The 57,671-nt window shown below is 73.5% G+C and carries 49 protein-coding genes (1 of these 49 running past the window's edge); 23 read left to right on the forward strand and 26 right to left on the reverse strand.

Annotated features, from left to right (window positions below; genetic code table 11):
• Nucleotides 1–230 precede the first annotated feature (230 nt).
• Nucleotides 231–419 (forward strand): hypothetical protein, encoded by a 189-nt coding sequence (locus H9641_RS14770; protein ID WP_191805102.1) that lies wholly within the window; start codon nt 231–233, stop codon nt 417–419.
• Nucleotides 420–626: 207 nt separating this feature from the next.
• On the opposite strand, the gene H9641_RS14775 is transcribed toward H9641_RS14770, so the two are convergent.
• Nucleotides 627–2,870, reverse strand: coding sequence for a S9 family peptidase (locus H9641_RS14775; RefSeq protein ID WP_318244615.1), 2,244 nt, complete (start codon nt 2,868–2,870; stop codon nt 627–629).
• Between the two features lie 62 nt (nt 2,871–2,932).
• Here H9641_RS14775 and H9641_RS14780 point away from each other — a divergent pair, with 62 nt between their 5' ends.
• Nucleotides 2,933–3,397, forward strand: coding sequence for a hypothetical protein (locus H9641_RS14780; RefSeq protein WP_191805104.1), 465 nt, complete (start codon nt 2,933–2,935; stop codon nt 3,395–3,397).
• 160 nt (nt 3,398–3,557) lie between these two features.
• Here the strand turns inward: H9641_RS14780 and H9641_RS14785 are convergent, their stop codons facing one another.
• Entirely contained in the window at nt 3,558–4,352 is a 795-nt protein-coding gene (locus H9641_RS14785; protein WP_225220541.1) for a phosphonatase-like hydrolase, read from the reverse strand.
• Entirely contained in the window at nt 4,349–5,344 is a 996-nt protein-coding gene (locus H9641_RS14790; protein ID WP_191805106.1) for a GntR family transcriptional regulator, read from the reverse strand. The genes H9641_RS14785 and H9641_RS14790 overlap by 4 nt, the downstream gene beginning before the upstream one ends.
• A gap of 166 nt (nt 5,345–5,510) precedes the next feature.
• Between H9641_RS14790 and H9641_RS14795 the strand changes: the two genes are divergently transcribed.
• The 6 genes from H9641_RS14795 to H9641_RS14820 all read left to right on the forward strand — a co-directional run bounded on the left by H9641_RS14795 (nt 5,511) and on the right by H9641_RS14820 (nt 11,188).
• Nucleotides 5,511–6,800 carry a TIGR03364 family FAD-dependent oxidoreductase gene (locus tag H9641_RS14795; protein ID WP_318244616.1) on the forward strand — a complete coding sequence of 430 codons (1,290 nt, stop codon included), beginning with the start codon at nt 5,511–5,513 and terminating at the stop codon, nt 6,798–6,800.
• A gap of 68 nt (nt 6,801–6,868) precedes the next feature.
• The gene (locus tag H9641_RS14800) at nt 6,869–7,795 is read left to right on the forward strand and encodes a phosphate/phosphite/phosphonate ABC transporter substrate-binding protein (protein WP_191805108.1); all 927 of its coding nucleotides are present in this window, start codon (nt 6,869–6,871) and stop codon (nt 7,793–7,795) included.
• A gap of 141 nt (nt 7,796–7,936) precedes the next feature.
• On the forward strand, nt 7,937–8,857 hold the full coding sequence (locus tag H9641_RS14805) for a phosphonate ABC transporter ATP-binding protein (RefSeq protein ID WP_225220542.1): 921 nt from the start codon (nt 7,937–7,939) through the stop codon (nt 8,855–8,857).
• On the forward strand, nt 8,854–9,735 hold the full coding sequence (phnE, locus tag H9641_RS14810; RefSeq protein WP_191805110.1) for a phosphonate ABC transporter, permease protein PhnE: 882 nt from the start codon (nt 8,854–8,856) through the stop codon (nt 9,733–9,735). Before H9641_RS14805 ends, phnE begins: the two co-directional genes overlap by 4 nt.
• A gap of 311 nt (nt 9,736–10,046) precedes the next feature.
• A complete protein-coding gene (locus H9641_RS14815; RefSeq protein WP_191805112.1) occupies nt 10,047–10,640 on the forward strand; it encodes a hypothetical protein in 594 nt (197 codons plus the stop codon).
• The gene (locus H9641_RS14820; RefSeq protein WP_191805114.1) at nt 10,637–11,188 is read left to right on the forward strand and encodes an OmpA family protein; all 552 of its coding nucleotides are present in this window, start codon (nt 10,637–10,639) and stop codon (nt 11,186–11,188) included. Before H9641_RS14815 ends, H9641_RS14820 begins: the two co-directional genes overlap by 4 nt.
• Nucleotides 11,189–11,309: 121 nt before the next feature.
• Here H9641_RS14820 and H9641_RS14825 read toward each other — a convergent pair whose 3' ends face one another.
• Together H9641_RS14825 and H9641_RS14830 are read right to left on the reverse strand one after the other, a co-directional pair.
• A complete protein-coding gene (locus tag H9641_RS14825) occupies nt 11,310–12,239 on the reverse strand; it encodes a type IV toxin-antitoxin system AbiEi family antitoxin domain-containing protein (RefSeq protein ID WP_191805116.1) in 930 nt (309 codons plus the stop codon).
• 195 nt (nt 12,240–12,434) lie between these two features.
• Nucleotides 12,435–14,750 carry a cytochrome c oxidase assembly protein gene (locus H9641_RS14830; RefSeq protein ID WP_318244617.1) on the reverse strand — a complete coding sequence of 772 codons (2,316 nt, stop codon included), beginning with the start codon at nt 14,748–14,750 and terminating at the stop codon, nt 12,435–12,437.
• Between the two features lie 248 nt (nt 14,751–14,998).
• Here H9641_RS14830 and H9641_RS14835 point away from each other — a divergent pair, with 248 nt between their 5' ends.
• From H9641_RS14835 to H9641_RS14860, 6 genes are read left to right on the forward strand one after another with little or no spacing between them, the layout of a single operon-like run.
• Nucleotides 14,999–15,997, forward strand: a complete 999-nt coding sequence (locus H9641_RS14835; RefSeq protein WP_191805118.1) for an AAA family ATPase — start codon at nt 14,999–15,001, stop codon at nt 15,995–15,997.
• 10 nt (nt 15,998–16,007) lie between these two features.
• Nucleotides 16,008–16,934, forward strand: coding sequence for a DUF58 domain-containing protein (locus H9641_RS14840; RefSeq protein WP_191805120.1), 927 nt, complete (start codon nt 16,008–16,010; stop codon nt 16,932–16,934).
• Complete coding sequence (locus H9641_RS14845; protein ID WP_191805122.1) at nt 16,921–17,439, forward strand: hypothetical protein; 519 nt, start codon at nt 16,921–16,923, stop codon at nt 17,437–17,439. The genes H9641_RS14840 and H9641_RS14845 overlap by 14 nt, the downstream gene beginning before the upstream one ends.
• Complete coding sequence (locus H9641_RS14850; RefSeq protein WP_191805123.1) at nt 17,433–18,539, forward strand: vWA domain-containing protein; 1,107 nt, start codon at nt 17,433–17,435, stop codon at nt 18,537–18,539. Before H9641_RS14845 ends, H9641_RS14850 begins: the two co-directional genes overlap by 7 nt.
• Complete coding sequence (locus H9641_RS14855; RefSeq protein ID WP_191805124.1) at nt 18,536–19,588, forward strand: vWA domain-containing protein; 1,053 nt, start codon at nt 18,536–18,538, stop codon at nt 19,586–19,588. Before H9641_RS14850 ends, H9641_RS14855 begins: the two co-directional genes overlap by 4 nt.
• Nucleotides 19,585–20,712: a proline-rich domain-containing protein gene (locus tag H9641_RS14860; protein ID WP_191805125.1), complete on the forward strand. Its 1,128-nt coding sequence runs from the start codon at nt 19,585–19,587 to the stop codon at nt 20,710–20,712. The genes H9641_RS14855 and H9641_RS14860 overlap by 4 nt, the downstream gene beginning before the upstream one ends.
• A 24-nt stretch (nt 20,713–20,736) precedes the next feature.
• On the opposite strand, the gene soxR is transcribed toward H9641_RS14860, so the two are convergent.
• Nucleotides 20,737–21,207, reverse strand: coding sequence for a redox-sensitive transcriptional activator SoxR (gene soxR, locus H9641_RS14865; protein ID WP_191805126.1), 471 nt, complete (start codon nt 21,205–21,207; stop codon nt 20,737–20,739).
• 152 nt (nt 21,208–21,359) lie between these two features.
• Between soxR and H9641_RS14870 the strand changes: the two genes are divergently transcribed.
• On the forward strand, nt 21,360–22,919 hold the full coding sequence (locus tag H9641_RS14870; protein ID WP_225220543.1) for an MFS transporter: 1,560 nt from the start codon (nt 21,360–21,362) through the stop codon (nt 22,917–22,919).
• A gap of 71 nt (nt 22,920–22,990) precedes the next feature.
• Here the strand turns inward: H9641_RS14870 and H9641_RS14875 are convergent, their stop codons facing one another.
• The 9 genes from H9641_RS14875 to H9641_RS14915 form a co-directional block, all read right to left on the reverse strand.
• Nucleotides 22,991–23,890: a sirohydrochlorin chelatase gene (locus H9641_RS14875; protein WP_191805127.1), complete on the reverse strand. Its 900-nt coding sequence runs from the start codon at nt 23,888–23,890 to the stop codon at nt 22,991–22,993.
• Entirely contained in the window at nt 23,887–24,978 is a 1,092-nt protein-coding gene (locus H9641_RS14880) for a uroporphyrinogen-III synthase (protein WP_191805234.1), read from the reverse strand. The genes H9641_RS14875 and H9641_RS14880 overlap by 4 nt, the downstream gene beginning before the upstream one ends.
• A gap of 71 nt (nt 24,979–25,049) precedes the next feature.
• Nucleotides 25,050–26,342: a uroporphyrinogen-III C-methyltransferase gene (cobA, locus tag H9641_RS14885; protein ID WP_191805128.1), complete on the reverse strand. Its 1,293-nt coding sequence runs from the start codon at nt 26,340–26,342 to the stop codon at nt 25,050–25,052.
• Nucleotides 26,339–26,854, reverse strand: a complete 516-nt coding sequence (gene nirD / locus H9641_RS14890; RefSeq protein ID WP_225220544.1) for a nitrite reductase small subunit NirD — start codon at nt 26,852–26,854, stop codon at nt 26,339–26,341. Before nirD ends, cobA begins: the two co-directional genes overlap by 4 nt.
• Entirely contained in the window at nt 26,851–29,484 is a 2,634-nt protein-coding gene (nirB, locus tag H9641_RS14895) for a nitrite reductase large subunit NirB (RefSeq protein ID WP_191805236.1), read from the reverse strand. Before nirB ends, nirD begins: the two co-directional genes overlap by 4 nt.
• A gap of 248 nt (nt 29,485–29,732) precedes the next feature.
• On the reverse strand, nt 29,733–33,362 hold the full coding sequence (locus H9641_RS14900) for a prealbumin-like fold domain-containing protein (RefSeq protein WP_191805129.1): 3,630 nt from the start codon (nt 33,360–33,362) through the stop codon (nt 29,733–29,735).
• A gap of 104 nt (nt 33,363–33,466) precedes the next feature.
• Nucleotides 33,467–35,515: an FAD-dependent oxidoreductase gene (locus tag H9641_RS14905; RefSeq protein WP_191805130.1), complete on the reverse strand. Its 2,049-nt coding sequence runs from the start codon at nt 35,513–35,515 to the stop codon at nt 33,467–33,469.
• On the reverse strand, nt 35,512–37,848 hold the full coding sequence (locus H9641_RS14910) for a molybdopterin oxidoreductase family protein (RefSeq protein WP_191805131.1): 2,337 nt from the start codon (nt 37,846–37,848) through the stop codon (nt 35,512–35,514). Before H9641_RS14910 ends, H9641_RS14905 begins: the two co-directional genes overlap by 4 nt.
• Nucleotides 37,849–37,850: 2 nt before the next feature.
• On the reverse strand, nt 37,851–39,335 hold the full coding sequence (locus tag H9641_RS14915) for an MFS transporter (protein ID WP_191805132.1): 1,485 nt from the start codon (nt 39,333–39,335) through the stop codon (nt 37,851–37,853).
• A 375-nt stretch (nt 39,336–39,710) separates the two neighbouring features.
• On the opposite strand from H9641_RS14915, the gene H9641_RS14920 reads away from it, so the two are divergent.
• Complete coding sequence (locus H9641_RS14920; RefSeq protein ID WP_191805133.1) at nt 39,711–40,085, forward strand: hypothetical protein; 375 nt, start codon at nt 39,711–39,713, stop codon at nt 40,083–40,085.
• Nucleotides 40,086–40,205: 120 nt separating this feature from the next.
• Here the strand turns inward: H9641_RS14920 and H9641_RS20785 are convergent, their stop codons facing one another.
• The 4 genes from H9641_RS20785 to H9641_RS14940 form a co-directional block, all read right to left on the reverse strand.
• A complete protein-coding gene (locus tag H9641_RS20785) occupies nt 40,206–40,949 on the reverse strand; it encodes a DUF5979 domain-containing protein (protein WP_318244619.1) in 744 nt (247 codons plus the stop codon).
• A gap of 18 nt (nt 40,950–40,967) precedes the next feature.
• Complete coding sequence (locus H9641_RS14930; RefSeq protein WP_191805136.1) at nt 40,968–41,744, reverse strand: DUF5979 domain-containing protein; 777 nt, start codon at nt 41,742–41,744, stop codon at nt 40,968–40,970.
• A complete protein-coding gene (locus tag H9641_RS14935; protein WP_191805138.1) occupies nt 41,741–42,544 on the reverse strand; it encodes a choice-of-anchor A family protein in 804 nt (267 codons plus the stop codon). The genes H9641_RS14930 and H9641_RS14935 overlap by 4 nt, the downstream gene beginning before the upstream one ends.
• 98 nt (nt 42,545–42,642) lie before the next feature.
• A complete protein-coding gene (locus H9641_RS14940; RefSeq protein WP_191805140.1) occupies nt 42,643–43,200 on the reverse strand; it encodes a hypothetical protein in 558 nt (185 codons plus the stop codon).
• A 204-nt stretch (nt 43,201–43,404) separates the two neighbouring features.
• Here H9641_RS14940 and glsA point away from each other — a divergent pair, with 204 nt between their 5' ends.
• Both glsA and H9641_RS14950 read left to right on the forward strand, forming a co-directional pair.
• Nucleotides 43,405–44,427, forward strand: a complete 1,023-nt coding sequence (glsA, locus tag H9641_RS14945) for a glutaminase A (protein WP_191805142.1) — start codon at nt 43,405–43,407, stop codon at nt 44,425–44,427.
• On the forward strand, nt 44,424–46,061 hold the full coding sequence (locus tag H9641_RS14950; protein ID WP_225220545.1) for an MFS transporter: 1,638 nt from the start codon (nt 44,424–44,426) through the stop codon (nt 46,059–46,061). The genes glsA and H9641_RS14950 overlap by 4 nt, the downstream gene beginning before the upstream one ends.
• A gap of 13 nt (nt 46,062–46,074) precedes the next feature.
• Here the strand turns inward: H9641_RS14950 and H9641_RS14955 are convergent, their stop codons facing one another.
• From H9641_RS14955 to hisC, 5 genes are all read right to left on the reverse strand, one after another.
• Entirely contained in the window at nt 46,075–47,520 is a 1,446-nt protein-coding gene (locus tag H9641_RS14955; protein ID WP_191805144.1) for a dihydrolipoamide acetyltransferase family protein, read from the reverse strand.
• A gap of 68 nt (nt 47,521–47,588) precedes the next feature.
• Complete coding sequence (locus H9641_RS14960; RefSeq protein WP_191805146.1) at nt 47,589–48,599, reverse strand: alpha-ketoacid dehydrogenase subunit beta; 1,011 nt, start codon at nt 48,597–48,599, stop codon at nt 47,589–47,591.
• On the reverse strand, nt 48,596–49,765 hold the full coding sequence (gene pdhA / locus H9641_RS14965) for a pyruvate dehydrogenase (acetyl-transferring) E1 component subunit alpha (RefSeq protein ID WP_318244623.1): 1,170 nt from the start codon (nt 49,763–49,765) through the stop codon (nt 48,596–48,598). The genes H9641_RS14960 and pdhA overlap by 4 nt, the downstream gene beginning before the upstream one ends.
• Nucleotides 49,766–50,147: 382 nt before the next feature.
• Complete coding sequence (locus H9641_RS14970) at nt 50,148–50,429, reverse strand: DUF805 domain-containing protein (protein WP_225220546.1); 282 nt, start codon at nt 50,427–50,429, stop codon at nt 50,148–50,150.
• 45 nt (nt 50,430–50,474) lie between these two features.
• Nucleotides 50,475–51,587: a histidinol-phosphate transaminase gene (hisC, locus tag H9641_RS14975; protein WP_318244620.1), complete on the reverse strand. Its 1,113-nt coding sequence runs from the start codon at nt 51,585–51,587 to the stop codon at nt 50,475–50,477.
• 183 nt (nt 51,588–51,770) lie between these two features.
• Between hisC and H9641_RS14980 the strand changes: the two genes are divergently transcribed.
• From H9641_RS14980 to H9641_RS14990, 3 genes are all read left to right on the forward strand, one after another.
• Nucleotides 51,771–52,160 (forward strand): phage holin family protein, encoded by a 390-nt coding sequence (locus tag H9641_RS14980; protein ID WP_191805150.1) that lies wholly within the window; start codon nt 51,771–51,773, stop codon nt 52,158–52,160.
• A gap of 65 nt (nt 52,161–52,225) precedes the next feature.
• Complete coding sequence (locus H9641_RS14985) at nt 52,226–52,855, forward strand: hypothetical protein (protein WP_191805152.1); 630 nt, start codon at nt 52,226–52,228, stop codon at nt 52,853–52,855.
• Between the two features lie 110 nt (nt 52,856–52,965).
• Nucleotides 52,966–53,427, forward strand: coding sequence for a protein-tyrosine phosphatase family protein (locus H9641_RS14990; protein ID WP_191805154.1), 462 nt, complete (start codon nt 52,966–52,968; stop codon nt 53,425–53,427).
• A 60-nt stretch (nt 53,428–53,487) separates the two neighbouring features.
• On the opposite strand, the gene H9641_RS14995 is transcribed toward H9641_RS14990, so the two are convergent.
• Nucleotides 53,488–55,053: a hypothetical protein gene (locus H9641_RS14995; RefSeq protein ID WP_191805156.1), complete on the reverse strand. Its 1,566-nt coding sequence runs from the start codon at nt 55,051–55,053 to the stop codon at nt 53,488–53,490.
• Nucleotides 55,050–55,325, reverse strand: coding sequence for a hypothetical protein (locus tag H9641_RS15000; protein ID WP_191805158.1), 276 nt, complete (start codon nt 55,323–55,325; stop codon nt 55,050–55,052). Before H9641_RS15000 ends, H9641_RS14995 begins: the two co-directional genes overlap by 4 nt.
• 312 nt (nt 55,326–55,637) lie before the next feature.
• On the opposite strand from H9641_RS15000, the gene purB reads away from it, so the two are divergent.
• The gene (gene purB / locus H9641_RS15005; protein ID WP_191805160.1) at nt 55,638–57,110 is read left to right on the forward strand and encodes an adenylosuccinate lyase; all 1,473 of its coding nucleotides are present in this window, start codon (nt 55,638–55,640) and stop codon (nt 57,108–57,110) included.
• A gap of 243 nt (nt 57,111–57,353) precedes the next feature.
• Nucleotides 57,354–57,671: the 5' portion of a glycoside hydrolase family 6 protein gene (locus tag H9641_RS15010; protein WP_191805162.1), read on the forward strand. Its footprint extends 1,041 nt past the window's final position; only the first 318 of its 1,359 coding nucleotides appear in the window; the start codon lies at nt 57,354–57,356; its stop codon lies beyond the right edge, outside the window.

The following is a 57,671-nucleotide window of genomic DNA, read 5'->3' on the forward strand; positions in this document are numbered from 1 at the left end:
AGGTTGTGGTCGTGATGGGCTCCATCACTACCACAACCTCGTTCTCGGCAGACCTCGTTCTCGGCAGACCTCGTTCTCGACAGGGACCGGCGCCCGGACCTCGCCTCAGGGCCGTGCCCAGGATGCTCAGCCCCCGGAAGTCGGTCTCACCGGGTGCGACCCCGGCGTCCGGGTGCATCCTGGGAGGAAGGGGTTCCGCCCCGGAGCTCCCCGGTCAGGGAGGAGTCGACATGTCCGGCCTCATGCTCGCCAGCAACGTCGATGCTGCGATCTACGTCCCGACGGGGTCGGGCCCCGCCAACTGGTTCCTGCTCTTCGGGATCGTGCTGATCGCCTCGATCATCGTGTTCATGATCGTCGAGATGGTCCGAGCCGCGCACGACCGGCACCTCCCACCGCACCGGAGGATGTCGCACTAGCGCACGGGTCGCCCACGCCCGGCACGTGACGCCGTCGGGCCTTCACCCGTGGGGGCGTGCCACCCGGGCGAACTCCCGCCGAGGTAGAACGCGATACGCACTACCTCGCGCACCACGTTCTACCTCGCGCCTCCCCGCACGGCGACCGCGCCTCTCACCTCACGGGCGGAACAGCTCAGTCCGACCCCGCGCGGGGTAAGACCTCGGTCAGCCCAGCGTCGTCGGGAGCTCCGCGGCCCCCTCGCCCGGGGCCACGCCCAGCACGCGCTCCGCGAGGAACGCCTGCACCACCTGGTACCAGACGACCGAGTGCTGCGGCTGGAGCACCCAGTGGTTCTCGTCGGGGAAGTACAGGAAGCGGTGGTCGGTGCTCCCGTCCGCAGCCGCGGGCAGGCCCGACGCCGACAGCAGCTCGTACCAGAGACGCAGGCCCTCGCCGATCGGGACGCGGTAGTCCTTGTCGCCGTGGATCACGAGCATGGGCGTCACGATGTCCGCGACGAACCGGTGCGGGGAGTGCTCGGCCGCCATCTCGGGCGTCATCTCGCGCTGCCAGTAGTAGCCGGCGTCCGTCGTCGGGCCGAACTGGTCCAGCGCCCACAGGCTCGCGTGCGTGACGATCGCCTTGAACCGGTCCGTGTGGCCGGCGACCCAGTTCGCCATGTACCCGCCGAACGACCCGCCCATCGCGGCCGTGCGGGTCTCGTCGATCTCCGGCAGCGCCTCGGCCGCGTCGGTGATCGCGAGCAGGTCGGTGTACGGGGCCGCGCCCCACGAGCCCCAGCCGCGCTGCACGAAGTCCTGGCCGTAGCCCGTGGACAGCGCCGGGTCCGGGAGCAGGACCGCGTAGCCCTGGGCCACGAGGATCCACGGGTTCCACCGCCAGCTCCACGCGTTCCACGAGCCGAGCGGGCCGCCGTGGATCCACAGCAGCAGCGGCGCGGGGTCCTCGGCGCTCGCACCGTGCGGCAGCGCGAGCCAGCCGCGGACGCGCACGTCGTCCGACGCGGCGGTCTCGATCTCGGTCAGCGTGCCGGGCAGGTCGGGGCTCGCGACCGGGCCGCGCAGCGCGGTCGCCGCGACGGGCGTGCGCTCGCCCGCGGGGGCCGCGAGGAAGTCCGTGAGCTCGATCCGCACGGGGTGCGAGGGCTCGAGGTAGCTCACGCGCTGGGCGTAGGCGGCCGAGGCGTCGGGCGCGACGTGGACGTCGGTGAACATCGCGTCGTCCGAGGTCAGGCGGGAGACCGTACCGTCCTCGCCCGAGCCGTCGGGCGTGAAGGCGACGTGGAAGACCGGGCCACGCCCGTCGTCGTCGGCCGTGACGAGCAGGCCCGAGCCGTCGGGCAGCCACGCAGCCGACGTGGGCCACCGGTCCCAGCTCGCGGCGAGCGAGCGCAGACCGTGGTTCGCGCCGTCGCTCGGGTCGCCGTCCGAGCCGTCACCCGGGCGCAGCGGCACGACGGCGAGGCTCTGCTCGGGCGCCGCCTGCGGCGTCGTGATGGTCTCGCGGACGAACACGACCCAGGCGCCGTCGGGCGAGATCACGGGCGAGGAGGCCTCGGCGCCGGGCTCGTCGACGAGCGTGCGACGCTCGCCCGTCGAGGTGTCGACCGCGACGAGGATCGAGCGCTGAGAGGCGTCCGGCCCGGGCACGGACCAGGACGTGACGAGCGTGGTCCCGTCCGCGGACAGGTCCGCGGAGTGCTCGCGCAGCGCGCGCCCGACGGCGGGAGTCACGTCGCGCAGCTCGACGCGCCCCGCGGGGAGCTCGGGCGTGGCGTCCTCCGCGTCGGTGCCCGCGGGCGCCGGGAGCGGACGCGCCGGCTCGTCCGTCAGGTGCGAGAGGGCGGCCACGAACCGGTGCGGCTCGGACGGCCCCAGGTCGTGGTCCCAGTACCGCACGGGGTACCCCGTGTGGAGGATCGCGGAGACCTTCTTGTCCTTGCGGGTCTTGCGCAGCTCGGCGTCGTGGGCCAGGTCGCGCGCGCTGGGCAGGACGTCTGCCGCGAGCGAGAGGACGGGCGCGCTGCGCGCGACGAGCGGGGCCGAGACCCCGGCCGGTGCGGACCCGACGACGCGTGCCTCGCCACCGGCCGCGGGCAGGAGCCACAGGGCCGAGGTCGGGTCGCCCTCGCTGGTCGCCGAGGCGTCGCTGTCGGGGCGGGCCGACGTGAAGAGCAGGTCGCCCTCGGCCGTGAAGGCCGCGCCGGACTCACCCTTGGTGCTCCGGGTCAGGCGACGGGCCGGGGCCTCGCCGGTGGGGTCGACCTCCCACAGGGCCGAGACGTACGCCGTGCGCTTCGCGTCGAGCGTCGACACGCTCGTCACGAGCCGACGGCCGTCCGGGGACATCACGAGGCCGCCCGTGCGGGGGATCGCGATGTACTCGTCGAGGTCGTGGAAGGGGGTGGCGCCCGGCTGGTCGGGGGCGCTCGCGGAGTCGGTGGTCACTGCACCGTCCTATCACGGCGGGGGGCCCAGGTGCGTCTCCGTGCCGGGCGCATACTGGAGCCGTGCCCAAGGTTCCCCTCCCCGCCCTGACCGTGTGCGCCGCCGTCGGGCTGCTCCTGACAGGCTGCGGGTCCGAGCCCGCCCAGGACCTCGACGAGACCGTGCTCGCGGGGGTCCAGGCCGCAGGCCGTGCCGACGGCGAGCTCGACCTCATCAGCACGACCCACTTCGACTGGCAGAAGGCCGTGATCGTCTGCCCCGGTGACGACGTGACCGAGGTCGCCGAGGCCGCGGGGAGCGACGCCGGACCGGTCACGGGCGACCTCCCCAACACGGTCGACGTCGGCACGGGCTACCTCGTGTTCGTCAACAACAACGAGGTCGCGCACACCGCGACCCTGCGCCTGGCCCAGGCCGACGTGTGCAGCGAGGACCTCTCGATCGCCAACCGCATCCTGAGCCCCGGCAGCGCGACGCTCCACGTCGCGCGCGGGACGGGCGACGGCTGGATCGTGACGCGCAGCTGAGGGGTGCGGCCGGTGCGGCGGGTCCGGCGGGTGCCGGCGGGTCCGGCGGGTGCCGAGCACGAGGTTGCGATCGTTCCCAGCGTGAGAACGACCGCAACCGCGTGCTCGGCGCGACCCGGGCCCCCCGACGCAGGACCCCGGACCCGGAACCGCGCCGGCGTCAGGCGTTGAGCCGCGCCACCAGCCCGGGGAGCTCGGCGACCGAGTCGAGTAGGAAGTCGTGCCGCTCACGCCCCAGGTCCGCCGCGCCGAGCTTGCCCGTGAGCACGCCGACGACCGCCCCGGCCCGCGCGTTGACTCCCGCGCGCAGGTCGAGCACTGTGTCCCCCGCGGCGAGCACGCGCGCGACGTCGAGCACGCCCGTGCGCTCCATGTCGCGGTGGATCATGTAGGGCGCGGGACGTCCGAGCGGCACCTCGTCGGCGCACGTCACGGCGTCGAGCGTGACCTCGGGCGAGAGCCACTGCTCGGCGCCGGCCGCGACCGTCCAGCCCAGCACGTCGAGGATCCCCTGGGTCACCTCGCGCGTGAAGCCCGTGGTCAGCGCGACCTTGACCCCCGCGGCGCGCAGAGCCGCGAAGGCCTCCGGCGCGCCGGGGATCGGGGTCGGCGGGTTCAGCAGGTAGGCCTCCTGGAGGAGCGCGGTGAAGCGCGCGAACGCGGCGTCGACCGTCGCGTCGTCGGGAGCGTCGCCCGGCGCGCCGGGGGTGCTGGCGCCGATCGCGAGCAGGGCCGTGATGGCCGCGCGCTTCTCGGCCCCCATCCAGTGCTGGATGTCCGACGACGTCGCGCCGCTCCCGTGCTCGAGGACCGCCGCGTGCAGCGCTTCGTAGACCGCGCCGCCCTCCTCGACGGTCGTGCCCGCGATGTCGAGCGCGACGAGCTCGATCACGAGGGGCCGGCGGGCGGCTGGCGTGGCCGCGCTGGTCGTGGAGGTACTGGTCGTGCTGGTCATGCGGTGGGCTCCTGGTTCGGGTCGGTGGCTGCGGGGCCTGTGGTGGCTGCGGTCTCGGCTGTGCCAGCAGGGCCGGCCGTGCCAGCTGGGCCGGCTGGGCCTGCCGTGCCGGCCGTGAAAGGGTCGAGCCCGGCCGTGGGCGACACGAGCGACGCGGCGGCGGCCGACGCCGTCGGGAAACGGACCATCGAGAGCGACGTGTCCTGGGTGTTGTCGATCGTGAAGGCCGCGAGCTCGGGCAGGTAGCGGTCGTCGGCGTACTCGACCGGGACGCCCGCGGCGTTGCGCGTGGTGCGGCGCTCGCGCAGCAGCGGGGCGCCCGCCGCGACCTCGAGGAGGTCGGCGTCGGTCTCGTCGGCCGCGACCGCGTCGATCACGTGCCGGGCCGCGTGCAGGTCCGCACCGCGTGAGATGAGGTGGTCGTAGATCGAGCCCGTGTCCGGGTCGAACTCGAAGATGAGGCGCCCGACGGGCTCGATGAACGTGTCGCGCTCGACCATCGCGGGGACGCCGTCGAGCAGGCGCAGGCGCAGGACCTCGACCACGGGCGTGCCCTCCTCGAGGCCCAGGGCGTCGGCCGCGACGCCGTGCACGCCGCGGCGCGCGACCTCGACCGTCCGCTGACCGGGCACGCGCCCCACCCCCGCGGCCCAGCGGCTGAAGGACAGGAAGGTCTCGAAGGGCTGCGGGACCGCTCGCGAGCGCACGACCGGCGGGCGCCCCTGCCCCCCGCCGATGAGCCCTTCGCTGCGCAGCGTCCCGAGCGCCTGCCGGACCGTGCCACGTGAGATCGAGAACTCGGCGCACAGCGCGGACTCGGAGGGCAACGAGTCGCCGATCGCGTACGTACCGGACACGATCCGACGGCGCAGCTCTCCCAGCACGTGCTGGTGCAGCGGGCGGTGGGGCGCGGTGGCCGCGTGCGGCGTGCGGGACGGGACGCCCGCTCCGGGTGGCGGGACGGCATGCGGGGACGACGAGGATGGTGCCATGACTTGACCATACAGGCGCCCGTTCCACGGTGGACCGAGAAACGGGTGACGGTCGAATGAACCCGGCACACAGCGCGCCAACCACAGGTGAACACTCCGGAAACTTGTCTGGACAAGTGCCGGATTCGCTTGATCGCGGCTCGGACGGCACGGCAGTGTCCGTGTCGTGAGCAGCACACCATCGCCGTCCCGGGCCGCCTCGACAGGCACACCCGGCACGACCCCCCGCACCGCCCCCCGCGCCGGGGGCTCCCCGTCCGTCCCGTCGCCCGCCCGGCCGACGACCCACCCCGGCACGACCGGCCGCACCGGGCCCGACCTCCCCGCCCGCGTCGACCTCGTGGTCGTCGGGGCCGGCATCGTCGGGCTCGCGCACGCGGTCGAGGCCGTCGGTCGAGGACTCTCGGTCCTCGTGGTCGAGCGCGACGACCGTGCGGTCGGCGCCTCGGTCCGCAACTTCGGGCACGGGTGCTTCACCGCGCAGGACGGCGAGGCCCTCACCTACGCGTTCACGGCCCGCGAGCGCTGGATCCAGCTCGCCAAGGAGGTCGACTTCTGGCTCCGTGAGTCCGGCACCGTCGTGGTCGCGCGCGCCGACGACGAGATGCAGGTCCTCCAGGACTTCGCCCAGGTCCGCGACGGCCACGCCCGCCTGCTCGACCGCGACGCCGTCCTCGACCGCGTCCCCGGCGACCCCGACGAGGTCCTCGGCGGCGCGTTCCTGCCCCAGGACATCCGCGTCGACCCCCGCGAGGCCGTCCCCGCGATAGCCCGCTGGTACGCCGAGCAGCGTGGTGCCCACGTCGCCTGGTCCACCACGGTCCAGGGATTCGAGGCCGGCAGCGGCGTGACGCTCGTGCGCACCTCCCGGGGCGACGTCGTGACGACCAAGGTGATCCTCGCCGTCGGGCACGACGTGGACCGGTTCTTCCCCGACACGGCCCGCACCGCGGGCATCCAGCGCTGCACGCTCCAGATGCTGCGCGTCGACGCCCCGGCAGGCGCAGCCGGCGGGCCGCGCGAGATCGACCCCGCGATCTTCACGGGCACCTCGATGCTCCGGTACAACGGGTTCCGCCTCTCCCCCGCGCTCGCCGCGGTCCGCGAGCGCCTCACGGCCCAGCACCCCGCCCTGATCGACGCCGCGGTGAACCTCATGGTCACGCAGCGGCCCGACGGGACGCTCACGCTCGGCGACACGCACACGTACGCGACCACGCCCGGCCCGTTCCACCCCGAGGCCCTCGACGAGCTCCTGCTCACCGAGGCCGCGCGGCTCTTCGGCACCGGCCCCCTCACGGTCCGCGAGCGCTGGCAGGGCGTCTACGCCTCCGCGCCCGCGCCGTTCCTCAACGCCACGCCCATGCCGGGCGTGCGCGCCGTGTCGGTCACGTCCGGCATCGGCATGACCACCGCGCTCGGGCTCGCCCCGCGCGTGCTCGACAGCTTCCTCTGACGGACCCGCCTCACCCGTTCCACCGACCAGACCAGCCTCTCTCGCGAACCCCCACACCAGGAGAAGACATGCACCGCAGCCGCACCGGCCAGGCCACCTCGGTCCTCGCCGCCGCACTGCTCCTCGGCACGCTCAGCGCGTGCTCGACCGGCACCGCCGACGCGGGCACCGGCACCGCCTCGGCGACGTGCCCGAACGGCGCGATCCGCTTCGGCATCGAGCCCTACGAGGATCCCGCCAAGCTCGAGCCCGCCTACCAGCACCTCGCCGACGCGCTCGCCGAGAAGCTCGACTGCCCCGTCGACCTCACGATCGTCGAGGACTACTCGGCCGAGGTCCTCGCCATGGAGAACGGCAAGCTCGAGCTCGCCCAGTTCGGCCCGCTCGGGTTCGTGTTCGCGAGCGAGCGTGCCGACGCCGAGCCCCTCGCGTCGTTCGGTCTCGCCGACGGGACGCTCTCGAGCTACACCGCGGGCATCTGGGTCCCCGTCGACTCGCCCGTCCAGAGCATCGACGACCTGCCGGGCCACACGCTCGCGCTGGGCTCGACCGGTTCCACCTCGGGCGACGCCCTGCCCCGGTTCGCGATCCTCGACGCCGGTCTCACCGAGTCCGACGTCGAGATCACCTACGCGGGCGGCCACCCCGAGGCTCTCCTCGCCCTGACCAACGGCCAGGTCGACGCGGCCCAGATCAACTCCCAGACGCTCGCGACCGCCGAGCGCGAGGGCACGTTCGACTCCTCGAGGTACCGCCAGATCTGGGAGTCCGACGCCATCCCGAACGACCCCATCACGGTCGCCGGCTCGCAGAGCCAGGAGTTCAAGGACGCCGTGCGCGACGCCCTCCTCACGCTCGACACGGCCGACGTCGAGGCCATCGGCGCGTTCCTCGACGTCGACCCGGCGGGCCCGCTCGTCGAGGTCGACGTCGACACGTACAAGCCGCTGTTCGACCTCGCGAAGACCCTCGAGCTGACGTCCGACGACGTCTGATCCCTCGGGACGGTGCGGGCGGGCGCCCGGGTGCCCATCGCCCGGCGCTCCACCCGCACCAGCTCGCCCGGTCGACCACCACCGTCGACCGCCCTCTCCCCCCGCGGGCTCGCGTCCCGCACCAGCAAGGAGTTGTTCCAGATGGCTTCACACCACGGCGCGGTCGAGCCGGGCTCGCCGCGCGGACCCGGATCGGCCGGGGGCGTGCTGCACCTGCCCGACGGCGTCCGCTCGCCCGGTCTGCACGTCCGGGATCTGCGGGTCCAGTTCAGCACCCGGTCCGAGGGCGGCGAGAACGTGCTGCGCAGCGCGGTCGACGGCATGGACCTCGACGTCGCCGCGGGCGAGCTCGTCGCGATCCTCGGCGCGAACGGGTGCGGCAAGTCGACCACGCTCAAGTCCGTGATCGGGCTCGCGCCCGTGACCTCGGGCGAGGTGTGGGTCGACGGCGAGCAGGTGCACCCTCACCACAGGACGTCCGCCGCGGACCAGCACGAGGCCCGACGACGGGTCGCCATGATCTTCCAGCAGGTCAACCTCGTGCGGCGGCGCACGGTGCTCGACAACGTGTGCGCCGGGGCCCTCGGACGCCTGCCCCTGCGGCAGTCGCTCGTCGCGTCCCTCTTCCCCCGCGAGCTGCGCGCCGAGGCCATGCTGTGCCTCGAGCGGGTCGGCCTCGCGGACCGTGCGCTCGACCGGGTCGGCCAGCTCTCGGGCGGTCAGCAGCAGCGCGTGGCCGTCGCCCGGGCCCTGTGCCAGCGGGCGAGCGTGCTGCTCGCCGACGAGCCGACGTCGGCTCTCGACCCCGCGGCCTCGACCCAGGTCATGGAGCTCCTCGCGACCCTCGCGCACGACGAGGGCCTGGCGGTCGTCGCGGTGCTCCACGACCCCGAGCTCGCACGCGAGCACGCCGACCGCCTCGTCGGGATGGTCGCCGGACGCGAGCGGCTCAACGGTGCGCCGGACGCCGTGACGCGTGACGCCGTCGAGCACCTGTACGCGGCGGACACCGCCGCCCCGACGACCGACGGCCTGAGCGCCGGAACGAGGATCCCCGCATGACCGCCACGGCCCCCGCCCGCTCCCCCCGCGGCGCTGCCCGCGACCGCACCGACGGCCCCTCGCGCGAGCGGCTCGAGCACGTCGTCGTGCCCAGGGCCCACCGCTCGGGCCGGCAGGTCACGACCTGGGTCACCGCCGGGGCCGTGCTGCTCGGGCTGCACGTCCTCGCCTGGCAGGGCACGGGCTTCTCGATCAGCGCGCTCGTGGGCGGCTGGGAGGGCATGGCCCGGTTCGTCGGCGAGGCGTTCCCGCCCGACCTCGACTGGTCGACGGTCGTGGCGCCCGGGCTCCAGGCCACGCTCGTGACGCTGTGGATCGGGCTCCTCGGGACCACGCTGTCCATCCCCTTGTCGTTGCTCCTCGCGGTGCTCGCGGCTCGCGGCAGCACCCCGGGGTCGTTCTGGTACCAGGGCTCGCGCGCGATCCTGTCGTTCTTCCGCGCCGTGCCCGACGTCGTGTTCGCGCTGATCTTCGTGACCGCCGTGGGGCTCGGGCCCTTCGCGGGGGTGCTCGCGCTCGTCGTCCACAACACGGGCGTCATGGGCAAGCTGTGGGCCGAGGCCATGGAGGAGATCGACCCCGGGCCCGCCGACGCGCTGCGCACCAACGGCGCCGGCCGCACCCAGGTCGTCACGCACGCGGTGCTGCCCGCGGTCGTGCCGCAGTTCCTGGGCCTGCTGCTCTACCGGTTCGACGTCAACGTGCGGTCCTCGCTCGTGCTCGGGCTCGTGGGCGCGGGCGGGATCGGGTTCCTCATCAACAAGTCGATCAAGCTGTTCCGGTTCGACGAGATGCTGACCTACATCCTCATGGTTCTCGTGCTGGTGTGGGTCGTGGACCGGTTCTCGTCGTGGGCCAGGGCGCGGATCGCGGTCTGAGCCTCCGGGCGCTTCGTGGTGCCCCGTGGTGGGGCGTGGTCCCTCGGGGTGGCTCGTGGTGCCGAGCACGAGGTTGCGATCGCTATCCGGCGGATTCCGACCGCAACCTCGTGCTCGACTGGGCGGAACCTCGTTCTCGCGGCCTGGCCGGGGTGTGCGGCAAGGAGGGCCGGCTGAAGAGGGCCCGCCGCGGAGGACGGGCACTGACCAGGCCCTGGACCAACGGGCAGTTCTCCCCATGGGATAGATGCGGGTGCGTCACCGATTCTCTGAGACAGTGTGGCGATCCCCACCTCGATCGGAGCACCACCATGCGCACTTCCGCGCACCGCACGATCACGGCGACCGCGCTCGCCGTCTCCCTGGTCGCCCTGACCGGCTGCTCGCTCCTCCCGGGAGGCGAGCCTGCGCCGTCGGGCACCCAGAGCCAGGCCGCGAGAGCGCCGGGCACGAACGCGCAGCCCGCGGCCGCGCCCACCGTCTCGCCCGTCGACCCGGACGCCGTGGTCCTCGAGCAGACGCTCGACATCCCTGGGCGCCCCGGCGACACGGTCCGCGTGGGCATCGAGTCGCTCACCGTGCGGGGCGACCTCACCGAGCTGCGCGTGATCTTCACACCGACCGGGTCGGCCGACGACGGCGGGGAGCGCAGCGTCTACGAGCTCACGGGCGCCACCTCGTTCGACGCCGCGCTCGTCGACCGCGAGAACCTCAAGAAGTACGTCCAGCTCGTCGACGAGAACTACGACGAGATGGGGTCGAGCATCTTCACGACCACCGCGGTCGGCGGCGAGTCCGTCCGCTGGACCGGCGTCTTCGCAGGCATCGAGGACGACGTCGCGACGCTCGACGTGAGCGTCGTCGACTCGTGGCCCACGTTCGAGAACATCCCGGTGACGCGATGAGGCCCGCACGCGCCGTGCTCGGCCTCACGGTCACCGCGCTGCTGCTCGGCACGCTCCCCGCGTCCGCGACCGTCGACGCACCGGTCGAGTTCGACATCACGACCCTGCCCGAGCCGACCGCCGAGCAGATCGCCGCGTCGATCTCACGCTTCACGCTCGAGGGCAGCGTCCAGACGATCGACACCGTCGAGACCCAGGGCGAGGAGACCGTCATCACCCTGACCTCGGACATCCTGTTCGAGGTCGACGGCGCCGAGGTGTCCCCCGCAGCGGCGGCGGCCATCGCCGGGCTCGTCGCGAACGTGCCCGACGGCGCGACCCTCTCGGTCCACGGCCACACCGACTCGGTGGGCGACGACGCGCACAACCTCGACCTGTCGCTGCGGAGGGCCCAGGCCGTGGGGGCCGCGGTCGCCGCATCGAGGCCCGACCTGGTGCTCGACGTCCAGGGCTTCGGCGAGACGCAGCTCAAGACGCCCGAGGAGGGCGACGACCCGGGGCCGGCGCGGGCCGAGAACCGTCGCGTGGAGCTGCGGTTCAAGGGCTGACGTTGTCCTGGTGCCGCCTGGGGTGCCGAGCATGCGGTTGGCGTTCGAAAACCCGCGGATCCGAACGCCAACCGCATGCTCGAGTGACGACGACCGCATGGTCGGCACCGTCGGGCCCTACCTAGCGCCCCAGCATCCTCCGCACGACCTGTCCCACCCCCGGGAGATCGCGATGGGTGAAGCGCAGCACGTCTACCCGACCGGTGGCGACGATCAGGTTCTGTCGGTACCGATCGGCATAGACAGCGCTCGGCTCGCCGTGCACCTCGTGGCCGTCCATCTCCGCCACGAGCCACCGGCCGCTGTCCCTCCGCCACGCCATGTCTCCTCGGAGAGTGGACATCCCGTCCGGGTGCTCGATCGGCAGCTGAAGCACAGTCGGCGGGACACCCTCGTCGAGGCAGTCGAGCCTGCCGAAGGACTCGAGCGGCGACTCTGCGCGCGCGTCCGCAAGGGCCCAGAGCTCATGGGTCCGAGCGACGCCCCTCCGCCCGCGAGCCATGTGGTGGGCGACCTCCAGACCTTGGCGGCCGATCGCGCCGCGGTGGAGTGCCGAGTCGAGGACCGCCAGTGCGTTCGCTCGCGGGAGCTCGGGGACCGCCTGGGCGAGCGCCCAGTCGAGAGTGACGAGTCGTCGCGACCCGACGCGAGTCGTCGTCATCCCGTTGTCGAACTGACGCAGCCGCATCGCAGCGCGGTCGACACGGTTCACGGCCCGCGGGAGTGCCGCTTCGGGCCTGATGCTGGCGGGTAGCCCCTGGATCTCGTGGAGCGCAAGGGCACAGGCACCTACCGCGACCGCCTCCGGTCCGAACGCGAGCAGCGCCGCCCAGGCCGCGCGGCGGCGTCGTTCGCTGAACGACCGTTCGCGGATCGGGAGATTCGACGTGTCGTAGACCGCCCGTGCGATGCGAAGCCAGATGCCCCGTGTGACGTACCCACGAACCTCGCCGTCGGTGAGCCCTGCGGCGCGCGCCTGACGGACATCGACCAGGCCTGCCTGGTCGGCTGCGAGCGTGAGGAGTGCGGGCGGGACCGGGCGTCGAGGCATCGGTCCAGTTCAGCGGATCCGTCCGAGCCGCACCGACGACCCGCAGGCCTTTGTGGACGTGAGGGTGACGGTCAGCCCTGTGGACAGGCCAGCCCCGGGTCGAGCATGCGGTTCACGTCCGTCGAGCATGCAGTTCACGTCGAGAATCGACGAAAACTGAACGCCAACCGCATGCTCGGCACCCCAGGAGCCTGCTCAGTCCTTCGCGTCCCGCTCCGCCATCTTCGCGAGCATCTCGTTGTACTCGTCCATCTCGACGTCGCCCACCTGGTCCACACGCCGGTCGCGCCGCTTGGCCTCGCGGTCGTCGGACCTCGACCACATGATCGCGACGATGATCGCGAGCGAGAGCGTCGGCAGCTCGCCGATCCCCCACGCCACGCCTCCGCCTCGCTGCTGGTCGGCGATCGCCGTGATCCCCCAGTCGTGGCCCAGGAGCCCGAACCACTCGGGCACGAGCAGCGCCGTCCCGGTCGTGAGCGCGACACCGAAGAACGCGTGGAACGCCATGGTCGCGAACAGCAGGAGCAGGCGCTGGGGCCAGCCGGGCCGGTGCGGACCGGGGTCGATCCCGATGAGCGCGTTCGCGAACAGGTACCCGGCGAGCGTGAAGTGCAGCAGCATCGCGAGGTGCCCGACGTACGTCGTCAGCGCGAGCTCGAACGCGGGCGTGTAGTAGAAGACGATCATCGAGCCGGCGAAGTTCACGGCCGCGACGACGGGGTTCGCGAAGAACTGCCCCCACTTCGAGGTCACGAGCGCGAGGACCCACTCGCGGGGCCCGCGCGAGCCGTCCTTGCGCACGGGCACGGCGCGCACGAGCAGCGTCACGGGCGCGGCGAGGACGAGGAAGATCGGCACGACCATCGCGAGGACCATGTGCTGGACCATGTGCGCGCTGAACAGCACGTGCCCGTACATCGCGGGCCCGCCGTTGGTGACCCAGAACAGGATGACGATGCCGATGCACCACGAGATCGTGCGTCCCACGGGCCACTTGTCGCCGCGCCGGGCGAGGCGTCGGACCCAGCGCAGGTAGACGACGAGCGCCGCGACGCACGCGAACGCGGGCAGCAGGTCCCAGCGCCACTCGGTGAACCACCGACCCAGGTCCGGCTCGGGGGGCAGCGGGTGGCCCGTGACGATCTCGGCGGGCGTGGGGAGCGCGGGGGGCTCGTCGGGGATGGGCGGGGCCGTCGAACCGAGGGCCACGGCGACGCCGGACACGGCTCCCATGACGAGCAGCTCGACCGCGACGAGCCGCCAGAACAGCCAGGTCGCGGCCTTCTCGGTCGCGGGAGCCACGGCGGTCCGTGCGGCGGTCCCCTTCTTCTGCCCGACGGCGGAGCCGCCCGCCGTCGTCGCCCCACCCGGGGCGGTGGTCGCGCGGGCCGAGGCAGCGGCCTCCTTGTCGGCCGCGGCAGCGACCCCTCGCCCACCCGTCGTCTTCCCCGCCGGACGAGCGTCTCCCGCGGCGCGCGCGGCCCCGCCCCCGCCGGCCGCCCCACGGGCGGCGCCGCCGCGTCCCCCGCCGGCCGGGCCGACCCCCTGGAGCCTTCGCACGACGAGCTCGCGGTGCGCGAACCCGAGCGCCCCGAGCACGACCATGAGCCCGACCTTGGCGAGGATCAGGATGCCGTAGTCGGTGCTGAGCCCGTCGATGCCCCCGACCCGGATCCAGGCGTTCGCGACGCCCGAGACCGCGACCGCGACGAACGACCAGCCCGCGATCGAGGAGTAGCGCGAGACCGAGGACGCGAACGACGTCCGGTCGAGCCCGCCGCGCAGCCGTACGATCGCGAGGACGCCGAGCCCGCCGATCCACAGGGCCGCGCCGCCGAGGTGCAGGAACATCGAGGAGATCGCGAGCTCGTGGCTCGCTGCGCCCGCCGTGTGACCGGTGTTGGCCTGGAACGCGAGGGCCGAGATCGCGAGGAGCGCGGTCCACAGCGCGCCCGTGGGGGTACGGACCGCGAGCGCGCACGCCGAGGTGAGCGCGGCGACGATGATGACGCCCAGGAGGCTGCGGCCCAGCGAGATCTGGGTGACGAACGCCGCGAGCTGGTCGCCGAACCCGATGCTCGAGACGGGCATGCTCGACAGCACCGAGTAGCGCAGCACGGTCTGCACGACGGTCAGCACGGCCCACGTGGCCGACGCCGCACCGGCGACCCCGAGCGCCCGACGCATGGGTGGGCCGGCGGGCAGCACGCAGGCGGCGAGCACGAGCGCGCCGATCGTGAGCGAGATCGCGAGCTCGGTGAGAACCGTGGAGACGGGCAGGCCCCACCGCGAGACCGCGCCGGGGTCGGCGAAGCCCGTGAGCGCCTCGAAGGCTCCGGAGAACGCTCCGGCGGCCAGGACCGCGAGGACGGCGACGACGACCGCGGCCGGTCCGGCCGCCACGAGCCACCAGGGGTTGCGCGGGGAGTCGACGACGTCCCGGCCGGGGGTGCGCGCGGCCCGGTCGGGCGCGGTTCCTGGGGTGCTGCGGGGGGCGGTAGCGGTCACCGGTCCAGGGTAGGCGGCGTGCGGCGGATCGTGGTATTCCCGCTGGTCGGCCCCTCCTGCGGGAGAGGAGCCGCGCCCGGCGGGCGGCGCACGCGTGGGGACCTCGCACCATGCCCCACCTGTGGAGGACCCGGTCCCCCGTCAGGGTCCGCTGGCATACTGGGCCGGGTTCGCACGGCGTCCCCTCGTGGGCGACGGCCGTGACCACGTCCTCAGCACGACCCGAGCACACGCGAAGGACCTCCACCATGGCCACAGGTCACGGCAGCATCTCCACGACGGACCTGGACCGTGCGGGTCACCTGCTCAAGCGCGTCGAGCAGGTGTTCGACCAGCGCGTCGTCGGGCAGGAAGCCCTGCGCACGGCCCTGATCAGCTCGCTGCTGGCGGGCGGCCACATCCTGCTGGAGTCCGTCCCGGGCCTCGCCAAGACCACGGCCGCGCAGACGCTCGCGGCGGCGATCAACGGCTCGTTCCGCCGCATCCAGTGCACGCCGGACCTCATGCCCAACGACATCGTGGGCACGCAGATCTACAACTACGCGACCGGGTCGTTCACGACACAGCTCGGGCCCGTGCACGCGAACCTGGTGCTGCTCGACGAGATCAACCGGTCGAGCGCCAAGACCCAGTCGGCGATGCTCGAGGCCATGCAGGAGAAGCAGACGTCGATCGGCGGCGAGAACTTCCCGCTGCCCTCGCCGTTCATGGTCCTCGCGACGCAGAACCCCATCGAGGAGGAGGGCACGTACGTGCTGCCCGAGGCCCAGATGGACCGCTTCCTGATGAAGGAGGTGCTGACGTACCCGGCCCCCGCGCAGGAGCTGGAGATCCTCGACCGCATCTCGACAGGGCGCATGACGGCGCCCATCACGGCCGAGCCCGTCAGCATCGACGACGTGGTGTTCCTCCAGCGCCTGGTCGACGACGTGTACGTCGACGAGTCGATCAAGCGGTACATCGTCGACCTCATCAACACGACCCGGCTGTCGGGGCCGCGCCCCGTCCCGGGCCTCGACCAGCACGTGCGCGTGGGCGCGAGCCCGCGCGGCGGGATCGCGCTCATGCGCGTGGGCCAGGCCCTCGCGATCCAGGCGGGTCGCGCGTTCGTCATCCCGGACGACATCAAGGCCGTGCGCTACTCGGTCCTGCGGCACCGTCTGGTGCGCACGTTCGACGCGCTCGCGACCAACGTCCAGCCCGAGCAGCTCATCGACGCCGTGTTCGACGCGGTCCCCACCCCGTAGGGCGCGGTCCATGGCAGACGTGTCGCGACTGGCCCAGGTGCGGGCCAGGCTCGAGCTCCCGCTGGCCCGGCGGGCCTCGGGGCTGCTCGAGGGGCGGCACCGCTCCGTCCTCAAGGGGCACGGGCAGGACTTCGACGACCTCCACCTGTACGCGCCCGGCGAGGACGTGGGTGACATCGACTGGAAGTCGAGCGCCCGCGCGGGCATCCCCGTGGTGCGCAGGTTCGTGCGCGAGTCCAACGTGAACCTGGTCCTCGTGGTGGACACGGGACGAAACATGGGTGCGACCGCGGCGAGCGGCGAGCCCAAGGCCGACGCGGTGAGCTTCTGCTGCGCGCTCGTGGCCTACCTCGCGCGCGACCGCGGCGACCGGGTCGCGCTCGTCGCGGCGGACGCCGGGCGCATCGTCCAGCTCCCGCCCAGGGCCAGCACGCAGGACCTCGAGCTCATGCTCCGCACGGTCGAGAAGCAGCTGAGCGTCGACGCGCCCGCGAGCGACCTGAACCGGGCGCTCGACCGGGCGCTCAACGCGTTCCAGCGGCGCTCGCTCATGGTCGTCGTGACGGACGAGGCCCGCCCGGGTCCCGAGCACGAGCGCCTGCTGCGGCGCCTGCGCGTGCGCCACGAGGTCATGGTCGTCGCGGTCGCGGACCTGTCGCCCGTCGGGGTGGCGACCGTCGGCACCACGGCCGGCCCCGCGGCGCACCGTGCCCTCGGAGCGGTCGCGGACGTCGACGGCACGCTCGACCTGCCGCCGTTCCTGCGGGGTCGCGTGGACGTCGCCGAAGGCGCGGCGCAGGCCGTGCGTGCCCGGCGCGAGTCGGTCGTGGCCCTGCTGCGCACCCTCCAGGTGGAGGCCGTGAGCGTGACCGGGACCGACGACGTCGTGCCTCGTTTCGTCGAGCTGCTGGGGAGGGCGAAGCGTGCCCGACGATGAGCTCTACGCCCCGGTCCTCTACAGCGGCTGGTGGGCAGCCCTCGGGGTCGCCCTGCTGCTGCTCGTGGTCGGGTGGATCGTGTTCGCGTTCCTCTCGACGCGCGCGTCGGCCGAGGAGAAGGCGCAGCCGCCGGCTCCGCGCCTGCCCACGGGGCCCTACGACCCGTACGCGGGCCTGCGCGCCGAGTTCGAGGCTCATCTCGACGCGGTCGAGCAGCGCTACCTCGCGGGCGAGCTCGACGAGCGCGGGCTCCACCTGGCGCTGTCCAAGGAGGTCCGCGGCTTCGCGTCGGGTCGTCTGGGCGTGGACGCCTCGGTGCTGACGCTCTCGGAGATCGAGCGCATGACGGGCACCCAGCACCTGACGCGCCTCATCGCGCGCTACTACCGCCCGTCGTTCGCGGAGTACGACGTCGACCCGCTGGCCCGCCTCGACCAGCACGGCGTCACCCCCACGGGCAGGGACTCGATCGACCGCGCCCGCACGGTGGTGAGGACGTGGTGACACCGCTGGCCGCAGCTCCCGCGGTCCTGACGCCCGGGCCGCAGGGCGCCTCGATCCTGTGGCCGTGGCTCCTCGCCGCGGTCGTCGTCGTGGTCCTCGCCGCGGGTGCGGCGGCCTGGTGGCTGGCACGCCGCCGTCGAGCACGCGCCGAGCGGGCACGGGACGCCGACGGCGTGACGTGGGTCGCGAACTCGTCCTACCTGGCGCAGGTCCCCGCCTTCGCGGCGTGGGTGCGCCGCTACCGGACGCTGCAGGTCGCAGGGCTCGTCGGGCTGCTCGTGGCGGTCGTGGGGGTGGGCACCGTGGCGGCCCGACCGGTCGAGACCGACGTGGTCGTGGACCGGCTGGGGACCCGCGACATCGTGCTGTGCCTCGACGTGTCGGGCTCGATGACCGCGTACGACGGCGAGATCCTCAAGGTGTACTCGGAGATGGTCGACAGCTTCGAGGGCGAACGGATCGCGTTGTCGATCTTCAACTCCACCTCGCGCACCGTGTTCCCGCTGACCGACGACTACACGCTGGTCAAGGAGCAGCTCGCGGCGGGCGTCTCGGCGTTCGACAAGGACCCGAGCACGCTCGACTTCACGAGCGAGAGGGACGAGAAGGACATCCTCGAGTTCATGAGCTACACCGCGGGTACCCTCGCGAACGACTCGGCCGCGAGCCTCATCGGGGACGGCCTGGCGAACTGCGCCCTGCAGTTCGACGAGGGGGCCACCGAGCGGTCGCGCTCGATCATCCTCGCGACCGACAACTACGTCGCGGGCGACCCCATCTACACCCTCGAGGAGGCCGCCACCCTGGTGGCCTCGCGCGACATCACGCTGCACGGGATCTACGGGGGCTCGGACCTGTACGCGGGCACACCCGAGGAGGTCGAGTACCGCGACGTGGTCGAGGCGGGCGGGGGGCTGTACTTCCTCGCGGGCGACCCGCAGGCCGTCGAGGGCATGGTCGAGGACGTCGTGGCGCAGCAGGCCGTCGAGCTCGACGCGAGCCCCGAGGTGATCGTGACGGACCTGCCGACGGTCTGGTTCCTCGTGGCGACCGCAGGTGCCGCGCTCCTGCTCGTCGTGGCCTGGAGGTTGCGCGAATGACCCTCCACCCGTTGATCCCCCTGTGGGCGTGGGCCGTGGTGTTCGTGCCGCTGCTCGGGCTCGCCGTGTGGCAGCTCGTGGCCGCGCTGCGAGGCTCGTCGCGGGGCTCCGTCGGCAGGCAGGGCCCGCCCGCGGGCCCGCGGGGCGCGTGGGCGCGACGCACCGCGCTCGTCGCCGTCCTCGCCGTGATCGGCCTCGGGCCCTCGGTCCCCGTGACGGACCGGGACACGTCGGTCGCGAACGTCGACCTGTTCTTCGTGGTCGACCGCACGGGCTCCATGGCCGCCGAGGACTTCGACGGCACGAACGAGCGCCTCGTGGGCGTGCGCCACGACATCGCGAGCCTCACGGCCGACATCCCGGGCGCCCGCTACTCGATCATCTCGTTCGACTCGCAGGCCAGCCGCCAGCTCCCGCTCACGACCGACGCGCGCGCCATCACGTCCTGGGCCGACACGTTCAAGCGCGAGATCACGCTCTACTCCAAGGGGTCGCTCACCGACCGACCGCTCGACGAGCTGCGCGACGCACTCCAGGGAGCCGCGGCCGAGCGCCCGTCGAACATGCGGCTCGTGTTCTTCCTGTCCGACGGCGAGCAGACCGCGGACGGCGAGCCCCGCTCGTTCGAGGACCTCGCACCGCTCGTCGACGGCGGCGCGGTGCTGGGCTACGGCACCGCGGAGGGCGGGCTCATGAAGGAGTACATGCCGGGCGAGGACCCGGCCGCGGCCGAGTACATCGAGGACCCGTCGCAGGCCACGATCGACGAGTCCGAGGTGCCCGACGCCCTGTCGGTCGTCGACGAGGAGAACCTGCGCGCGATCGCCGACCAGCTGGGGGTCCCGTACGTGCACCGAGAGACCACGAGCCCGACGGCGGAGCTCGTCGCGGGCGTCGACCCGCAGCAGGTCGCGGCCGACGGCAGGCGCCTCGTCACGGCCTACCGCCCGATCGTGTGGCCCTTCGCGCTCCTCGCGGCCGGCCTCCTGGGGATCGAGGCGTGGTTCGCGGGGCGGTCCGCGGCCCGCCGGGTAGGGGTGCGCGCATGAGCGACGACGGCATGCCCCCGCAGCAGCCCCCGTGGGGCAGTGCGAACGGGTCGGGTGGGCCCTCCGGTTCCCCGGCCACCGGAGGCCCGCCCCCGCAGCCGGCTCCGTCGTGGGGCGGGCCGTCGACGGTCCGCCCCGGCGCGCCGTACCCGCAGCCGCCTCGCGCGCAGCGGCCCGGCCTGCGCTCCCCCCGGGCCGCGGCGCTGCGCTCGAGGCGGCTGCGCCGTCGGGCACTGCTGCTCCTCCTGCCGATCCCGCTCCTGGTCGCCGCGATCGTGCTCGGCGTCAAGCTCGCGTTCCTGCCCGTGATCGCCTCGATGGGTTCCGACGACTACGACGCGGGCGACTACTCGGGCGCCGCCGACCTGTTCGACGTCCAGAAGACCATGAACGTCGTCGACCCGTGGAAGGCCTGGTTCAACACCGGGACCGCGCGGCACAGCAGCGGCGACGACTACACCGCGATCAACGACCTCCACCGGGCCTACGACCTCGCCGAGGGCGAGGAACCGATGGTCCGCTGCCGGATCCAGATCAACCTGTCGATCTCCTACGAGACCTCCGGGGACTACGAGAAGATCACCGCGGACGACTACATGGCGCAGAAGAAGGCGCTCGAGGAGGCGCTCGCCTCCCGTGCTGCGGGCGAGGACTACGACGCGACCGTGATCGACCCCTACGGCGACGGCAACGAGCTCACGCCCGAGCAGGTCCAGGACGACGCCACGACCTGGTACTCGTTCGCCGAGCGCTCGTTCGCGACGGCCGAGCAGGTGCGCGGCTGGCCCGGGTGCGAGGACCAGTCGGAGCAGGAGAAGGAGCAGAACGAGCAGTCGGTCCAGCGTCTGCAGGACAAGCAGCAGCAGGCCCAGGACGCGCAGCCGCAGGAGCCCCAGGACCCGCAGGAGGGCGACGAGCAGGAGCAGGAGCAGCCCGAGCCCGACCAGACCGAGGAGGAGCGGGCCGAGGCCGAGCGGCAGGAGAAGCTCCAGGAGCAGAACTCCGAGGCCAGGGACGACGAGGACCAGAGCCAGCAGGAGTACCAGAACTACTACGGGGGCGACGAGCCCGCGGGGGGCACGGGCGAGGAGCAGGGCGGCGGAGGCTCGAGCAAGAACTGGTGAGCGATGGTCGGTTCGGTCCGGCCCTCAGTCGTCCAGGCCGTCGACCAGCAACGTCCGGGGGCCAGGACCCTCCTCGGCCAGCACGTCGTGCGGGTTGGCCAGGACGCACTTGCGCAGCGACAGGCAGCCGCACCCGATGCAGTCCGTGAGGTGGTCGCGCAGGCGCACGAGCTGCTCGATCCGCGCGTCGAGGTCCGCGTGCCACATGCGCGAGAGGCGGCGCCAGTCCTTGGCGGTCGGGGTGCGGTTCTGCGGGAGGGTCGCGAGGGCCTCGCGGACCAGCGCGAGCGGGATCCCGACGCGTTGGGAGACCTTGATGAACGAGACCCGGCGCAGCGTCTCGCGCGGGTAGCGCCGCTGGTTGCCGGGGGTGCGGCGCGCCGTGAGCAGGCCCTCGCGCTCGTAGAAGTGCAGCGCCGAGACCGTGACGCCGCTGCGGCGCGCGAGCTCGCCGACCGTGAGCTCGTCGTCGGGGTGGGGCCCCTCGTCAGGCATGATTGCTCCAGGCATTCGTCACTCCGGCCATCGACGGGTCGAATGCACTTGACCTCGACAATGGTTGAGGTTCGAGACTAGTCGAAGCGCTCGACCGAGCGCACCCGTCGCGCGACGCCCCACCAGGCCGGCGCCCACCCCTGCGAGGAATCATGGAACCACCACGCCCATCGGCGCCCGAGGCAGACGTCGCCGAGGCGATCGCCGACTCCCCTGCCTTCGGTTCCCCCTCGACGGCCGCGTCGACCGCCGCGCCGGCGACCGCGCCGGCGACCGGTTCGGTGGACCACCCCCTCGCCGACGCGCCGAGCGTCGGCACGACCGGCGCGACCGGCACCACAGGCACCACCGACACCGCTTCCCGGAGCGGCGGCCTGTCCCCCGCGACCCAGCGCACGGTCATGATCGGCATGGTCGCCCTGGTGCTGCTCGGGGCGTTCGAGGCCCTGGCCGTCGCGACCGCGATGCCGACCGTCGCGCAGGCGCTCGACGGCTTGACGCTCTACGCCGTCGCGTTCGCGGGGTCGATCGCCGCGAGCGTCGTCGGGATGGTCGCCGCCGGTCGGTGGTGCGACAGGTTCGGACCGAGCCCGTCGCTGTGGGCCGGGGTCGGCCTGTTCCTCGCCGGCCTGGTCGTCGCGGGGCTCGCCCCGACCATGGAGGTCTTCGTCGCCGGGCGCGTGGTGCAGGGGCTGGGCACCGGGATGTACATCGTCGCGCTGTACGTGCTCGTCGCCCGGGTGTTCCCCGAGGACCGTCGCCCGTCCGTGTTCGCGGCCTTCGCCGCCGCGTGGGTCGTGCCCTCGATCGTCGGCCCGGCGGTCGCGGGGCTCGTCGTCGAGCACGTCGGGTGGCGCTGGGTCTTCCTCGCGGTGCCGTTCCTCGCGGTCCCGGCCGTGCTCATGATGCGCCCCGGCCTGCGCGCCGTCGTGCAGGACCGCCGCGCGAGCGACACCCCGGACCCTGCGGGGAACGCCGCGCTCTGGTGGGCCGTGGCCGCTGCCGTGGGCATCGGTCTCCTGCACTTCGCGGGCCAGCAGGACGGCGTGCTGCTGTACGCGGCGCTCGTGGTCGCGCTCGCCCTGGTCGTGGTGAGCGTGCCGCACCTGCTCCCGCGGGGCACGGTGCGTGCGGCGCGCGGGCTGCCCTCGGTGATCGCGATCCGCGGCCTGGTCGCGGCGGCCTTCACGGGCACCGAGGTCCTGCTGCCGCTGCTCCTCTCGCACGAGCGCGGCCTGTCCCCCGCACAGGCGGGCGGCGTCCTGACGTTCGGCGCGATCGGCTGGTCCGTCGGCGCGTGGCTGCGTGGCAAGGCCCACTGGGGGTGGCCGCACTCGCGCTTCATCCTGATCGGGTCGTTCCTCATCGCGGGCGGGATCGCGGGCACCGCGCTCCTCGCGTGGCCCTCGGTGCCCCCGATCCTCGGCATGCTCGCGTGGACCGTCGCGGGCCTGGGCATGGGCATGGTCCACCCGACGCTCTCGGTGCTCACGCTCGCCCTGTCGCCCGAGGACCAGCAGGGTGCGAACAGCTCGGCGCTCCAGGTCTCGGACGCACTGTCCGCGGCGATCGCGCTGGCCGTGACCGGGTCGATGCTCTGGGCCCTGCACGACGCGTTCGGCCTTCTGGCCTACGTCATCTGCTTCGGGGTGACGGTCGTGATCGCGCTGCTCGCGGCGTTCGTCGCGCCGAGGACGCGGGTCCAGGCCTGAGCCGTGGCGCCGCCCGGGCTCGGCCCGTACGGCGCCCGCGTCGCACCTGAGCGGTTGCGCGCAGCCGTGGCCTAGCGACCAGGCAGCGCCGCGACGCCCTCGGCGTAGCGGTCGAGAACGATCGCCGTGAGCCGGGCGTCGGGGGCCAGCGGCGCGGTGACGACGTCCGCGCCGGCCTCGAGCAGGCGGTCGTGGAAGAAGCCGGGGGCCAGCAGGTAGGCGGCGATGACCAGGCGGGGGGCGGGCTCGCCCTCGCTGCCCGACGGCGCCGCACCGGCCGCGTCGGCACCTCCACCCGGGGCCGTGGCCGGCTCGCCCGGGACCACGGCGGCGGCGAGCGCCTCGCGCGCCGCCTCGACCGCGTCCCGCACCGACGGGGTGGCCATGGCGCCGAACCCGACCGTGACCGGTCCGTCGTGGTGCGCACGCAGGTGCTCGGCGACGGCCTCGACGTCGCGCGCCGCCCCCGACCTGCTCGATCCGGCGGCGGCGAGGACGACCGCGTCGTGCGGCCGGACCCCCGCCGCGACGAGGCGGTCCGCGAGGATCTCGGCGAGCCGGGGGTCGGGTCCCAGCGCGCGGGCAGCCGTCGCTGCGCCGTGCTCCGGCCCGCGCCCCTCGTGCTCGGGCGAGACGGCCTCGGTGATGTCGACGTTCACGTGGAAGCCCGTGGAGAGCAGCAGGGGGACGACCACGGCCTGGCCACCCGCCCCCTCGCCCGGGGCGCACGGTGCGACCGCGTGCGTGACGACGTCGGCCACCTCGGGCTGCTGGACGTCGACGAACGCCTCACGGACGTCCAGGTCGGGGCGCGTCGCCCGGACGTCGTCGAGCAGTGCGCGGATCGCCGCCTGGCCCGCGGTGTCGTTGGTCCCGTGCGAGCACCCGACGAGCACGGGCGCACCCGTGCCGCCCGACGACGAGGCTCCCTCCGTCGCGCCCGAAGGGAATCCCAGGATCTCCGTGCTCATGCCAGCTCCAGTCGATAGCCACGTTTGACGACGGTCTTGACGAGGGTGCGCTCGCCCACGGCCTCGCGCAGCCGGGCCACGGCGACCTCCGCGGCGTGGGGGTCGCGCGAGTCCCCCGGCAGGGCGGCGAGGACCTGGTCGCGGGTCACGATCTCCCCGGCCCGGGACGCGAGCAGGCGCAGGACCTCGAGCCCGCTGGGCGAGAGCGGGAGGACCCGGCCGTCGAGGACCGCGACGCGCGACCGGATCTGCAGGATGCCCGCGACGGTCACCAGGGCCAGGGTCTCGGCGTGCTCGTAGTGACCGACGAGCGTGCGGACCAGCGCGCCGAGGCGTCCGCGGTCCGGCTGGAGGGTCGGGATCCCGCGGTGCGCGAGGGGGCGGGCCGTGATGGGCCCGACGGCCGCGGCGATCATGGCGCCGCTCGCGAAGCGCGCGACGACCGCGTCGCCGACGCCCTCCGACTCCGCCACCGTGAGCCACGCCTCGGCGCCCGGGGCCGAGGTGAAGACGACCGCGTCGATCTCGCCGCCCGCGGCGGCGTGGACGGACGCCCGGAGCGCCGCCTCGTCGGGCGGCGGGCCCCAGCGGTAGACGATGAGGCTCGCGACGTCGGCTCCTGCCTGCGCGAAGACCGTGTCGAGGCCGTCTGCCCCCGCTCCGTGGTGCTGGACCGCGATGCGCAGCCCGTCGACCCCCTCGCCGAGCAGGACGTCGGCGATCTCGCCCGACGTCTCCGACTCCGCGACCCAGTCGGCCTGGAGCCCGGCGGCCTGGATGGCACCGCGGGCCTTGGGTCCGCGGGCGACCAGGCGGACCCCGCCCATGACGGCCAGGAGCTCGTCGGCCAGCCCGTGGGCGTCGGCCGCCTCGATCCAGCCGCGGAACCCGATGCCCGTGGTGACGACCACGACGTCCGGCGGGCGGGCGATCAGGTCGCGCGTGCCCGCCAGGAGGGCCTCGTCGTCCTCGTTGGGCACCATGCTCAGGGCGGGCGCGTGACGTACCTCGGCCCCCCGACGGATCAGCGCGGCGGCGAGCTCGCCCGAGCGGCGGTCGGCCGTGACGAGGACCGTGCAGCCGGCCATGACCTGACCGAGCGCGGGACGCTGCGGTGCGGTGGCGGGGACGGGAGCCTCCTGCCCCGGGGCGGGAGCCGTCACGGGGCCCGCTCCGGGACGAGGGCCGGAGCCAGCAGGCCCTCGGCCGCGACGTCGCCCACCACCACGACCGCCGGGGCGCGGACGCCGACCTGGGCGGCGCGCTCGACGAGCGTCCCGAGCGTGGCGCGCGTGACCCGCTGGTGCTCCGTGGAACCCGACTCGACGACGGCGACGGGCGTGCCGACGTCGGCCCCGGCGGCGACCGCCTGGTCCGTGATCTCGCTCAGCATCGACACTCCCATCAGGATCACCAGGGTAGCCGTGCGATCACGGACCGCGGCGAGGGCGCCCACGTCCAGCCCGTCGTGGCCGTTGACCACGTGGAACGCGCCGACGGTCCCGCGGTGGGTGAGCGGGATGCCCGCGAGCGCCGGGACGGACAGGGCGCTGCTCACTCCGGGGACCACCTCGACCGCGACCCCCGCGGCCCGGCAGGCCAGGACCTCCTCGCCTCCGCGGCCGTAGACGAACGGGTCGCCGCCCTTGAGGCGCACGACGGTCCGGCCGCGCTGCGCCTGCTCGACGAGGATCGCGTTGATCTCGTGCTGCGGGACCGGGTGGTGGCCCGGGGTCTTGCCGACGTCGATGATCTCGACGCTCGCGGGCAGCTCGCCGAGGACCCCGACGGGCCCCAGCCGGTCGGTCACGACCACGTCGGCCGTCGCGAGCGCGCGCCGGCCTCGGAGCGTGAGCAGGTCGGTCGCGCCGGGGCCGCCCCCGACGAGAGTCACCGACCCGGCGGCAGGTCCCCGTCGCGTCGCGGTCCGGTGGGCTCCCGACGGCTCGTCCGGACGGGGGCGGCGCAGGTCGACCCGGCCCTCGCGGAGCTGCTCGGCGAGGCGGTCACGCACCGCTCCGGCGTGGTCCTCGTCGTCCGCGAGCACCGCGACCTGGACCCGTCCGCTGCGCGTCGTCGCCGGTGCGACGGCCGAGGCGGCGCCGGCCCGACGGGCGCCACGCCCCGGGCTCCCGGGACCGGCCCCCGCGAGGCACCACACGCGCGCCGACTCGGCCCACGCCGTGACGTGCCGGTCCTCGACGTCGTCGCCCGTGGCGGCCACGACGAACCAGGCCCCGTCCAGGTCTGCGGCCTCGGCCGAGCCCACGCGCCAGGTCGCGTCGGGCGCACCGGTCAGGACGTCGGTCATGTCCTCGCACAGCGCGGGGGCGACGACGCGGAGACGCGCTCCGTCGTCGACCAGCGCGCGGGCGCGACGCGCCGCGGCCGGTCCGCCACCCGCGACCACGACCAGGCGTCCGCGCAGGTCTAGCCCCACGAGCGTGCTCACGGCGTCGGCCCGTCGGCCCGGGTCCGGCCCGCGGCCCCCCGAGCGCCGCCCACCTGGGCGGCCTCGTCGGCCGTCGCGACGACGTGTGCAGGACGAGCCACGTGCACGACGCCGCCCCGCACCTCGACGGGCCACGTCGCCAGGTCCGGGCCCGCCGCGAGCACCGGGAGGAACCCCACGGGGTCGAGGCACACCCCGGTCTCGAGCGCGAAGACCTGCTTGTACATCGGTGACGCGACGGTCGGGACTCCTGCACGCGTGCCCACGATCCCGCGCGACATGACGTTGGCCCCGCTGAACGGGTCGACCTGCTGGACCGCGAGCACGCGCCCGTCGGTCAGCCGGAAGAGCGCGACCTGCTGCCCGTCGACGAGCGCCGCGGCGCCTCGCTCGACCGCGAGGTCCGAGGCCCGGCACACGGCCTCCCAGACCGTGCCGGTGTCCGGGACGGTCCCCTCTCCCTGCTCGGGAAGACCTGCTGCGGCCTCGATCCCCATCGTGTTCGTGCTCATCTGCGTACCTCCAGAGTCGTCCCGGCGATCAGAACCCCACCCGTCGCAGCGCCCTCGCGCTCGGCGGTCGTGGCCGGTCGCGGCTGACCGCGCTCGGCGACGTACGCGAGGTCGGGGTCGGCCGTCGCGGGCGCGTTGACGAAGGAACCGAACCGCCGGAGCTTCTCGGGGTCCTCCAGGACGGCGCGCCACTCGTCCTCGTACGCGTCGACGTGACCCGCCATCGCGGCGTCGAGGTCCGCGGCGATCCCCAGGGAGTCCTCGAGGATCACGGCGCGGATCCCGTCGAGGCCACCCTCGACCTCGTCGACCCACACCGACGTGCGCTGCAGGCGGTCCGCGGTGCGGATGTAGTACATGAGGAAACGGTCGATCGTGCGGATCATCGTCGCGTCGTCGAGGTCCTCCGCGAGGAGCCTCGCGTGCTTGGGCGTGAAGCCGCCGTTGCCACCCACGTAGACGTTCCACCCCTTGTCGGTCGCGATCACGCCGACGTCCTTGCCGCGGGCCTCGGCGCACTCGCGCGCGCACCCCGAGACCCCGAGCTTGATCTTGTGCGGCGAGCGCAGCCCGCGGTACCGCAGCTCGAGCTCGACCGCCATGCCCACCGAGTCCTGCACGCCGAACCGGCACCACGTCGACCCGACGCACGACTTCACGGTCCGCAGCGACTTGCCGTACGCCTGGCCCGACTCGAAGCCGTGCTCGACGAGCCGGCGCCAGATCAGCGGGAGCTGCTCGATCCGCGCACCGAACATGTCGATCCGCTGGCCGCCCGTGATCTTGGTGTAGAGCCCGAAGTCCTTCGCGACCTGCCCGATCACGAGCAGCCCCTCGGGCGTGATCTCCCCGCCCGGGATGCGCGGGACCACCGAGTAGGTGCCGTCCTTCTGCATGTTCGCCATGACGTGGTCGTTGGTGTCCTGGAGCGCGGCCTGCTCTCCCGACAGGATGTGACCGTTGCCCAGCGACGCCAGGATCGACGCGATGACCGGCTTGCAGATGTCGCAACCACGGCCCGGGCCCGCGCCCGGGAGCCCGGCCGGTGCGGCGTCGTCGGGCACGTGCGTGGCCGCTGCCGGGACGCGTCCGAACCGCGCGATGATCTCGCTGAACGTGTGGAGGTCCGCCACGCGGACCGCGTCGAAGAGCTGCGCCCGCGAGAGGTCGAAGTGCTCGCACAGCGCGTTCGAGACCTCGATGCCGGCCTTCTCGAGCTCGGTCGTCGTGATCTTCTTGACCAGCGGGAGGCACGAGCCGCAGCTCGTGCCCGCCTTGGTGCACGACTTGACCGAGGCGACGTCGGTGCACGCGTGGTCGGTCACGGCCGAGCGGATCGTGCCCGCGGTGACGTTGTTGCACGAGCAGACGGTGGCCTCGTCGGGCAGCTCGAGCCCTGCCGCACCGCCGCCCGACGACCCCTCGGGCAGGAGGAACGCGCCCGGGTCGCCCGGCAGCTCGCGCCCGACCATGGGACGCAGCGACGCGTACGGCGTCGCGTCGCCCACGAACACGCCGCCCAGGAGGGTTCGCGCGTCGTCGGACAGGACGAGCTTCTTGTAGACGCCCGCGACCGGGTCCGCGTAGACGAGCTCCATGGCTCCCTCGGTGCGCGCGAACGCGTCGCCGAAGCTCGCGACGTCCACGCCGCGCAGCTTGAGCTTGGTCGCCGTGTCCGCACCCGGGAACGTCGCCCCGCCGCCGAGCAGGCGGTCCGCGACGACCTCGGCCATCGCGTAGCCCGGTGCCACGAGGCCCAGGCAGCGCCCCTCGATGCACGCGACCTCGCCGATCGCCCACACGTGCGGGTCGTCGGTGCGGCACGACAGGTCGACGACCGCCCCACCGCGCTCGCCGACCGGCAGCCCCGCCCCACGGGCCAGCTCGTCCCGCGGTCGGACCCCCGTCGCCATGACGACCACGTCGACGTCGAGCCGCCCGCCGTCCACGAAGTCGAGGCGGCCCACGTGACCCGTCGTCCGCGCGGGACGCATCTCCTTGGTCCCGGTGCTCACGCGCACCGCGATGCCCATGTCGTTGATGAGGCGCCCGAGCGCCTGACCGCCGCCCAGGTCGATCTGCGCGTCCATGAGGTGCGTGCCGAACTGGATGACGGTCGCCTGGGCGCCGAGCGCCTTGAGCGCACCCGCGGCCTCGAGGCCCAGGAGCCCGCCGCCGATGACCGCGCCACGCACCGGGCGGTCGTACGACGACCCGGCCCGCTCCTCGCGCTTGGCCTCGACCCAACCGCGCAGGGCCGCGACGTCGTCGATCGTGCGGTAGACGAACACCCCCGGCAGCTCGTTGCCGGGGATGGGCGGCCGGGCAGCGCTCGAGCCCGTCGCGAGCACGAGCTCGTCGTAGTCGTGGACCCGGCCCAACCGGTCGGTGACCTGGCGCGCCTCGCGGTCGATCGAGACGACGCTGCAGTCACGGACCAGGCGCACGAGCGGGTCGTCCCACAGCGCAGGGTCGCCGAGGTTGAGCTCCTCGGGGTCGCGCGCCGAGAAGTAGGACGTGAGCGCCACGCGGTCGTAGGGGTAGCGCGGTTCCTCGGCGAAGACGGTGACCCGCCACCCGCCGGCGGTGTCACGGGCACGCAGCGCCTCGACGAGGCGCTGGGCGACCATGCCGCCGCCGACGATCACGAGATGGCGGGGAGAGCTCGATGGTGTGGTCACGGGGGCTCCTGGGGGGTGCGGTCCGGGTGTCCGGGAAGCAGCTGCTGCTCCGGACACTAGAGACGCGCGGTTTCCGCGCCGCACCCTCTCCTTTGCCCCTCCGTAACGTTCTTCTCACGCGCACCGCCGCGGGCGCGTGAGAACCCGCCAGGGCTGCGGGTCCCCGGGGCCCGCAGCAGTGACCGTGGACCTCCGGCTCAGCCCTCCCCGCGTCGACGGCGCGCCACGACGACCAGGGCTGCCCCGGCCAGCGCGAGGGCCGCCGCGAGCGCCGCGGCGCCCGCTGCCTCGGCCCCCGTGCTCGCGAGCGGGCCGTCGGGGTCGGCCGAGCCGCCCCCTCCCCCGTCCGTCGGCGCGGGCGTGGGGCTCGGCGGGTCGGTCGGGGTGGGCGTGGGCCCGACGGCGGGGACGAACGTGTTGACCACGGTGCACGTGACGTCCCCGCCCGCCGAGACCTCGACCGTCCCGTCCGTGACGGTGCCGCCCGTGCACGTCCAGCCGCTCGCGTCGTAGTCCTCGGGCCCGCCCGACTCGGTCAGCGCGTAACCACCGGGCTCGACCGTCACGTGCGAGACCTCGACGCCGCCGCTCACCCCGGCCAGCGCCTCGGGGCCGTCCGCGTGGAGCGTGAAGTCGTCCGGGGTGGCGGTGCCCCCGCCCGTGTTGTCGACCTCCTTCACGAGGGTCAGGTGCGGTAGCACCGCGGTGTTGGTCACGGTGCAGGTGACGTCGGCGCTCTCTGCGACGCTCACGACCCCGTCGACGAGCGGCGCCTCGCCGCAGTCCCACCCGGTCTGCTCGTAGCCGCTGGGCCCGCCGGACTCCGCGAGCACGTAGTCGCCCGCGAGGACCGTCGCGCCCGTGACGGCGGGGGTGCTGCCGGCACCCGTGATCGAGACGCCGTCGGTCGGGCTGCCGGCCACCCCTTCGGCCGCGAGGGTCCATGCGCCGGGGGGCGCCGAGCCGCCGTCGACCTCCTTGACGAGCGTGAGGGTGCCCGAGGTCCAGTGGTTGGTCAGGAGGCACCTCACGTCCTCGCCCTGGGCGACCGCGACGTGTCCGTCGACGACCGGGATCTCGTCTCCCCCGACCTCGGTGCACGTCCACGTCCCCGTGCGGTAGCCCGCGGGTCCGGTGCCCTCGGCCAGCTCGAACTCACCCGACGGGACGAGCTGCGAGGTCACCCCGACAGAGCCCGTCGGGCCCGAGATGACAGCCCCGGCCGCGCCCGTCCCCGTGCGACCGGTCGCCCGCAGCTCCCACGAGTCGGCGGCAGCCGGACCTCCGGTGACCTCCTTGAGCAGGGTCAGGCGACCGCCCTCCCACACGTTCTGCACCGTGCACGTGACGTCCTGGGCGAGCGCGAGGGTGACCTGCCCGGCGTCCGTCACGGGGACCGTCGCACCGGCCGCGTCGGTGCAGATCCAGGGCCGCGCCGAGTAGCCGAGCGGGCTGCCGACCTCGAACAGCCGCCACGTCCCGGCCGTCACCGGGGCGTCGGTCACCTCGGGGCTCCCGGAGAAGCCCGTGACCAGGCCGGGCGACCCCGCACCGAACAGCCGCCAGTCGTCGACGTCCGACGGCCCGCCGACGACGTCCTTGACCAGGGTGAGCCGTGGCGCGATCGCCGAGTTCGTGATGACGCACGCGACGTCGGTGTTCTCCTCGATCGTGACGACGCCCCCGGGGGTCACGTCCGCTCCCTGGCACACCCACGCGCCCGCACGGTACCCGTCGGGGCCGCCCGACTCCGAGAGCGTGTAGTCGCCCGGCGGGACGGCGACGAACGAGACGCCGGGCGAGCCGCTCGGACCCGAGAGGTCCGTGCCCGCTCCGTCGGTCGCCGCGAGCGTCCACGCGGTGACGGGAGCGAAGCCGCCGCCCTGGTGGTTCACGAGCTTGATGAGCGTGAGGTGCTGCGTCGCGAGCGGGCTGTTCGTGAACGTGCAGGTCACGTCGTCCCCCGCTCCCACGGTGACCGTGGGTTCCTCGACGCTGGTCCCGGCCGAGCCCGTGCACGTCAGGTCCGTGAGCTCGTAGCCGAGCGGGAACGCGTCGGACTCGGTGAGGTCGTAGTCGCCGGGCGGCACGGGCACCGCCGTGACGCCGGTCGATCCTGTCCGGCCGGTCAGGGTCGGCAGGCCCGCGTCCGTGCCCGTCGCGGTGAGGTCCCAGGCCGAGGCCGGGGCGCCGCCACCCTCGACCTCCTTGACGAGCGTCAGCGTCCCCCCGTCCCAGGTGTTGGTGATCGTGCAGGTCACGTCGTCGCGCAAGCCGACGGAGACGACCCCGTCGGCGGCCGTGGCGCCGTCGCAGACCCAGTCGCCCGCGGCGTAGCCGAGCGGTCCGCCCGACTCCGAGAGCGTGTAGTCGCCCGGCGTCACGGCCTGGTGCGTCACCGCGGGGCTGCCGCTGGCCCCCGCGAGGGGTGTGGCGCCGTCGGCCGCGAGCGTCCACGCTGCCGGGTCCGCTGCAGGGCCGCCGTCCGGACCCACGACCTCCTTGACGAGCGTCAGCGACGAGCCCGCGAGGGTGTTGGTCGCGGTGCACTCCACGGCAGCGTGCGTCCCGACCGTCACGCGGTAGGTCGCCCCCGGCCCGCCCGACGACGGGTCCACGACCAGCTCGCCGCCCGTGCAGGTCCAGCCGACCAGGTCGTAGGCGTCGGGCCCGAGCTCGGTCAGCGTGTAGGAGCCCGCCGGGACCCCGGCCCCCGTGACCGCGGGCTGCCCCATGGTCCCGGAGTGCGCGAACCCCGCGTCGTCGGTCGCGACGAGCTGCCAGGCCTGCGGTGGTGCGCCGCCCTCGGCCACCTCCTTGAGCAGCGTGAGCGACCCGCCCGTCCACGTGTTGGTGACCGTGCAGGTCACGATGTCGTCGGCGTCGAGCGTCACCTCGGCACCCGACAACGACCCGCCGTCGCACGTCCACGCACCGGGGGCGTAGCCCGGGCGGCTCGACTCGCTCAGCGCGTAGGTCCCCGCCGAGACGCCCGCCCCCGTGACCGCGACCGACCCCGAGGGGCCCGAGATCGTCGTGGGTCCCGTCCCCGTGAGCGTGAAGTCGCCCGGGACGGCCGGGCCGCCCCCCTCGTTGACGACCTCCTTGCGCAGCGTGAGCTGTGGGGCCGCCGAGGTGTTGCGGATCGTGCACGTGATGTTCTCGTCGAGCCCCACGGTCAGCCGGTTGCCCACCAGGACCGCGTCACCGCAGTCCCAGTCGCTCGGCGTGTACCCCGTGGGGCCGCCCTGCTCCGAGAGCGTGTAGTCGCCGATGCGGACCTTGCGGTTCGTGACCTCGGCGGACCCGCTCGCTCCGACGAGGTTGGTGGGACCCTGCGCCTGCAGCGTCCAGTCGGTCGGCGACGCCGACCCTCCCACGACCTCCTTGACGAGCGTCAGCGTGGGCTCGATCGCCTCGTTGTCGACCGTGCACGTCACCTGGCCGCCGTCGGGCACCGTGATGACGGGGGTCGGGTCGGTCGTCTCGGAGACGTCGGCGCCGCTGCACGTCCAGTCCTGGAAGCGGTAGCCACCCACCCCGCCGCTCTCGGAGATCTGGTAGCGCCCGGGCACGACCTCGAGCGACTGGACCCCGTTGAGCCCGTCGCCCGTGATCTCCTGGCCCGTGTCGAGGTTGAGCGCATGCATGGTCCACAGCTCGCGGCGCCCTTCGCTCGCTCCGCTGTCGAGGTTCTCGATGCGCTTGAAGAGCGACAGCCGTGCGGTCGCCTGCGGTTCGACGACCGCGGACGACGACGTCGCACCGGCCCCCGCGACCGCCGCCAGCAGGACCACCAGGCTTGCCGCCGCGATACCTCGTCGCACGCTCTACCTCCGGATCGATCGGGCCGGGGAGCCGTGCGGACGCAGAGGCTCCGGACTCCTCCGAGGCTAGGAGAGGGGTCCGGAGCCTCTGCGTCCGCACCCGCTCAGCCGTGGACCGGCACGGACTCGGGAGCCGGTTCGTCCGCGCGGGACGACGCGGACGCCGTCCCGGGCTGCTCCGGGTCGGCCTTGCGCAGCCAGTCCGCGAGCCCGCACACGACGTCCTTGCAGCCGCCGCACCCCGTGGTGGCCCGTGTCGCGCGCGCGATGTCGGCCGTGCTGCGAGCGCCTTCGCGCCAGCTCGCGACGATGTCCCCCTTGCTCACGCCGTTGCAGCTGCACACCGTGGTCCGGTCGGGCATGTGCGTGGGGTCCGACGCCGGCGCGGCGGCCTGCGCGACGGGTTGCAGCAGGAGGTGGGCCGGGTCGGCGGGCACGGGGATCCGGCGCGTGTAGGTCGCCGTGAGGTCGGCGCCGATCTGCGGCGCGCCGACCACGGTCGCGCCCACCAGGAGGCCGCCCGCCACGACGACCTCGACGTGGCGTCCCGCGTCGGGGTCGGTGAGCCGGAGCGTGCGGTGGCTCGGGTCGTGGGCGCGCCGCGCGCCGCAGACCCCCATCGCCACGACGTCGAGGCCCGCGGCCTTGAGACGCACGACGTCGGTCGGCGCGGCGGGGGGCGACGGCTGGTCCGTCGGTGCTGGCACCCGTGGCCGCCGCTCCCGAGATGCGGCCGACGGGACTCCTGGAACGCCTCGGACCCCCGCGGGCCGCATCTCGCGAGGATCGCGACCCGACGTGCCCCACGCGGCCCGCTCGACGTCGAGCGCGATCCGCAGGGCCATGCTCGGGCGCTCGGCCGCCGTGAAGCGGACGTGCGCCCGGCCCTCGGGCGGGGGCGGGACCGCAGCGCCCGTCGTACCTGCCGCGTCGGGGCCCGCGTGGCCGAGGGGGCTCGCTGCGTCCGCCAGCCTCTCCGCGAGCAGGGACGCGAGCCGCCGCGACTGCTCCCACCCCTGCGCGATGAGCCCCGTCCCGCCCTCGGGCGGCTGCGCGCAGTCACCGATCGCGTACACGTCGGGGTCGTCGGGGCTCGCCAGCCCGTGCCCGACGACGACCCCTCGGTCCACGGTCAGGCCCGCGGTCCGGGCGAGGGTCGCCTCGGGCACGGTCCCGCAGGCCAGCACCAGCAGGTCGGCCGGGACCTCGTCGGTCGGGCCGCTCGGGTTCGCGGCAGGGCGTCCCCCCGCGGCCGGGTCCCGCGGCGCCGGGCCCGTCCCCGTGGACCCGTGGTCCGGTCCCCCGTCTCCTCCGGGACCTGCCGCGCGGGGCGGGCGCCCGCCGTCGGGCACGAGGACGACCCCCGTGACGGCCGCGCCCCGGCCGACGATCCCGCTCACCACGACCTCCCGCGTGCGGGCCCCGGTCCGCACCGTGATGCCGAGCCCGGCGAGCGTGCGCGAGGCGGCGAGGCCCGCGTCGGGGCCGAGCTGGCGGTCCATGGGGCTCGCCCCACCGTGGACCACGGTCACCGCGAGCCCGCGGCGGGCCAGGCCGCACGCGACCTCGAGGCCCAGGACACCCGCACCGATCACGACGGCGCGGCGCGCGTTGGCGGTCGCGGCGACGATCTCGCGGGCGTCGTCGAGCGTGCGCAGCGCGTGGACCCCGGCAGGCAGGGCTCCTCCGGGACCTGACCCGAGCCCCGGCACGTCAGGGACCCGGGCGGCCGAGCCGGTCGCGAGCACCACGGCGTCGTACGGGAACGCACCGTCGCTCGTGAGGACCGTGCGCGAGCCGCGGTCGATCGCGATCGCGGGGGCGCCTCGGTGGACCTCGGCGCGCGCGTCGCCCGTCGAGGGCAGGGTCAGCGCGCCGATGTCGGCACGCCCTGCGACGACCTCGCTCAGCAGGACGCGGTTGTACGGCTCGTACCCCTCGTCGCCGAGCACCGTGACGCGCAAGGGCCGGGAGCGGTGCTCCGTGTCCGGGCCGGCCGTCGCCAGGAGGTCGGCCGCGAACCGGGACCCGACCATCCCGTCGCCCACCACGACGACGCGGAACGGCCTGGCTGCGCCGTCCACGGGCGGGCCGTCGGAACGGGTGCCCGCGGGCTGCGCCGGTACCGGCGGTCGAGCAGCGGCGTCGGTCATGCGACCACCTCCGGGGAGCGTGCGGGCGCGACGGCGACCGCGCAGACCTTGAACTCGGGCATCCCGGAGACCGGGTCGGTCGCGTCGGTCGTGATCCGGTTGACGCTCCCGGCCCCGCTCCAGTGGAACGGCATGAAGACCGTGTCGGGGCGGATCTTGTCGCTCCACCGCGCAGGCGCCCGGACCTCGCCCCGGGCCGACGTGAGCCGCACCGGGTCACCGTCCTGGATGCCGAGGCGGAAGCCGAGGATCGGGTGCATCTCGACGTACGGTCCGGGCACGGTCCGGTCGAGCTCGGCCACGCGTCGCGTCTGCGCACCCGACTGGTAGTGCTGCAGGACGCGGCCCGTCACGAGGTAGACGGGCGCGTCGGGGCGGACGTCGTCGCTCGGCCCCACGTGGTCGACCGCGACCATGCGCGCGCGCCCGTCGGGGGTGTGGAAGCGGTCGAGGAACAGTCGCGGGGTGCCGGGGTGCGCCTCTCCCCCGGCCGCGGCGGACGACACCGCAGGCACGGGCCAGAACAACCCCGGCCCGCCCGCGGCCTCGTCGGCGTCGAGGCGCGCGTGGCTGAGCCCCGAGTAGTCCGCGACACCGCCCGCCGAGGCCCGCGCGAGCTCGTCGAACACCTCGGCGGGGTCGAGCGGGAAGGACACGGTCGACCCCAGGCGTCGCGCGAGCTCCGCGAAGAACCACAGCTCGGACCGCACGCCGTCCGGCGGGCTCACGGCACGGCGCCGGCGGATCACGCGCCCCTCGAGCGAGGTCATGGTCCCCTCCTCCTCGGCCCACTGCGTCACGGGCAGCACGACGTCGGCACGCAGCGCGGTCTCGGAAGGCACCAGGTCGCACACCACGAGCAGGTCCAGGGCATCGAGACGCTCGGCGACGTACGTCGCGTTCGGCGCGCTGACCAGCACGTTCGAGCCGTGCACGAGCAGCGCGCGCGGCCCGCCCGGCGTCCCGAGCGAGCGCAGCAGCTCGACCGCAGGCCTGCCCGGCCCGGGGAGGGACGCGGGGTCCACGCCCCACACCGCGGCGACGTGGGCGCGCGCGGCAGGGTCGTCGATCTTGCGGTAGCCGGGAAGCTGGTCGGCCTTCTGGCCGTGCTCCCGGCCGCCCTGCCCGTTGCCCTGCCCCGTGATCGCGCCGTACCCGGAACCCGGTCGGCCGGGCAGGCCGAGCGCGAGCGCCAGGTCGATCGCTGCGGTCACGGTCGCGGTCCCCTGGGTCGACTGCTCGACGCCGCGACCCGTCAGGACGTACGCCCCGCGCCCGCCGCGGGAGGGCGAGGCCGCCGCGAGCAGCCGCGCGACGCGGCGGAGCTCGTCGGCCGAGATCCCGCACACGGTCTCGGCGCGCTCGGGCCACCAGGCCGCGACCGCGCGGCGCACGTCGTCGACCCCGGACACGCGCGCGGCGAGGTACTCCTCGTCGGCGAGACCCTCGGCCCACACGACGTGCAGGAGCGCGAGCAGCACCACGAGGTCGGTCCCGGGGACGGGCTGGAGGTGGAGTCCCTGAGGCGGCCCGTCCGCCGTACCGCCGGTCGCCCCCGCCCCCGTGAGCGCGGCCGTGGCCGACCTCCGTGGGTCCACGACCACGAGCCCGCCGCGAGATCGCACCCCCGCGAGGTGCTGCACCGAGGGCGGCATGGTCTCGGCCAGGTTCGAGCCGAGCAGCAGCACCGCGTCGGCCCCCGCGAGGTCGGCGAGCGGGAACGGGAGCCCGCGGTCGGCGCCGAACGCGCGGTTGGCGCCGGCCGCGGCGCTGGCCATGCAGAAGCGCCCGTTGTAGTCGATGTTCGCGGTCCGCAGGACCGTCCGTGCGAGCTTGCCCAGCGCGTACGCCTTCTCGTTCGTGAGCCCCCCGCCCCCGAAGACCGCTACCGCGTCGCGCCCCGACTCCGCCTGGATCGCGGTGATGCCGCGGACGACCCGCTCGAGCGCCTCGTCCCACGTCGCGGGCCGCAGCTCGCCACGCGTCACGGCCCCCGCCGCGTCGACCGCCCGGTCCCGCACGAGCGGCACCGTGAGCCGGTCGCTCGCGCTGAGCAGGCTCGCGCTGGTCCAGCCCTTCTGGCACAGCCCGCCCTTGTTGGTGGGGAACTCGCGCGGTGCGACGACCACGCGGGGCGAGGCTCCGGCGTCGGGCACCTCCGGGGGCGCAGGCGTGAGCGACATGCCGCACTGCAGCGCGCAGTAGGGGCAGTGCGTGTCGGCACCGCTGCCCGACGGCGCCGCGCGCCCGGGGCGGACGACGCCGGCCCGGGCGCCGGGCGGGCCGAGGACCGCCGGGCCGGCGCCGGGGACCGCGACAGGACGGACGACCATGCTCAGATCCCGGCCGCGGCCATGGGCGCACCCCGACGCTGGTACACGGCCCACGTCACCACGGCCATGACGGCGTAGACGCCGATGAAGATCCACAGGGCCGGGACGAGCGACCCGGCGAGGTCGTTGGAGATCGCGAAGCCGCGCGGGATGAGGAAGCCGCCGAACGCCCCGATGGCCCCCGCGATGCCGATGCAGCCCGCGGCCGCCTTGCGGACCCGGGTGCGGTGGGCCGCGCGCTCGTCGTCGGGCAGGACCTCGGCGGCGAGCTCGCCCGAGGCCGAGAAGACCGCCGGGATCATCCGGTAGGTCGCGCCGTTGCCGACGCCCGTCGCGACGAACAGCAGCAGGAACGACCCGAAGAACAACCCGAAGCTGTGCGACTCGAGCGCCTGGATCGCACCGAACGCCCCGACGGCCATGACGCCGAACGCCGCGATCGTCACGCGGGCCCCGCCCACCCTGTCGGCGATCGTCCCGCCGAGCGGCCTGGACACCGAGCCCACGAGCGCGCCGAGGAACGCGATCGAGAGCGTGACCTCGGGGAACTGGTTCTTGAGCAGCGTCGGGAACGCACCCGAGTACCCGATGAACGAGCCGAACGTCCCGATGTAGAGGAACGAGATGATCCACGTGTGCCGGTTGCGGGTCGCAGCGGCGAACGAGCGGAAGTCGGCCTTGGCGTGCGACAGGTTGTCCATGTACCGCCACGCGAGGAACGCCGCCAGCAGGATGAACGGGATCATCATGAGCCCCGCGCGTTCGAGCGCGATGCCCGCGCCCGCGACGATCACGAGCGGCACCGCGAGCTGGACCGCGGCCGTCCCGAGGTTCCCGCCCGCGGCGTTGAGGCCCAGCGCCCGGCCCTTCTCCTTCTCGGGGTAGAAGAACGAGATGTTGGCCATGGAGGACGCGAAGTTCCCGCCGCCGACCCCCGCGAGCGCCGCGACGAGCAGCATCACGCCGAACGGCGTCTCGGGGTTCTGCACGACGACGGCGAGCGCGACCGTGGGCACCAGGAGCAGGAGCGCCGACACGACGGTCCAGTTGCGGCCGCCGAACAGCGGGACCGCGAAGGTGTACGGGATGCGCAGGGTGGCGCCCACGAGGCTGGGGACGGCGATGAGCCAGAACTGCTGGTCCACGGTGAAGGTGAAGCCGGCCGCGCCGAGCTGCGGGACGACGATCGACCACAGGGCCCAGACCGCGAACCCGAGGAACTCGGCGAAGACCGAGATCCCCAGGTTGCGCGTCGCGACCTTGCGGCCGCCGTCGCGCCAGAACGTGGGGTCCTCGGGGTCCCAGTCGTCGATCCAGCGCCCGCGACGGCGCGGGGCGCTCCGGGTCGCGGGGTCCGCGGCGGTGCCGGGCCGTCCGACCGTGCCCGACGGCGCAGCGACCGACGCGAGCGCGGGCGCGGGGTGGTCGGTGGCGGGGTGGTCGGTCGTGGTCGTGGCCTGCGAGGGGGGACCTGCGGGGACGGACATGGCGCCTCCTGGAGCGGGGACCTGGCGCGTCGAGCGGCGCTCGACCAGTACCCGTGACGGTAGGAAACGCGTGTTTCCCGGGGGCGAGCCGACCGTTTCCCTGCCGTAAGGCTTTGCGCACAGCCCCTGCCCGGTGGTTGTGAGAGGAAGCCCCACCCTCGTGGTCGACCTGTCGCGGGGTCAGTGACGCATGCCGCCGAGACACGAGCAGGAGTCCGGCGTTTCATCCTGTCCGGTCCACATGTTCGCGGTCTAGACTCACGCCAGCCCACGCGTCGTCCACCTCCGGAGCGGGCGCTCTCCGAGGACCCGGACGACGACGGCCCGCCGTCGGACCGACGTCCGACGGTTGAGATCGAGCAGAAGGATCCGCGCATGCCGCGTCAGAAAATCGCAGCACTCGCAGCAGCCAACCCCCTCCGCGCCCTCTCGGCACTCGTCCGGCTCGCTCGGGCCGAGGGCCCCGGCGACGTCGAGAACCGCGCGACGCTGTGCCGCGTGTGCGCGTGGGACCTGGAGGAACCCGGCTGGACCCTCGACGGACCCACGCACGCGATCTGCGACTGCTGCGGGGCCGAGAGCGGGGTCGAGGACACCACGCCCGAGCGGATCATCGCGTACCGCCGCCGCTGGACCCGGGGCGGGCACGTGTGGTTCGACCCCTCCCGCATGCCCGAGGGCTGGTACTACGACGACGAGCTCCCGTACGACACGCAGGACCGCTGGCACGCGACGACCCGCCACGGGTAGCACCTCGCGCCGTCGGCGCCCCGGGAGGGGCATCCGGCAGCGGGCCACCCCAGGACGGGCAGGTACCGTCCTTCCGCCCGGTGGAGCCCGGTACGGAAGGACGGTGCCTCGACGCCGGACCTACTCGCGACCCGCGAGGTGCCGGCGACGGGCCGCGACGATCGTGAGGCCGATCGCGACGAACAGGACCGAGACGCCCGCGAGCAGCGCGACGTCGGCGCCCGTCGAGGCGAGGTCGTCGCCGGGCGTGGTCGGGACCGTCGGGGTGGGCGTCGGGGTCGGGACCACGTCAGCCGTGTTCGTGACGACCACCTCGGCAGAGGCTCCCCCCGCCACCACGAGCCGGTTGGTCGCCCGGCCGTCGACCGTGATCGTGGGCGTGCCCCACGTGATGCCCGCGATCCCCGGCAACGAGATCTCCTCGAACGTGACGACCGTGCCCACGGGCATGTCCTGGGGTCCGGTGACGAGCGTCCCGTCGGCGGGCACCTGGACGTCCTGGCTGACCGTCGTCCCGTTCACCTCGTAGGTGTAGCGCACAGTGAACACCGTGCCGTCCGGCACCTGCGCGTCGCCCTCGCCCGTCAGGGCCTTGGCGATCGAGAAGCCGCCGATCGTGCTGACGAACGTGTTCGTCACGGTCACCCCGACGATCCCGCTCTCCCCGGTACCGATCACGACCTGGTTCGGGTCGACCGTGGACCCCGACCACTCGTACGTGGTGCCGGCGAAGTCACCGGGCTCGGTCGTGAGCGCCGCCTCGGTGAAGGTGCACGTGCTCCCGACCGGGAACCAGGCCTCGCTGCCGTCCACCGTGGGGCGAGCCGTCGCCCCGGCGGCGACGCTCACGGTGCCCGCCGACACCGCGGGATCGACTGCGACTCAGTCGACGTAGGCGCCGGCCGAGCACTGCCAGTCGACGTCGAAGCTCCGGTCCCCCACGTACCCGCCCGCGGGACCGGACACGACCTTGGCCACGACGACCGTGCCGAGCAACGCGTTGACGACGCCGATCGTGATCTCCTGCCCGTCCTCGGTGATCGTGAAGACGTTGGTGGCCTCACCGTCGATCGTGAAGACCGGCTCGGCCCATCGCCGGTCCCCGACGTCCACCAGGACCAGCTCACCGTCGACCTCCTGGTACACCCCGCTGAGGTCCTCGAGGATCACGCACGTCTCGCCCAGGGGGATGTTGCCGAAGACGGTGACCTCGTCGGCCTTGACGGCCCAGCGCGTCACGAAGATCGCACCTCCGGGGAGGCTGCAGCGGGCAGAGCCCGTGAAGACGAGGTCCGTGAGCCCGGACCCGGGGGTCACGCTCTTGGTCACGCTGACCGACCCGACCTCGGTCGGGATCGGCGGGACCTCGTCCTCGCACGGGAACGCGTAGTTCCACGGGTAGTTGTGGTGCTCGGTGCCCGCTCCGCCCATCGTGTGGTCACCACCGACGAGGATGCGGCCGTTGGTGCTGGTCGTCGCCGTGAGGTCGATCTCCGGGCCCAGGATCGACCCCATGAACTGACCGTTCTGACCGATCGACACCTGCGTGTCGCCCGTGAAGTTCCACAGCAGGCTCGACGCGAAGGCCCCGAACCCGGGGAAGCCGAACGCGTCGACCCGCACGCCGTCCGCGGTGAAGTCCTGGGGCGAGAAGGTCACGGGCCCCCGGTCACGTTGACCACGATCGAGTCGCCGTCGGGGATGCCGTTGAACTGGATAGCGTTCGAGCCGTCGAGCGTCGCGGCGTCGACCTCGAACACCTGGAGCCCCGGGTGGGCCGGGTCGTCGGCCCCCGCGGTGAAGATCACCGTGTCACCCGTGCGGGCCGCCGTGCCGTTCGCAGCGAACGCGGCCATCTCGGCCGAGACGTCGATCATCTCCTGGGGGAAGACGTCCGGGTCGTACGGGGACAGCGCGGGGCCCTGCCCCATGTTCTCGATGGCTCCCGCACCGTTCGTCAGGAGCCGGGAGTCACCGTCGATCGTGCCGCCGACGTGCACGGCGCCCCCTCCTGCGGTCCCCGCGCCGACGTCCACGGCCGAGGTCGGACCGATGGTCAGGTCACCGCCCACGGCCAGCATGGTCGAGCCGGGCGTGGGCACCGAGCCGGACCCTGCGCCCACGACGCCGACGTTGAAGATCCCGTCCCGCTCGAAGCTCGCGTTCCCGTGGACGACCAGCAGGCCCTCCGACTCGGCTGCGTCCTCGTTCGCGGTGAAGTCACCGCCGACGTAGACCGCGACGGCGTTGTCCGTGAACAGCGGCGGCCCGACGGTCCCGTCGCTGTCACCGTCCGGGCACGTCGGCAGCTGCTCGGCCGCGGCAGGGGCGACGAACGGACCCAGGGCCGCGGCCCCGAAGGTCATCACCGCACCGAGCACGAGCACCGACGTCGAGGCGACCAGTCGCCTGCGCGGAGGCGCCGCCGCTCGTCCGGACAGAGGGGTCTCGCTGGTCATGTCACGCCCTTTCCTCGGTGGGTGCTGACAGTCTCAGGCCGAGGAACGGGGTGGGCAACCGGTGGTAGGTATTCACCGGGCCGCCGTGCGCGTCCAGGTCACGGCCCCGTCACCCGACGATGCACCGCGTCCAGGTCGGCGCGTCGCACGAGCACCCCGTGGGCGTCCCGCTCCCAGCACCGACCGGCCGCGTCGGAGAACGTCATGAGGACCACCTCGGCCTCCGCGGTCGCGATGCCGGTCGCGGGGATCTCGATCTCGGTGGCCTTGTCGGCGGGCACGAGCACCTCGAGGTAGCGGCCGACGTACGCGGGCGACCCGGCGCCGGCCAGGGTGCGCAACGTGACGTCGTAGACGGGCGCGTCGGACGTGTTGATGACCCGTAGGACGCGCAGCCCGTCGGTCTGGTCGCCGTCCAGCTCGTCGTCGTCGGCGAGGACCAGGACCTCGGGGGCTTCCCGGACCCATGCGGTCACGCGCTCGGCCTGGTGGCGCTCCTCCTGGTCGAGGTGCTCGCGACGGTACGACTCACCTCGCCTGACCTCGCGCTGCGTGGACCACACCGCCCACACCACGGCAGCGAGCGTCCCGATCGCGATGAGCGAGTTCAGGACGAACGTCAGGACCAGCTCGTTCTCGACGATCCAGGCTTCCACGCACCGATCTTGGCGCGTCGGCGTCCGGAGCGCACGGCCGTCGGCTCGGCGGCCGGTCGATGTCGCGCCTCGGTCGGGCACCACCCCGGACAGGCAGGGCGCGGGCTCTCGGCGCGTGTCGTCTCCTCACGCCCCGCTCGGGACGTCGAGGGTGTAGAAAGACAGAGGCCCGGGCAGTTCTCAGCACTCGAGAGGGGCGAGGCGATGGACCTGGCGACGGACGTCGACGGTGTCGAGCAGGAGGTGGCGACGGGGGCGCTGCCGGGGTGGGACCAGGTCGAACGGCTCGTGCACGCGGCTCACGAGCGGTGTCGTGCCCATGACGGCGGTCAGGTGGCGGACTACATCCCCGTGCTCGCCGAGGTGGATCCGGGGCTCTTCGGCGTCGTCGTTGCCGATTCGGGTGGAGAGGTGCACGCCGTCGGGGACGCCGACGTCGAGTTCTCGGTCCAGTCGATCTCCAAGGCGTTCGTGTACGCGCTGGTGTGCGAGGCGTACGGGCACCAGGAGGTGCTCGAGCGCGTCGGGGTGAACAACACGGGCCTGGCGTTCAACTCGGTCATGGCGGTCGAGCTCAACGACGGGCACCCCCGGAACCCGATGGTCAACGCGGGGGCGCTCGCCACGACGGCCCTGATGCCCGGTGCGACGCCGGCGGAGCAGTGGGAGAACGTCCGCACGGGCCTGTCACGGTTCGCCGGTCGCCAGCTCGAGCTCGACGGGGTCGTGTACCGCTCGGAGGCCGAGACGAACATGCGCAACAAGGCGATCGCCCGGCTGCTGGAGAGCTACGGCCGGATCCGGACCGACCCCCTCGAGGTGGTCGACGTGTACACGCGGCAGTGCGCGCTGCGGGTCAGCGCCCGCGATCTCGCGGTCATGGGCGCGACGCTCGCGGACGGGGGCGTCAACCCGGTCACGGGCGAACGCGTGGTCTCGGCGCAGGTGTGCCGCGACACCCTCGCCGTCCTGGCCTCGACCGGGATGTACGAGAGCTCGGGAGAGTGGCTCTTCGAGATCGGGCTCCCCGCGAAGTCGGGAGTCTCGGGCGGGATCGTCGCCGTCGCGCCCGGCAAGGGCGCGATCGGCACCTTCTCCCCGCTCCTGGACCCCGCCGGGAACAGCGTCCGCGGGCAGCGAGCCACGGCCTACCTGTCCCGGGCCCTGGGCCTGAACCTCTTCGCGTCTTCCGTGCACGTGCCCGAACGAACGGAGCCCTCCGCATGAGCCGAACCGATGCAGCCGCAGGAACGACCGTCGAGGAACGCCGGTCGTGGGTCCCGATGGTGGGGCTGTTCCTCGCCCAGGTCCTCATGTCCTTCAACGTCGCGGCCCTGCCCGTCTCGTTGGGCGGGATGGTCGAGGAGTTCGGCGTCCCTCCGACGGTCGTCAGCTCGACCATCGTCGTCTACGGGCTCGCCGTCGCGGCGCTCGTCATGACGGGTGCCAAGCTCGGCCAGCGCATCGGGTGGGTCGTGGTCTTCCGCGTCGTGGTCGCGACCTTCGCCGCCTCGGCACTGATGATGATCTTCTCCCCGACGGTCGGCTGGGCCATCGCGGGCCAGGCCGTGGCCGGGGCCTCGGCCGCGATCATCGTGCCGGCGCTCGTCGCGCTCATCGCGGAGAACTACCACGGCGCCCAGCAGGCGACCGCGATCGGGTCGCTCGGCTCGGCCCGCGCGATCTCCGGGGTCAGCGCCTTCTTCATCGGCGGCGCGCTCGGCACGCTCGTGGGATGGCGGCCCGTGTTCGGGATCGTGCTCGCGCTCGCGGTGGCCGTCTTCGTGTTCAGCTTCCGCCTGCGCTCGGACCGCGGCGACCCCGGGATCAGGATCGACCTGGTCGCTGCCGTGCTCATCGGCGCCGCGATCGTCCTCCTGACGTTGGGCTTCAACAACCTCAACGCCTGGGGGCTGCTCTACGCGACGCCCGAGGCGCCCTTCTCGGTCCTGGGGGTCTCGCCCGCACCGCTGTTCGTCGTGGTGGGCGTCGTCCTGGGGCAGACCTTCTTCTGGTGGACACGACGGCGAGCCGCGGCCGGCAAGGTCCCGCTCGTCGACCTCAGCGTCCTGGGGGCCTCGAGCGAGCGCGCCGCGGTGTACGCGATGTTCATCGTCGTCGCGCTCGAGGCGGCCCTGAACTTCACCGTGCCGCTCTACATCCAGATCGTGCAGGGCCGCACCCCGTTCGACACCGCGCTCGCGATGATGCCCTTCAACCTCACCGTGTTCGTCACCGCCACCCTGGTCGTGCGGTTCTACGGACGGTTCAGCCCCCGGGTCATCGGCGTCTTCGGCTTCGTCCTCACGACGGTCGGGCTCGCCTGGCTCGCGCTCGTGGTCACGAACAACTGGGAGACCCTCCCGACGATCCTGGGGCTGTTCGTGTTCGGGGTGGGGCAGGGTGCGCTGGTCACGCTCGTGTTCAACGTCCTCGTGACCTCGGTCCCCAAGACCCTCGCGGGAGACGTCGGATCGATCCGCGGCACCACGCAGAACCTCGCCTCGGCCGTCGGCACGGCCGTCGTCGGTGCCATGCTCGTGACGATCCTCGGGATCTCGGTGGGGCGCACCGTCGTCGAGCACCCCGAGCTGCCCCCCTCGCTCGTCGCCCAGGTCGACCTCGACTCGGTCAACTTCGTGAGCAACGACGACCTGCGCGAGGTCCTCGCGGCCACGGATGCGAGCACAGCGCAGGTGGACGCCGCCGTCGCCCTCAACGAGCAGTCACGCCTGGACACCCTGCGCATCGGGCTGCTCGTCCTCGCCGCGATCAGCGCCACGGCGATCCTGCCCGCCAGCCGGCTCCCGGGCTACCGACCCGGCGAGATCCCCGACCCCTCCCCCGAGGACACCGAATGACCGGCCTCCGCCGTCAGCCCCAGACGAGCGCCTGGGCCGGGTCCTCGAGGATCTTCGCGACGTCGCTCAGGACGTAGGCGCCCAGCGCACCGTCGACCAGGCGGTGGTCGAAGCTCAGCGCGAGCTGCGTGACCCAGCGCTTCTTGATCTTGCCCTTGTGGACCCACGGCTGCTCGCGGATCGCGCCGAACGCGAGGATCGCGGCCTCGCCCGGGTTGAGGATCGGGGTGCCGGTGTCGATCCCGAACACGCCCACGTTGGTGATCGTGATGGTCCCGTCGGACATGTCGGCGGGCGTGGTGCGCCCGGCGCGAGCCGTGGCCGTGAGGTCGGACAGGCCCTGCGCGAGCCCCTTGAGGTCGAGGCGGTGCGCGTCCTTGATGTTGGGCACGACGAGCCCGCGCGGCGTGGCGGCCGCGATCCCCAGGTTCACGTAGTGCTTGTAGACGATCTCCTGCGCGGCCTCGTCCCAGCTCGCGTTGATGTCCGGGTGGCGGCGCACCGCGAGCAGCAGGGCCCGAGCCGTGATGAGCAGGGGCGTGACGCGCACGTCCTTGAACTCGCGGTCCTCGCGGAGCTTCGCGACGAGCTTCATGGTCTTGGTGACGTCGACCGTGTGGAACTCGGTCACGTGCGGGGCCGTGAAGGCGCTCTGGACCATGGCCTCGGCCGTGCGCTTGCGCACCGACTTCACGGGCACGCGCGTCTGGCGTCCGTCGGGGGTCACCGACGACCCCGTACCGGCGTCGTTGAGCCACGGCGAGTCGTCGCCCGCGTAGGTCGCGAGCGTGCGGGGCTCGGAGCGTGCGCTGTAGGCGAGCACGTCCTCGCGCGTGATGATCCCGCCGGGACCGGTCGCGGGGACCGACGCGAGCTCGACGCCCAGGTCACGGGCGAGCTTGCGCACGGGGGGCTTGGCGAGGACGGTGCGTCCGGCGGTCGCGGCCGAGACCAGGGCACGGATGGGGCCCGACGGCGCAGGTCGCACGGGCGCCGCGGCCGCCGGTACCGCGACGGGCGCGGCAGGTGCGACGACGGGAGGGGCGGGCTCCGCCGTCGGGCCGGAGGGGGCCGCAGCAACTGCAGACCCGCGGCGCGGGCGACGCGCGCTCGCCTGCTCGGCGACGCCGTAGCCGACCAGGACCGCGCCGCTGCCCGACGCCTCCCCCGCCGCCGGCTCGGCGGCCGGGCCACCGGCCGACGTGGCGCCCGACGGGTCGGTGTCGACCACGATGATCGGGACACCGACCTCGACCGTGTCCCCCTCGGCGACGAGCAGCTCGGCGACGACGCCCGTGTAGGGCGACGGGAGCTCGACGAGCGACTTGGCCGTCTCGATCTCCACGATCGTCTGGTTCACCGTGACCTCGTCACCCACGGCGACGTGCCACTGCACGATCTCCGCCTCGGTGAGTCCTTCGCCGGCGTCAGGGAGCTTGAACTGCTCGAAGGTGGGCACTGCCTGCTCCTCGGGTGATCGTGGTGCTGTGGTCTGGGGGTGGTGCGACGGGCCGGGCGGGACCGGGCCTAGAACGCCATGGCGCGGTCGACCGCGTCGAGGACCCGGTCGAGGCTCGGCAGGTACTCGTGCTCGAGCTTGGCGACGGGGTACGGCGTGTGGAAACCGCCCACGCGCAGCACGGGCGACTGGAGCGAGTAGAAGCACTCCTCGGTCACGCGCGCGGCGATCTCGGCTCCTGAGCCGAGGTACGTCGCGGCCTCGTGCACCACGACGCAGCGCCCGGTCTTGCGGACCGACGCGACGACGGTCGCGGTGTCGAGCGGCGAGATGTTGCGCAGGTCGACGACCTCGATGCTCGTGCCCTCGGCGGCGGCCGCCGCGGCGACCTTGAGCGCGGTCGGGACGGTCGGGCCGTACGCGACGAGCGTCAGGTCCGTGCCCTCGCGCACCACGACTGCCGAGTTGAGCGTCGAGTCGCCCACGGGGCCGTCGAGCACGACGTCGCCCTTGTCCCAGTAGCGGCCCTTGGGCTCGAAGAACAGCACGGGGTCCGGCGAGGCGATGGCCTCGCGGATCATCGAGTAGGCGTCCTGCGGGGTCGACGGCGACACGACGCGCAGCCCGGGGGTGTGCGCGAACAGCGCCTCGGGGCTCTCGCTGTGGTGCTCGACCGCGCCGATCCCGCCGCCGAACGGCACCCGGATGACCACGGGGAGCTGGAGGCGCCCGCGCGAGCGGTAGTGCATCTTGGCGAGCTGGGTCGTGATCTGGTCGTAGGCCGGGAAGATGAACCCGTCGAACTGGATCTCGCACACGGGCCGGTAGCCGCGCAGCGCGAGCCCGATCGCCGTGCCGACGATGCCCGACTCGGCGAGCGGGGTGTCGACCACACGGTCCTCGCCGAAGCTCGCCTGGAGGCCGTCGGTCACGCGGAAGACTCCGCCGAGGGGGCCGATGTCCTCGCCCATGAGCAGGACCTTGGGGTCGCTCGCGAGCGACGCGCGCAGGCCCTCGTTGATGGCCTTGCCCAGCGTGAGGCGGGACGTGGTGGTTGCCGTGGTGGTCGGCGCGCTCATCGTGCTCCTCCGTGCTGGTCGTGCGTGCGGGACGCGCCGTCGTCCGTGAAGGACGCCTCGTACTCCTCGAACCACTGGCGCTCGGCCGTGACGACCGAGTGCTCGGTCGCGTAGACGTGGTCGAACATGGACTCGGTCGAGGGGCGGCCCAGGCCGCGGACGAACGTCCGCAGGCGCTCGCCGAGCGCGTCGCCCTCGGCCGCGAGGTCCGCGGCCCACTGCTCGTCCCACGCGCCCTCGGCCTCGAGGAGGAGGCGCAGGCGGTCGATGGGGTCCCGACGACGCCACAGCGCCTCCTGCTCGGAGGTCCGGTAGCGCGTGGGGTCGTCCGAGGTGGTGTGGGCGCCCATGCGGTACGTGTAGGCCTCGATGAACGTGGGGCCGCCACCGGAGTGGGCCCGCTCGATCGCCTCGGCCGTCGCGGCGTAGCACGCGAGGACGTCGTTGCCGTCGACGCGGACGCTCGGGACCCCGAACCCGTGCGCGCGCTGGTAGATGGGCACGCGAGACTGCTTGGTCGTGGGCTCGGAGATGGCCCACTGGTTGTTCTGGCAGAACAGCACGAGCGGCGCGTTGTTGACCGCGGCGAAGACCAGCGCCTCGCTCACGTCGCCCTGGGACGTCGCGCCGTCACCGAAGTAGGTGACGACCGCGGTGTCCTTGGTCGGGTCGCCCGTGCCGACCAGGCCGTCACGCTGCACGCCCATGGCGTAGCCCGTCGCGTGGAGCGTGTGCGAGCCGATCACGAGCGTGTACAGGTGGAAGTTGTGCTCGTCCGGGTCCCAGCCGCCGTGGTCGACGCCGCGGAACTGGCGCAGGATGTCGGCGAGGTCGAGACCGCGCGTGTGGGCGACCCCGTGCTCCCGGTAGGACGGGAAGACGTAGTCCTGCGGCGACAGCGCGCGGCCCGAGCCGATCTGCGCGGCCTCCTGGCCGAGCGACTGCGGGAAGAGCCCGAGCTCGCCCTGGCGCTGGAGCGACGTGGACTCGTCGTCGAACCTCCGGGTCAGGACCATGTCGCGGTACAGGCCGCGCAGGGCGTCGGCGTCCAGGTGGGCGACGCGCTCACGGTAGGCCGCGTTCTCGGGGGTCTCGACCCGCTCGCCGGCCGGGGTCAGGAGCTGCAGGAGCTCCGCGTCGACCGGGAGACCTGCCCCGGTGTCGATCTGCGGGTCAGCGGAGGACCCGACCTCGGGATCTGCTGCAACGGCGGTGTTCTGCTGGTTCACACGCTCTCCTTGGGTGCGGCCGGAGGCGGGGGCCCGGGTCGCTCGGGGGGTCGGTCCTCGGTCGTCTCCGACCGAACCTACGTTACCGTAGCTTACGCAAGCGTAGGCTACGAGTGCGTAGCTTCCTCCGCCATTGGAGGACAAACCTGGCCCGCCCGTCTTTGGAGGTTCCCTCCAAACGCCCGAGGGGCACTTCCAGGTCTCACCGGGCACGGACGACCGGATCGTTGGCACATTCCGTCAGGTCCGGCGCCGCCCGGCCCACCCCGGGCGCGCGGCGCGCGAGCGATGCGAGGGTCTGCCCACCGAGACGTGGGGGTCAGCCCGGCGGGTACGTCCCGGAGTACCCGGCCTGCGCCCGCAGGGCGTCACGCTCTCGCGTGACGGGCCACGTCGAGAACGCGAACACCAGGAACATCACGATGTTCAGCAGCGGCACGATCCCGACGAGCACCCACCACCCCGAGTAGCCGGCCTTGCGGATGATCTGGATGTAGGCGATCAGGAAGATGATCGCGACGGCAGCCCAGATGATCAGGGCGGCAGTGCCGAAGAGCCAGCTGTACTCGTCCGGGATCTGGTCGACCGAGGGAGTGTCCATGACGCGAGTCTTCTCTCGGTGGACCCCTCCGGCAACAGGTACCGGCTACCGCCAGCCTGCCGCGACCCGCAGGAACGCCGCGGTCGCCTCTTCCTCGCCCACGCTCACCCGGATGCCCTCGCCCGCGAACGGGCGCACCAGCAGACCGGCAGCCGACGCGCCCACGGCGAGCTCCGCCGTCGGGCCGCCGAGCGGGAACCACACGAAGTTCGCCTGCGTCTCCGGCAGGTCCCACCCCTGGTCGCGCAGCCCCTCGACCAGACGCTCGCGCCGCGAGACCAGGTGCTCGACGCGCTCGAGCAGCTCGTCCTTGACCGACAGCGCCGCGAGCGCCGCGCGCTGCGCGACGTGCGAGACACCGAAGGGCGTCGAGACCGCGCGGATGCCCGCCGCGAGCGCGGGTTCGGCGACCGCGTAGCCCACGCGCAGCCCCGCCAGGCCGTACGCCTTGGACAGCGTGCGCAGCAGCACCACGTTGGGGTGCGCGGCGAGGACCGCGAGGCCGTCGGGAGCCTGCGGGTCGCGCACGAACTCGAGGTAGGCCTCGTCGAGGACGACCAGGACGTCGCCCGGCACGGACGCGAGGAACGTCGCGAGCTCGTCGGCGTGCACCACCGGGCCCGTCGGGTTGTTGGGCGTGCAGACCAGGACCACGCGCGTGCGGTCGCTGATCGCCGCGGCCATCGCGGGCAGGTCGAGGCGACCGTCCTGCGTCACGGGCACGCGCACCGAGGTGCCGCCCGCGACCGCGACCGCGATCGGGTACGCCTCGAACGAGCGCCACGGGTAGACGACCTCGTCGCCCGCGTCCACGACGGCCGACAGGATGTGCGCGAGGACGGCGACCGAGCCGTTGCCCACGACGACCTGCGCCGCGTCCACCCCCAGGTCCGTGGCGAGCGCCTCGGTCAGGTCGGTCGCGTACATGTCCGGGTAGCGGTTGGTGTCCGCCGCCGCGTCGACGATCGCCGCGACGACCGCAGCGGGCGGCGGGTAGGGGTTCTCGTTGGACGACAGCTTGAACGCGCTCGACCCGGGCGCGAGGCGCGCGCCCGGCACGTAGGCCGGCAGGGCTGCGACGGCGGCACGCAGGGGGACACGGACCTGGGACGCTGACGCAGGTGCGGACGTGGGCACGGAGGGCGTGGGGCTGGTCACGCCACCAGGATGCCACTCCGTCCGGCAGCCCGACGGCGTCGCTCACCTCGCGGGCGGGGGCTGCGGGGGCTGCGGGGGCGCGGCCACGGGAACGCCACGAGCCGTGGGCCGACCGCGCGCCGAGGTCGGGCCGACCGCGTGTGCGGAGGACCTCTCACGGCGTGCGGTGGCAGGATGACACGCATGAGCTTCGTCATCCGCGTCATCGTCACCGGCATCGCGATCTGGCTCACGAGCCTGTTCATGAGCAGCCACTTCGAGATCGTCGGCTCCGACACCGTCGGCGGTCAGATCGTGATCGTCCTGGCCGTGGCCCTCATCTACTCGTTGGTCAACGCGATCATCAAGCCGATCGTCCAGATCATCTCGATCCCGCTCTACATCCTCACGCTGGGCCTGTTCACTCTCGTCGTGAACGCCCTCATGCTGATGCTCACGGCGTGGATCACCGAGCAGACGGACTGGGGCATCCGCATCGAGGGCGGGTTCTGGTGGGCGCTGCTCGCCGCGCTCATCATCGGTGTCCTGAACTTCGCGATCTCCGCGGTGGTCGCGCCCAAGCCACGGGTCTGACGCGCGCGGGCGGGACCGGCGCCCGGGGTCTTCTGGAAGCGCCGCGGCGCCGCTAGTGTGCGTGCATGCAAAACGCCCCACTGGTGATCGGCGCCGTGCTCGTCGCGCTCTCCCTGACCGCCTGCGCCCCCGCCGAGGACGGCGACGAGGCGGCGGCTCCTGGCGGGTCCGCCGTGGGCGGCGCGCCGGCCGCTGACACGGCCGTCGCGGACGGCGCCGACGACACGGGCGACGCGAGCAGCACCGACTACGCGGGCGTCGTCGACGCGGGAGCGCGCGATCGCGCTCAAGCCTGGCTGGACGCGGCCGTCGTCCCGCCCGGAGCGATCCCCTCCGACGCGAGCGTCGCGGAGTTCTCGTCCTTCACGGGCTGGCCGTGCGGGCCGGTCGCGGAGCTCGAGGCGTTCTGGGCCATCCCCGGCGTCACCGTCAGCGAGACGGCCAACTGGCTGCAGGAGAACCCCACCGCGGACCTCCTCTCGACGGCGTTGGGCCCCGTTCCCGACGACCAGCAGTTCGATGGGGCCACCGTCGGATACGTTCCCGCGCCGGACTCGCAGGAGGGCGTCGTCTACACGGTCAAGCGGACGCTCGACGGCGTCGTGGTGCGCGCCGAGATCGCGGCGCTCTCCGAGTCCGCCACCTGCGACGCGCTCCCTGACGGAGCGATCCGGGGCGCGCCCGGCCAGGGCTGACCTCTCCTGGCATTGCGGGCCGTCCCGGTGTCGCGGGCACGACGCCGTCCCGACGATCCACCCACGCAGCGATCCGTCCACACAAACGATCCATCCACACAGGGGGCGCCATGGGGGCCTGGAACAGCTCGACGACCGGCCTGGTGACGTTGCCCGACGGGCGCCAGGTCCGCGGGCGAGGGCTCGCCGCCGGGCCACCGCTGGACGACGAGCCACCCGAGCTCGGCGTCTACCTGACCGGCGCCCCGCACCGTGAGGCGTGGGAGTCGTCGTGGGTCGCATGGCCGGACTTCGGCCTGCCCCGCTCGACGGCCGACGCGGTCACGGCGCTCCACGAGGCCTTCGAGCGCGCGTCGACGTCGCGCGTCGAGATCGTGTGCGACGGCGGGACGGGGCGCACCGGCACGTCGCTCGCGCTCCTCGCACGACTGGCCGGAGTCACGGCCGACGAGGCCGTCGACTGGGTGCGCGCCCACTACCGCCCGGGCGCCGTCGAGACCCCGGAGCAGGAGTTGTTCGTCGCCCGCGTCGACCTGACGCGCGCGGCCCCGCCCGGGGGCCCGACGCCGTAGCACCCGGCGAGCGCCACGGCGAGAGGCCTGATCGCCGGCCGGGCTTGGCGCCGGTCGTCCTCACCCCGCGCCCACCGCCTTACGCATCCCGTCGACCGCACGCTCGACTGCCCCGACAGGCGTCGTGGCGCGCGCGACCGCTTCGACGTCCACGTCGAGAGCGCCCCGAAAGTACCGGGCCTCGACACGCTCCCCCGACACTGCGCGTTCGAGCGCGTCGAGGTTGTCGACCAGGCCGGGATGCCCCACCTCACGGGCTCGTTCGAGGACGTCGACGTGGAACGGCACCCCGTGCGGGAGCCCGCCTCCGGTCCCCGGGGCCCCCGGCGCGTCCAGGTCAGCGCGGACCGTGACCTGGTCCGGGCCGACGGGGTTGTCGGCGCCGTCGGTCTGGGAGATGACCTCCTGCTCGATCTCGACATGCGTGCCGCGCACCCCCGCGGGCAGGGCCATGCCCGCGAGCGGGGATCCGGCGGTCAGGACCTGCCGGACGTCGTAGCGGGGCGTCCCGCCCGGCGCCCCCGCGGCTGCTCCCGTCACGGCGGTCGCGACGGCCATCGCGACCATGCCACCCTGCGAGTGCCCCACGAGCACGACCTCCTCGTCACCCGGGATCCCCGCCTGGCGCATCGCGTTGAGCACGTGCGCAGTGCTGTCGGCGTCCTCGCCCCGCACCAGGTCGTAGTTCGACGTCATGCTGAACGGCGTCGTCGTGTTCAAGAGCTGGGTGCCGGGCACCGTCACGACCCAGGTCGCCGAGCCGCCGTCGCCCACGTACTTCTCGATCGACACCACCGAGTCCGGCAGGTCGTTGCCCTTGCCGTAGACGACGTCGATCCCGGACAGCAGGTCCTCGGCGCTGCGGGCCGCAGGCTTGGCGAACCCGGCGGGCAGGGCGGGACCGGTGAGCTCGGTCGTCGTGACGTCCTCGTCGAACAGGCCTCGGTAGGGCTGCGAGAGGCCGCGGAGCGTCCCAGCCGCGCCCTCGACGGCCGGCCGGCCGCTGAGCGCGGACAGCGGGTTCAACGGTCTCAGCGCGACGCTCACCCCCTGGACGAACTCGTCGTGGTACGCACCGGACCCCGTGAGGAGGCGCCACGGCTGGAAGCCCTGCCCGGCTGCCATGCCTTTCGCGGCGTCCACGATCCCGGCGCCCACCATCACGCCCACCCCGGCCGCAGGAACCCGCGCGAGCAAGGAGAGCACGGTCTCGACCCCCGACTCGCCCTCCTCGTAGACCCCCGCGGCCTTCGCGAGCCGGTCGATCAGCCCGTGCAGCAGCGCCTCGGACACGATCAGGGCGTCGGTGTACGCGGCGATCTCGTCGAGCAGCGCGGAGCGGGTCGCGACGACCTCGGGCGGCGCCGGCGCCCACGACGACGGAACCCCCGACCCGAGCGTGGGGTAGCACGCGGGCGCGCCGCCCACCCAGCGCACCGACGACCGCGGCGCCTCCACGAGCCCGCTGACCAGCCCGTGCGCGCGCCGCCCCTCGGCGAGCGCGGCCTCGACGCGGAGCACGGCCTCCGCCACGACCGCGGCGGCGGCGAGGAGGTCGGCGGTCTCGACGCTCGTGACCCCGCCCGAGATGACGATGCCCGCAGTCGGGTCCGGCGCCCTGCTCATCGAAGGCTCGCCTCGGCGTTCGCGGCGTCGACGGTCCGGACGTGGCGCGCGGCGGCGCCCACGGCCCGGTCCGCCGCACGGTCCGCCCGGTACAGCTCGTGGACCGCCTCGACCACGAGGTCGCGGTAGCCATCGGATGCCTTGCCCTTCCACGCGATGTCCGCGGTCCGGCGCGCCAGGGCGATGGCCTCGGCGGCGTGGTCGGCGGCGCGCCACAGCTCGGGCCGTGGATCGGTCGCGTCGAGGGACGGAGGCGGGGAGAGGGTCGACATGCCGCAGACCGTAGAGGGTCACGGACGCGCCGGGCGCGGCCCGAGCGGCCGCCTGTGGGCAACTCTCCACCAGTCGGCGCCTGTGCACGGCCTCGCTTCCGGAGGGCGGCTCGCGCAACGCTTCCTGGGGTGCGGCTCGCGCAGCGGGAGAGGTGGGGACCGGCGCCAACAGGACGACCATGACCGCCGCGGCCTCGTGCCCGCGCGTCACAGACTCCGCCCCCGGACCCCGCCCACCGCATGCCGGGCACGTGGCGAGACGACGGCGAGACGCCCGCTGCGCCGTCGGGCACCCGTGGGAGAATGGCGACCATGCCTACGGACTCCGCCGACTCCGCCGCGCCTGTGACCACCACCCAGCGCGCCACGCTCGCCGACATCACCCCGCCCATCGCCCTGGGCCCGCTCGACGGTCGCTACCGCGGCGCCGTCGCGCCCCTGGTCGACCACCTGAGCGAGGCCGCGCTCAACCGCGAGCGCCTGCACGTCGAGGTCGAGTGGCTCATCGCCCTCACCGAGGGCCCCGTCGTCCCGGGTGCGCCCACGCTGAGCGACGCCGAGAAGGCGTACCTGCGCGCGATCGTCACCGACTTCGACGCCGCGGGCATCGCCGAGCTGGGCGAGATCGAGCGCGTCACGGTGCACGACGTCAAGGCGATCGAGTACTACATCAAGCGTCGTCTCGAGGCCGCTCCGAGCGTGCTGGGCCAGGACACGGTCCTGCCGTCGGCGGGCGAGCTGGTGCACTTCGCGTGCACGAGCGAGGACATCAACAACCTGTCGTACGCGCTCATGGTGCAGGGCGCGGTACGCGACGTGTGGCTGCCCGCCGCGACGGCCCTCGCGGACCAGCTCGCGGACATGGCGCGCGAGCACGCGGGGGTCCCGCTGCTGAGCCGCACGCACGGCCAGCCGGCGACGCCGTCCACCCTGGGCAAGGAGCTCGCGGTGCTCGCGCACCGCCTGCGCCGCCAGCTGCGCCGCATCGAGGGCGCCGAGTACCTCGGCAAGCTCAACGGCGCGACGGGCACCTACGGTGCGCACACGGTCGCGGTCCCGGGCGTCGACTGGCCGGCCGTCTCGAAGTCCTTCGTCGAGAGCCTCGGCCTCACGTGGAACCCGCTCACGACGCAGATCGAGTCGCACGACTGGCAGGCCGAGCTCTACAGCGACATGGCCCGATTCAACCGCGTCCTCCACAACCTCAGCACCGACGTGTGGACGTACATCTCGCTCGGCTTCTTCAAGCAGATCCCGGTGCCGGGCGCGACGGGGTCCTCGACCATGCCGCACAAGGTCAACCCGATCCGCTTCGAGAACGCCGAGGCGAACCTCGAGATCTCCTGCGCGCTGCTCGACACGCTCGCCTCGACGCTCGTGACCTCGCGCCTCCAGCGCGACCTCACCGACTCCACCACGCAGCGCAACATCGGCCCGGCGTTCGGCCACTCGCTGCTCGCGATCGACAACGTCTCGCGCGGCCTGCGCGCGCTCGCGGTCAACGCGGACCTGCTCGCCGCGGACCTCGACGCCAACTGGGAGGTGCTCGGCGAGCCCATCCAGTCGGCCATGCGCGCGGCGTCGGTCGCGGGCGTCCCCGGCATGGAGAACCCGTACGAGCGCCTCAAGGACCTCACGCGCGGGCACCGCCTGACCGGCGAGGAGATGCGGGAGTTCGTCCAGGGCCTCGGCCTGCCCGACGACGTCACGCGCCGCCTCACGGACCTCACCCCGGGCACCTACACGGGTATCGCGGAGCAGCTCGTGGGCGAGTACCTGGACTGAGTCGGGGTTCACGCGGGCCCGACGAGAACGGGGTTGCGGTCGTTGTCCGTCGGATAGCGACCGCAACCTCGTTCTGGGCGGGCGCGGGACGGCGCGAGCAGGGCTGACCTAAACGATTCACCCCCTGCCCGGGGCCCGGACCCCGGACCTACCCTCGAGCCGTCCGACGCCGCCCCCGGCAGCGTGTCCGGACGGCGGACGGCGACGAGGCCGGCCGTCCCGCACGGCGAGGAACGGTGGACCATGCCAGACCCCAGAACGCGCACAGCACTGACCGCCTCCGCGGTCGCCGTCGGACTGGTCGTGGCTGCCGCCGGCGCGGTCACGGCCGCGCAGGCCGCGCCCACGAACGGGTGCCGCGTCGACTACGCCGTCTCGAGCCAGTGGACCGGCGGGTTCCAGGGAACCGTCGACGTCACCAACCTCGGCTCGCCCGTCAGCTCCTGGGAGCTGGCCTGGACCTTCGCCGACGGCCAGCAGGTGTCCCAGGCGTGGAACGGCACCGCGCAGCAGACCGGCAGCTCGGTCGTGGTCCGCAACGCGGCCCACAACGGGTCGCTC

It is taken from the genome of Oerskovia merdavium (genome assembly GCF_014836755.1).
Taxonomy (GTDB): domain Bacteria; phylum Actinomycetota; class Actinomycetes; order Actinomycetales; family Cellulomonadaceae; genus Oerskovia; species Oerskovia merdavium.

What these genes read in the sequence shown, in the direction of transcription:
- H9641_RS14770 (WP_191805102.1), top strand. Translation starts at nt 231, where the DNA reads ATGTCCGGCCTCATGCTCGCCAGCAACGTCGATGCTGCGATCTACGTC.
- H9641_RS14785 (WP_225220541.1), bottom strand. Translation starts at nt 4,352, where the DNA reads ATGACCAGCACGACCAGTACCTCCACGACCAGCGCGGCCACGCCAGCC.
- H9641_RS14790 (WP_191805106.1), bottom strand. Translation starts at nt 5,344, where the DNA reads ATGGCACCATCCTCGTCGTCCCCGCATGCCGTCCCGCCACCCGGAGCG.
- H9641_RS14800 (WP_191805108.1), top strand. Translation starts at nt 6,869, where the DNA reads ATGCACCGCAGCCGCACCGGCCAGGCCACCTCGGTCCTCGCCGCCGCA.
- H9641_RS14805 (WP_225220542.1), top strand. Translation starts at nt 7,937, where the DNA reads ATGGCTTCACACCACGGCGCGGTCGAGCCGGGCTCGCCGCGCGGACCC.
- phnE (WP_191805110.1), top strand. Translation starts at nt 8,854, where the DNA reads ATGACCGCCACGGCCCCCGCCCGCTCCCCCCGCGGCGCTGCCCGCGAC.
- H9641_RS14815 (WP_191805112.1), top strand. Translation starts at nt 10,047, where the DNA reads ATGCGCACTTCCGCGCACCGCACGATCACGGCGACCGCGCTCGCCGTC.
- H9641_RS14820 (WP_191805114.1), top strand. Translation starts at nt 10,637, where the DNA reads ATGAGGCCCGCACGCGCCGTGCTCGGCCTCACGGTCACCGCGCTGCTG.
- H9641_RS14825 (WP_191805116.1), bottom strand. Translation starts at nt 12,239, where the DNA reads ATGCCTCGACGCCCGGTCCCGCCCGCACTCCTCACGCTCGCAGCCGAC.
- H9641_RS14835 (WP_191805118.1), top strand. Translation starts at nt 14,999, where the DNA reads ATGGCCACAGGTCACGGCAGCATCTCCACGACGGACCTGGACCGTGCG.
- H9641_RS14840 (WP_191805120.1), top strand. Translation starts at nt 16,008, where the DNA reads ATGGCAGACGTGTCGCGACTGGCCCAGGTGCGGGCCAGGCTCGAGCTC.
- H9641_RS14855 (WP_191805124.1), top strand. Translation starts at nt 18,536, where the DNA reads ATGACCCTCCACCCGTTGATCCCCCTGTGGGCGTGGGCCGTGGTGTTC.
- H9641_RS14860 (WP_191805125.1), top strand. Translation starts at nt 19,585, where the DNA reads ATGAGCGACGACGGCATGCCCCCGCAGCAGCCCCCGTGGGGCAGTGCG.
- soxR (WP_191805126.1), bottom strand. Translation starts at nt 21,207, where the DNA reads ATGCCTGACGAGGGGCCCCACCCCGACGACGAGCTCACGGTCGGCGAG.
- H9641_RS14870 (WP_225220543.1), top strand. Translation starts at nt 21,360, where the DNA reads ATGGAACCACCACGCCCATCGGCGCCCGAGGCAGACGTCGCCGAGGCG.
- H9641_RS14875 (WP_191805127.1), bottom strand. Translation starts at nt 23,890, where the DNA reads ATGAGCACGGAGATCCTGGGATTCCCTTCGGGCGCGACGGAGGGAGCC.
- H9641_RS14880 (WP_191805234.1), bottom strand. Translation starts at nt 24,978, where the DNA reads ATGGCCGGCTGCACGGTCCTCGTCACGGCCGACCGCCGCTCGGGCGAG.
- nirD (WP_225220544.1), bottom strand. Translation starts at nt 26,854, where the DNA reads ATGAGCACGAACACGATGGGGATCGAGGCCGCAGCAGGTCTTCCCGAG.
- nirB (WP_191805236.1), bottom strand. Translation starts at nt 29,484, where the DNA reads ATGGTCGCCCAGCGCCTCGTCGAGGCGCTGCGTGCCCGTGACACCGCC.
- H9641_RS14905 (WP_191805130.1), bottom strand. Translation starts at nt 35,515, where the DNA reads ATGACCGACGCCGCTGCTCGACCGCCGGTACCGGCGCAGCCCGCGGGC.
- H9641_RS14910 (WP_191805131.1), bottom strand. Translation starts at nt 37,848, where the DNA reads ATGGTCGTCCGTCCTGTCGCGGTCCCCGGCGCCGGCCCGGCGGTCCTC.
- H9641_RS14915 (WP_191805132.1), bottom strand. Translation starts at nt 39,335, where the DNA reads ATGTCCGTCCCCGCAGGTCCCCCCTCGCAGGCCACGACCACGACCGAC.
- H9641_RS14920 (WP_191805133.1), top strand. Translation starts at nt 39,711, where the DNA reads ATGCCGCGTCAGAAAATCGCAGCACTCGCAGCAGCCAACCCCCTCCGC.
- H9641_RS14935 (WP_191805138.1), bottom strand. Translation starts at nt 42,544, where the DNA reads ATGACCAGCGAGACCCCTCTGTCCGGACGAGCGGCGGCGCCTCCGCGC.
- glsA (WP_191805142.1), top strand. Translation starts at nt 43,405, where the DNA reads ATGGACCTGGCGACGGACGTCGACGGTGTCGAGCAGGAGGTGGCGACG.
- H9641_RS14950 (WP_225220545.1), top strand. Translation starts at nt 44,424, where the DNA reads ATGAGCCGAACCGATGCAGCCGCAGGAACGACCGTCGAGGAACGCCGG.
- H9641_RS14960 (WP_191805146.1), bottom strand. Translation starts at nt 48,599, where the DNA reads ATGAGCGCGCCGACCACCACGGCAACCACCACGTCCCGCCTCACGCTG.
- H9641_RS14970 (WP_225220546.1), bottom strand. Translation starts at nt 50,429, where the DNA reads ATGGACACTCCCTCGGTCGACCAGATCCCGGACGAGTACAGCTGGCTC.
- H9641_RS14980 (WP_191805150.1), top strand. Translation starts at nt 51,771, where the DNA reads ATGAGCTTCGTCATCCGCGTCATCGTCACCGGCATCGCGATCTGGCTC.
- H9641_RS14985 (WP_191805152.1), top strand. Translation starts at nt 52,226, where the DNA reads ATGCAAAACGCCCCACTGGTGATCGGCGCCGTGCTCGTCGCGCTCTCC.
- H9641_RS14990 (WP_191805154.1), top strand. Translation starts at nt 52,966, where the DNA reads ATGGGGGCCTGGAACAGCTCGACGACCGGCCTGGTGACGTTGCCCGAC.
- H9641_RS14995 (WP_191805156.1), bottom strand. Translation starts at nt 55,053, where the DNA reads ATGAGCAGGGCGCCGGACCCGACTGCGGGCATCGTCATCTCGGGCGGG.
- H9641_RS15000 (WP_191805158.1), bottom strand. Translation starts at nt 55,325, where the DNA reads ATGTCGACCCTCTCCCCGCCTCCGTCCCTCGACGCGACCGATCCACGG.
- purB (WP_191805160.1), top strand. Translation starts at nt 55,638, where the DNA reads ATGCCTACGGACTCCGCCGACTCCGCCGCGCCTGTGACCACCACCCAG.